Genomic DNA, 57,671 nt, shown 5'->3' on the forward strand with positions numbered 1-57,671 from the left:
GGCTGGGACGAAAATACCATCCTGAGCACCATCGGGGAGCGGCAGGAAAAGTACATCACCCTACCCGAAAAACTACCTGTGTACCTCGTGTATTTCACGGCCTGGGTAGACGATGCCGGCAACCTGAATTTCCGCGACGACATCTACGGACACGACAAGAGTCTGGCGAAGGAGTATTTCAATTAGGCGAATATGCGAACCATAGAACGGTAATCTTCTTTCAAATTCCTTCCGGCAAACAAAGCATAACGCTAACCGGAAAAGGAGAATATTTCACCGAAAGCCTAAGACCCAAGAGGGGGGCAGAACGAGTTTCGCTGGCACTAAACAAAAAGCCGACTGCGTGCATAGCACCAGTCGGCTTTTTGTTTAGTGCCCTTCTTCGTAGCCTAAGTAATACCCACTGCAGGAGCAATATCTGTGGGAGGCTGTTGCCATATCGGTTCCATAGCAAAAAGAACCAGTAAAGGAGGCAGAAGAGATAGTTTACATATGTATTACATATGTAAACTATTGATTACAACTGTAATTACATATGTAATCAGATCTACGCGAAAGGATAGCGTATCTAATCTGCTGGCGTAAACAAGTGGGTTGCGTACATTTGTGAAGCTGGAACACTAGTTTCAGCATAGGTATGGTTGAACGCATCCGGCAAATACTTGCTATGCGCGGACTGTCTTCTACACAGTTTGCAGATACTATTGGCATCGGTCGGCCTGTGGTCAGCCACATCCTAAGTGGGCGGAATAAGCCCAGTCTGGAGGTGATGCAGAAAATAATGGATGCTTTTCCGGAGCTAGCATTGCCCTGGCTTCTGAAAGGTGAAGGTCCCATGCAGGCCTCTGTTCCAGCCCAACTCAATACTGTCGATACGGCCGAGGTCATTAATACGCCCTTAGCAAGCCCCGTTAAGAAAAGACAGCGTGTCCCTACCCCCGCCCCACCAGAGTCCGTTAGAGAGGCCGTAAAGCCACAAAAAGAGTCTATACATTTTTCCTCAGAGCAGGCACAGCCAAATATTACAGAGGAACAGGAAAGCGTACAGTCCGTGCCGCCTGTTGCGCCTGTCGCCTCCAAGCCATCAGCTGCTTCACTAGCTCCCGTGGTTTCTGCACCTCCAACAGCTGCTGCATTGCCCGCCGTATTGGCTGCTACCCCCACCGATAAGGCTATCCGCCGCATCATTATCTTCTATCAGGACGGTACGTTCACGGACTACCAGCCAGAGAAGTGACTTCTGTGTATTTACGCGTTTTAGCAGAGACTAGCCTAGATGTGGCAAGGATGTTGTTTAGCGTCGATGATTGCTATAATCCAATTTGGCAGACTCCTTTTCACTATTTGATCCAGCCAGGAAGAGGCACCCGTTAGGAGAGCCTGCGTAGCTGTTTTACCACAGTGCTAAAATTAGATCAGTCTGATGAGTGTTTGCTGTAATAATTCAGCTAACATAATGATTATTTATTTATATAAACACATAGTTTTCAGTTGTTTACAACCCGTATTTGCAAGTATGAGTTTAGAATAAAAGTGTTAGTATGCATTTTCCTTAAAAATAAGAATAGTTATATAAAATAATTGGATTGTTTATCTTTGGAATATGCAGCACTTATGCTAAATCCGTTAACAGGTAGAGCAGCTTGTTAAAACAATAAATGCTACTTACGGTGTTTAGCCAAAGCAGTTAGTAGGGCTTTTTATTTACGACTGAGTTTAAAAACGTAACAAAAGTAACTTGGTGTTTGCGCAGAGAGTATACGGGAGCAATTGTTGCGCAGCTGATGAAATAATACTAGCTTATTTATCTACCCAGTAGTTATGCCTGTGAGTACATGTCGTTCACTTTTGTAACAAGATAGACGTAGCAGCTAACTAACACAACCCAGTAGTAGTTACCGACGAGAAAAGCATCCTTTAAATCCGACTTGGCGTTATTAGCATGGATGCTTACCTTTGAGCCATGAAAACGTCTCGCCTGTTTCTTCTGCTTGCTGCCAGCGCCACGCTGCTATTTGCTTCTTCTTGTGCGCAACAGCCCGATCCTGAGAAAGACCCCGATGCTGACGCTGCCTACAAGCGTAGCCACCGCCCCGAAATGTACCGGGAGGCGCAGCGCAGCAACGTGAATTACTAAGCTGTTTTGTTCTGCTCTCTCTAAAGATGAGCAGCTAACACGCAGAAAGCCCCGCCGGATTACTTCCGGCGGGGCTTTCTGCGTGCTGGGCAATGTATATCGAAGCGGTGCTAGGCAACGCTGGCCGTAGCCGGGGTAGGCAACAGCGGCGGCAGAGTAATAGCCTGCAATAAGGGTTGCTCCAGCAGATCAGCCCAGGTACGCAGGTAGAGCACCACATCATCGCGCTGGTTGTGGCGCAATGCGTTGCGTCGTTCCAACGGCAGGGCACCCCGGATAACCGGGTCGGAGAGGCGCTCTAGGTGCGCTAGGTCTTGGCGGGTGAATCCTACGGCCAGCATTTCGTCGATGGTATCGTCGATGGGAAGGCCGCTGGAGGGGCAGTAGTCGATAAGCTGCCGCTCCCAGTCGCCGTAGCGCTGCATGGCCCGGCGGTGAATTTCGGCCTTGGTGAGGTGGGTGATGGTCTGCGCCAAGTGGCCGCAGTTGCAACTGCCCATGTGCCCCCATTGGTAGGGTGCTTGCGTGGCCAGACGCTGCGCCGTGGCGCGCAACGCCTGAATGACGGGAAGAGTGCTGATAGCCATACAGAAATAGAAGAAGAGTGTTCGGAAATATAAGCTGATAGCCGGATTTTTTGTTTCCTTTTGACTCCCATGGGGCATAAAAAACCCGAACGTCTTGGAGACGTTCGGGTTTTTTATGCCCCATTGAGGTAGGAGCCTGACGAGCTTAACGCTGCCCGCCGCCGCTGCCGCCCCCCCGGAAACGACGACGGTTGCCTCCGCCACCGTTGCTGCCTGCCGTTGCGGGCCGGTTGCCGCCCGTGGCAGGGCGCGAGGAGCCGCTAGCGCTGGGTGCAGCGGTGCGGCTGGCCGCACCTTGCCCGCCAGAGCGCCCACCTTGGCCGCTGCCGCCCCGGCCAGGACGCGGCGGACGCCCCGCCGGACCTTTAGGCCGTTGAATGTTTTTGCCGCTGTGCAGCATCACGGGCTCTACGCTGGTAGTCTTATAAGGATGCTCAAACACAACGTCAATCTGACGCTTAATCAGGCGCTGAATGTCCTGCAGGTAGGCGCGCTCCTCATCTTCTACAAACGACAGCGCCATACCGTCGGCGCCGGCCCGGCCCGTGCGTCCAATGCGGTGCACGTAGGTTTCGGGCTCGTTGGGCATTTCGTAGTTGATAACGTGCGTCAGCTCATCCACGTCGATGCCGCGGGCCGCAATATCGGTGGCTACCAGCACGCGGGTAGTGCCGGCTTTAAAGTTGCTGAGCGCCCGCTGCCGGTGGTTCTGCGACTTGTTGCCGTGGATGGCCTCGGCCGGAATATTCGCCTTTGCCAGCGTCTTCACCACGCGGTCGGCGCCGTGCTTGGTGCGCGTGAACACCAGTACGCGGCGGATGCTCTTATCGCCCAGCACGTGCTCAAGCAAGGCCGGCTTGTCATTCTTCTCTACCAAGTACACAGCCTGCGATACCGTATCGGCGGTGCTCGAAACGGGCGTAACAGCCACTTTCACCGGGTTGGGGCGCAGCAGCGAGTTGGCCAATTCCTGAATCTGACCCGGCATAGTAGCCGAGAAAAACAGCGTTTGCCGCTTAGCCGGCAGCTTGGGTAGAATGCGCTTGATGTCGTGAATAAAGCCCATGTCCAGCATGCGGTCGGCCTCATCCAGCACAAACACTTCCAGGTGACGCAAGTCGATGTAGCCCTGGTTCATGAGGTCGAGCAGGCGGCCAGGGGTGGCAATCAGAACCTCCACGCCGCGCCGCAGCGCTTGCGTTTGGGGGAGCTGGCCTACCCCGCCAAAAATAACCGTGTGGCGCAGCTTCAGGTGCCGGCCATACGCGGCAAAGCTTTCCCCTATTTGAATGGCCAGCTCGCGGGTAGGCGTGAGCACCAAGCAGCGAATGCGGGAGTGGGAATGCTGCGCTACCTGCGCCGTTTGGTGCAGAATCTGTAGAATAGGAACCGTGAAAGCTGCCGTTTTGCCGGTGCCAGTTTGCGCCACGCCCAGTAGGTCGTGGCCTTCCAGTACCTGCGGAATGGCCTGCGCCTGAATAGGAGTAGGAGTCGTATACCCTTCCTCGTGCAAAGCGCGCAGGATAGGGTCAATCAGATTAAGTTCGTCGAAGGACATTAAAAAAGGTAGGAAATGCCCGCGAACGGGCCACTGGCCACAAGCCAGCGCGTGAATAGAGCCCGCAAAGGTCGGAAGGTTTGCGGTAGAAATTGGTGCCCCTCAGAAAATCAAGCAGAACCAGACCACTAAAGCGGAGGCAAGCGGTAGTAAGGAAGACCGTAATGCACTTGATTAGCAGACTGCTACTGACCCCAAAGGGTAGGAGGCTGTGCACATTGATACCTTGCCTACCGCAACACGACAAGCTACCGCCCGTTTTTGTTCGTATTGGCTGATAATCTTTCAAGAACCGTCTTTCTTCCAATCATGAAAATAACTGATCGAAAAATTGCCTACGATGGTCACTACAAGCTCAGCAAGCTTACGGTACAGGACGGCGACAAAGAATTGCAACGGGAGCGTTTTGAGCCTGGGCAGGCCGTGGCCGCACTGGTATTTGACACTGAAAAAGAGAAGTTTTTGCTGGTGCGGCAGTATCGAGTAGGCGCCGAGGCCGACGTGCTGGAAATCGTGGCGGGCATGATTGACCCGGATGATAAAAATCCGGAAGAAGCGCTGCGCCGCGAAATACAGGAGGAACTGGGCTACCCTACCGACACTCTAACTCCTATTGCTGAGGTGTACCCTTCACCCGGCAACTCCGCCGAGCGGCATTATATCTACTACGCCGAGGTAAGCAAGCAAACGGAAGCCGGTGGTGGCGTAGCCAGCGAAAATGAACACCTCGAGCTGGTGGAACTGACAGCAGAGGAATTGTATAAGGAAAAGCTTCTGGACGCAAAAACACTACTGGCTATACAATGGCACCAATTGTTTAAACAAAAGAATATATTATGATGAGTCTCTATAGTATATAACATTTGTATAAAAACAAGCACCCCGTGTCACCTAAACTCTCAGGTGGCACGGGATGCTTGTTTAGTGAAAACAATGGTTGATCTATTATTGTGTGCTTACAATATATTCAAAGTCTTGCTTTAGCTTTGCATCATTAAGTGTCACATATACTAACTGTTGATCCTCTATTTTAACAAATGATATAGATTGTTTACTCATATATAAATCCCGGTTCCAGAAGCGGCCTTGCCCCTCAGGAAGGGCAGGTATAGTTAGCAGCTCTTTACCTGCTTTATCACGAGCGGTAACACTGAGCAGGGCCGGATCGGCGTTCTGGGCGCCACGCCGATACATGGTAACTACCAACATACCGCCAGCCGGCAAAGCCTGAAATCGACGCTGGTACGTGCTGTCGGCCCAGTTATTCAGGCGGCGCAGTTCCGTAATTTCTGTGAGTAGCTCGGCGTAGGGGCGGTAGGCGAGGCGCGTAACGGAAGCACTGATTTCAGCGTCCTCGTCGGTGTTCTTGGTTACGTTGAGTACGTAAGCGCACTCTTCGTCTTTCTTGGGGCGCAGGTATTTTTTGCGCGGTGTGCCCGGCAGCATTTGGGCAGAGGCTTCAAAGCTGATAACGCCAGCCAGTAACAGTAGATAATGTTTCATAAGACAACACAGGTCAAACACACAGTGGTTTATTGGGAAAAGACAAATATACGAAAGCTAGTACTGTGACTTATTATGAGATTTATATACCTAATTTCATAAAATAGGGCTTAAATGCTCTGTGTAGATTTACAAGGTAATGATAAGTAGAACGCGATATTGTACAAATAATAGGTCGAGTAGGAATCTTGCGGCAAGCTGGTGCTGCCAGCAACGCATCGATAAACATAGCCAAGTGATAAAGTAGGCATAACTATGAGGTAATGGTAGGGTGAGTCCTTTGCGCATCCTTTCATACAACCACTCCTTATATGTTCCTAAACCGCTACGCTTTGACTTCTAAGCTGCCGGCGCTTCTTGTACTGGCACTGCTAGGCTGCAACGACGACAACAACTCTGCTGACTCGGCCCCGGAAGTGCAGCTACAGGCGTATTCCGTAAATCCAGCGCTGGTAAAGACGTTGTCGGGCTTCGAGAGCCTGGAAATCCTACCCCTGATCAGCTCCGACGATAAGCTGCCCGAATCGCCGGACTTTATCTTCGGCGCCCAGCCTGACGGCTCGGGGCTGCTGAGAAACCCAAACGGGGAGGGCTACGTGCTCATCAACAACCACGAGATTATGTGGTCGGTGTCGCGGGTGTATCTGGACAAGACGTTTAAGCCTGTGAAGGGCGAGTATATCCTGGATGGCGACGGCGGGGGCTTCCGGCTGTGCTCGGCTACGCTGGCTACCCCACAGGAGCACGGCTTTGGCCCTACCTTCCTGACAGCCGGCGAAACCGACGGCGAATCGATGGTGCACGCGCTGGACCCGCTGGGCCCCATCAACAAGAAAGACCGGAGCCGTATGCTGCCGGCCTTGGGTAAGGCCTCTATGGAAAACGCCGTGCCCCTACCCAAAGACGCCTACCCCGGCAAGACCATGATTATCATTGGCGAGGACAACAGCGACGGGCAGCTGGTGGCCTACCTGAGCAATACGGTGGGCGACCTGCAAAACGGCAAGCTCTATTTCTTGAAGCGTACCAACGGCAACCCCGTGGAGACGGACATGGTAGCCGGCCAGCAGTACGACGTGGAGTTTGTGGAAATCGACAATGCCAAGACGTCGACAGGAGCGCAGATTGCCGCGCAGTCGCTGACGAAAAGCGCTATTCAGTTTGCGCGGGTAGAGGACATCGACTACCGCAAGGGCGGCAACGGCGCCGGCCGTGAGCTGTACTTCACGGCCACTGGCGTCAGCCAGAGCAATAAGGTGACGCCAGTAACAGGCAAGACGATGTGGGGGCGCGTGTACCGCCTACAGCTGGATGCCAGCAATGCACTGAAGGGTAAGCTGGAAGTGGTGGCCGATGGCAGCACCGACCCCGGCAACAGTATTGTGAACCCCGACAACCTGTGCGTCACCCAGAACTTTGTCTACATTCAGGAAGACGGCGACTCCTATTATAAGGAGAACAAGCACGACGGCCGCGTGTGGCAGTACAACATCGGCAACAAGCAACTGAAGCCGATGCTGGAAATGGACCACCGCCGCAACGACCCTACCTTTCAGGCCAAATACAACAAAAGCAACGACACCCGCCTGAGCAGCTGGGAGTACGGCGCCATGCAGGATATCTCCGACATCGTGGGTGTGCCCAATACCTTCCTGCTCAACCTGCATCCGCACACCTGGCAGGACGATAAGTACCTAAACGCCGACGGCTCCAACGAAACCCGCAACAAAAACAAGGAGGGTGGCCAGGTAGTGATTGTGCGCGGCGTGCAACAGTAAAGCCAGCCGCAAGAAATAGCTCCTGCCACGTATTGTCTGATTTTCTAAAAAGCCCCCTACCAGGTCTACTGGTAGGGGGCTCACTGCTATGTCGCTTCGCGCTTTCTATTACATGCTTCACGCATTGTTTGTAGGCTACCTACGGTGGGTAGCCATAGGGGTAGCCCTGGGTATCTGGCTGCTGGCGGCCTGCACCTCCTCGGGGCCGGCTACGGCACCTGCGCCGAGCCCTACCCAACTGGTGCACCAGCACGTGGCCCACAACCTGGATACGCTGCTCTGGCACGTAGAGCACCAACTGCTCCCACTCGCCCAGCGCACCCCGGTGCCCACCGATTCGTTGCGCCAACGCTTCCGGGCGTGTCGGCTGTTATACAAGCGGGTGGAGCCGTTCACCGAGTACTTTATGCCCGGCACGGCCCGGTTGCTGAACGGACCACCCATAGGCGAAATTGAAGTAGCCGAAAACAAGCAGTTTGATCCGGCGGGCCTGCAGGTGATAGAGGAGCATCTCTACCCCGAGGTAGACCCAAGCCAACAGTCCGAGCTGGTGCGGGAAGTGAAAAAGCTGCGGCAGGAGCTGCGCCGCGCCCAAACGGTGTGGCAGGTGCTGGAGTTTACCGATGCGCACGTATTCGACGTGCTGCGCCAGCAAGTGTTTCGGGTGGTGGCGTTGGGCATCACGGGGTTCGATACGCCGCTGACGCCCGATGCTGCCCTACCCGAAGCCGCAACGGCCGTGGCGGCGTTGCGCCCGGTGCTGGCCTATTACGCACCCACCGATACGAGCGCCGCGGCAGCTCGCACGCGCTACGCCGCGGCCCAGCAGGCCCTGACCCAGGCCGAACGCTACCTGCGGCAGGGGGTAGGGTTTGCCGAGTTCGACCGGATGGCGTTTATCACCGGCTACACCAATCCGTTGGGTAGGGCCTTGTTGGCGTGCCAGCGCGGGTTGGGCATTGCGCCTTTTCAGGAAGTGCGGGCCCTGCGCCCCGATGCCGCTACCCTGTTCGACTCGGCCGCATTCAACCCCGATTTCTACGCGCCCACAGCGGCGCAGTACCGCACCGCGGCCCGTGTGGCGCTGGGTCGCCGCCTGTTTCATGACCCGGTGCTGTCGCGCAGCAACACGCGCTCCTGCGCTAGTTGCCACCAACCAGCCAAGGCGTTTACCGATGGCCTAGCGAAAAACGTAACCCTGACCGAGACGGGCCTCGTGCACCGCAACACGCCTACTATTCTCAACGCAGCCTTGCAGGCCGGGCAGTTCTACGACCTGCGCGCCACTACCCTCGAAAACCAGGCCGTGGATGTAGTTGGCAACCGCGACGAGATGCACGGCTCGCTGGAAAGCGCCGCCCGCGACCTGCAACGCCAACCTGCGTACGTGCAGCTGTTTCTGGGAGCCTTCCCGGAAGACCCCGCCGGCCGCATCAACCCCGTACAGATTCAGACGGCGCTGGCCAGCTACGAACGGTCTTTGGTAGCGCTCAACTCGCGCTTCGATCAGTACGTGCGCGGCCGTCGCGCGGCGCTCAACGCGCAGGAAATTCAGGGCTTCAACCTCTTTATGGGCAAAGCCAAGTGTGGTACCTGCCACTTTGCGCCGCTGTTCAACGGCACGGTGCCACCGGGCTTCACCAAAACGGAATCGGAGGTGCTGGGCGTGCCGGCTACCCCGGCCGCACAGCGCCTCGACCCTGATCTGGGCCGCTACGCCCATACGCAGTTAGAACAGCTGCGCCACGCATTCAAAACGCCTACCGTGCGCAACGTGGCCCGTACGGCCCCTTACATGCACAATGGGGCCTACCGCACCCTAGAGCAGGTTATTACTTTTTATAATGAAGGGGGTGGGCGCGGCTTAGGGTTGACGGTGGAGAATCAAACCTTATCGGATGAAAAGCTCCATCTGACGACGGCAGAGCAGCAAGCCATTCAGGCCTTTTTGCTGGCCCTGACGGATACACCGTTGCATTAACAAATGATAAACGGGAGGATTGGGAAACAGGTAAAAGTCTATCTTGCTACCCTACTAGGCAATCTGCTTGCTATCCTTCTTATTTCTCAATGCTGCTAACTATCACGACCACCCACCAGCCCGCTACCGATCTAGGCTACCTATTACACAAGAACCCCGCCCGCTTGCAGTCGGTGGATATTGCCTACGGGCAGGCGCACGTGTTCTACCCCGAAGCTACGGCCGAGCGCTGCACCGCCGCCCTGCTGCTCGACATTGACCCCATTGCGCTGGTGCGCAACCACCGCGGGCCGGCCGGTGAGGGCTTTGCTTTGGAGCAGTACGTCAACGACCGGCCCTACGCTGCGTCGTCGTTTCTGAGCACTGCCTTGGCCAAGGCCTTCAATACGGCCATGAACGGCACCTGCAAGGACCGCCCCGAGCTGCCCGACGTGCTGCTGCCGCTGGAAGCCACCGTAGCTGCCCTACCCGCCACCAGCGCCGAGCAGCTTCAGCGCCTGTTTGCGCCCTTGGGCTATGAGATGGAAGTGGAGGAGCATCCGCTCGATCCTACCGTGTCGCAGTGGGGCGCCAGCCGCTACCACACGCTACACCTGCGCCACCCGGCTCTGCGTCTGCGCGACCTGCTAAGCCACCTCTACGTGCTCATTCCGGTGCTCGACCGCGGCGACAAGCACTACTGGATAAGTCAGGACGAGGCCGAAAAGCTGCTGCGCCGGGGTGCCGAGTGGTTGCCGGGGCACCCCGACCGGGAGTTTATTACGCGGCGCTACCTGCGCTTTGCTGAGTTTGTGAACCCTACCCTGCGGCGGTTGCTGGCCCTGGATGCCGAGGCCTCGGACGATGCGCCGGAACTGGAACCACTCGTTGAAGTAACTGCTACTGCGGAAGCTGCTACCGCACCCGTTGAAACCGCCGCCAAGCAAAACCTGCACGATCTGCGCCTGGATCGTGTGGCCGACGAAATTCGTCAGCTAGGCGCGAAACGGGTACTGGATTTGGGGTGTGGAGAGGGCAAGCTGACGCGCCGGCTGTTAAAAAATAGTCAGATTGAGCACGTACTGGCTATGGACGTATCGTGGCGGGAGCTGGAGCGAGCCCAGCAGCGCCTGCACGTGGCCGAAATGCCTCCGCGCCAGCGCGAGCGGCTTACTCTCACGCAAGGCTCCGTGCTCTACCACGACCCGCGCCTAGCCGGCTACGACGCGGCCGCCGTGGTCGAAGTCATCGAGCACCTCGACGATAGCCGGTTGGCGGCGTTTGAGGAAGTCGTCTTTGCTCGCGCCCGCCCCGGCGCCGTGCTCGTCACCACCCCCAACGCCGACTACAACCAACGCTACGAATCCCTCTCCGCCGGCGACTTCCGCCACCATGACCACCGCTTTGAATGGACGCGGGCGCAGTTCACCGCCTGGGCCGAAGGAGTGGCCGCGCGCCACGGCTACCGCGTGCGCCTGGAGCCGTTAGGTCCGGAAGAGGCGGAGGTAGGAGCCCCGTCGCAGCTAGCGGTGTTTGAGGTAGGGTAGGCATTACTGCGTTTTGCTCCGGTTGTACTGTATAGCGAGGGCCGCGTAGCGGCCACAGGTTTGTAGAAACGTACACATTGAACAACCGCGCCGCGTAGCAGTGCAAGAAACGCTGCTGGCCTATTGAGTTATTCTATCAAGTACAGCTTGTGCGTCTTTGGGCTGAAGAATGACGATTTTACAGAGCGGGTACGAACTGATTTCACTTTCGTCGTCATAAAACAAAAACATTGCGCGACCTTCTACTAGTATGAGAGGAGCATTAGAGCCGTTAGGACACTCTATATACACCCACTCTAAACGCGCAAGATTCTGCTTTACTTTTCTGTACGTAAGCTTGTTGTCTATCCAGCTTAAGTCAAAATACTGTGTTGATGTATTTGGCTTGATGCGCCAAGCTTGAATAATAAGTTGATTGAGCCCTATGTAAAAATCATTTTCAAAGTAAAATTCAATGTTGTCTACATCTAAAAGAGGCCTGTTCTCTAGTCGATGCTCTTGAATAAGCTGAAAAGAATTAGGTAGGATTTGAGTAATAGCATCCTCATTCATGCCCCAATAGAGTGGACTAATGTCAGCTTCTTTGATAATCCTTTCTATGGATATTGTCACGGATGAAGACTATAAGTAGCGGAGTATAAGAGATGGTAGGATTTTCTTCTTATCCGACCGCCTGCTGCAAGCGGGTTTGAACAGCAAATAACTCATCAGGACGATTCAGATTCACCGTAAGCAGTCGGTCAGCGACGCCATGGGTTTGCAGATAAGCTACCTCTGCCTGAAACGGTTGGTCGTCGAGCCAGTAGAAAGCTGCTTTTACGTCGATAGCCTCCGTTTTCAGCGCATCCCAGTTAGTAGGCTGCACGGTATGTCGAAGTCGCTCCACCGTAGCGGGGTGTAAGTAGCGGGTAAGGTAACGTAGTGCCGGTGCACTATCGCCCTTGCAATGAGTAGTCAGCCAGTGACAGGCGAAAGAAGAGGTAACAAAATCAACAAACATATCAACTCCTGGCGCAGCCTGCGTATGTTTCGCCGTCAATAGAACCCCGTCGATATCCAGATAAAGCTTTATCATTCGGCGAAATTATTCATTGTTATAATGCCCCAAGATATCCTCAAACTTCCCGAACTCTCCCTGGTCTTGCTCATTGGTACTTCGGGGGCGGGCAAAAGTACGTTTGCGCACCGCTTGTTTCAGCCCACGGAAATTGTATCGTCGGACCGGTGCCGAGCGTTGGTGGCCGATGATGAGAACAACCAAGCGGCCACGCCGGATGCCTTTGCCCTGCTGCACTACCTGGTAGGGCTGCGCCTGAAGCGCGGCCTGCTGACGGTGGTAGACGCCACCAACGTGCAGCCCGAAGCCCGCAAAACCCTCGTGCAGCTGGCCCGCGACTACCACGTGCTCCCCACCGCCATCATTCTCGACGTGCCCGACCGCGTGGCTGAGGACCGCAACCGCCAGCGTGCCGAGCGCCAGCATCTGGGTCGCCATGTGGTGCCCCAGCAACGCCAGCAGCTGCGCCGCAGCCTCAAGACGCTCCGCCAGGAAGGCTTCCGCCACATCTACCACCTGCGCGGCCCCGAGGAAATTGACGCCGTGCAGGCCATCGTGCGCGACCCGCTCTACAACAATCGCAAGCAGGATACCGGCCCGTTCGACATCATCGGCGACGTGCACGGCTGCTACCACGAGCTGGTGCAGTTGCTCACGGAACTAGGCTATGTAGTAGAGGAAGAACTGGTGACGGATGCACGCGACTTAGGCGTGCGCGTAACGGCGCCGGCCGGCCGGCGCGCGCTGTTTTTGGGCGACTTGGTAGACCGGGGGCCGGCCTCGCCGCAGGTGCTGCGGCTGGTGATGGGCATGGTGAAGGACGACGTGGCGCTGTGTGTGCCTGGCAACCATGATATCAAGCTATTACGCTACCTCAACGGCAAAAACGTGAACGAAAACCACGGATTTGCCGAAACTGTGGCCCAATTGACTCCGGAATCGGATACATTTAAAGCGCAGGTACGGCAGTTTCTGGATGGGCTGGTGAGCCATTACGTACTGGACGGCGGCAAGCTGGTGGTGGCCCATGCCGGCATGCGCGAGGAAATGCAGGGTAGGGGCTCGGGGGCCGTGCGGGCCTTCGCGCTGTTTGGCGAAACTACCGGCGAAATCGACGAGTTTGGTTTGCCGGTGCGCTACAACTGGGCCGCCGAGTACCGCGGCCGCGCCATGGTGGTATACGGCCACACGCCCGTGCCCGCGCCCGAGTGGCTCAACAACACCATCGATATTGATACCGGCTGCGTATTCGGCGGCCACCTTACCGCCCTGCGCTACCCCGAGCGGGAGTTGGTGTCGGTACCAGCCCAGCAAGTGTACTGCGAGCCGGTGCGCCCACTGGGAGGTGTTGGCTCACCGCTGGGAGCTTCTTCCCAAACAGAATCCAACGAAGAGCTAGTAGTTAACAGCCAACAGCTAACAGCTCAACAGAAAAACGACGACCTGCTCGACATCCGTGATGTGACGGGCAAGCAGATCATCCAGACACGCTTGTTGCCTTCCGTCACGATTCGGGAGGAAAATGCGGTGGCGGCGCTGGAGGTGATGTCGCGCTTTGCCCTGAACCCGAAGTGGCTGCTGTACCTGCCGCCTACCATGTCGCCCACCGAAACCTCGGCGCTGCCCGATATGCTGGAGCACCCCGCCGAAGCCTTCGACTACTTCCGCCGCCAGGGCCTGGAGCGGGTGGTGTGCGAGGAAAAGCACATGGGCAGCCGCGTGGTGGTGGTGCTAGCGCGCAATGAGGATGCCGCCCGGCGCCGCTTTGGGGTGGTAGGCGAGGGACCCGGCAAGTGCTACACCCGCACCGGCCGCAACTTCTTCACCAACGAAGCCCTGGAAGAAGCCTTCCTCACACGCCTGCAGGAGGCTCTCACGGCCAGCGGCTTTTGGGAGCGGTTTCAGACCGATTGGGTGTGCCTGGATGCCGAACTGCTGCCGTGGTCAGCCAAAGCCCAGGAGCTAATTAAGACGCAGTACGCCGCTGTGGCCGCCGCCGCTACCGCCGCCCTGCCCCTGGCCGAAGCCGCCCTGGCGCAAGCCGCCGGCCGCGGCCTCGATGGGGTGGAAGCCCTACTGGCTCGCACCTCGGCCCGCCGCACCGCCGCCGACCACTACGCCGATGCCTACCGCCGCTACTGCTGGCCCGTGGAGAGCCTCGCCGACCTGCGCCTGGCGCCCTTCCACCTGCTCGCCACCGAGGGCCGCACCTACTTCGACAAAGACCACGCCTGGCACATGGAAACCCTACGCGCAATGTGCCTGGCCGATGAAAGCCTGCTCCGCGCCACGCCCTACCGCGTGGTGTACCTGCAGGATATCACCGACGTGGAAGCTGCTACCCAATGGTGGCTCGACCTCACGGCCAGCGGCGGCGAAGGCATGGTCGTAAAACCCTACGACTTCATTTCTACCACCAAAAAAGGCCTCATCCAACCCGCCCTCAAGTGTCGCGGCCGCGAGTACCTGCGCATCATCTACGGCCCCGACTACCTCCTGCCCGGCAATCTGGAACGCCTGCGCGAGCGAAACGTGAAGTCCAAGCGCAACCTCGCCCTGCGCGAATTCACCCTCGGCGTGGAAGGCTTGGAGCGTTTCGTGGCCGGCCAGCCGCTACGAGCAGTGCACCAGTGCGTATTCGGCGTGCTGGCGCTGGAAAGCGAGGCCGTGGACCCGCGGTTGTAGGTGGGTAGCGGCTACCCGCAAGATCCGCAGCAGAAAGCCCATCCCTTTACTCTTTTTTCTTTCTGGCTCATGCATGCCCGCATCCAAACTGCCCTCCGCCAGCTCGAAGCCACCCACCATATCCGCATCCTATACGCCAGCGAGTCGGGTAGCCGGGCCTGGGGTTTTCCCTCGCCCGATTCCGACTACGATGTGCGCTTCCTCTACAGCCACTCACCCGACTGGTACCTAACTCTCGACGCTGGCCCCGACACGCTCAACTTCCCCGTGGACGACGAGCTGGACCTGGCCGGTTGGGAACTGCGCAAGGCCCTGAAGCTGCTGCGCGGCGGCAACGCGGCCTTGTTCGAGTGGCTACAGTCGCCAGTGGTATACCGGGAGGCAGCCGGGTTCCGGGAGGCGCTGGGGTCGTTGCTGCCGGCGTTCTGGAACCCGCGGGCCGGGCTGAATCACTACCTGGGCCTGATGCGGCGCGGGGTAGAGGACGATCTAACGACCGAGCACGTACGCCTGAAACGCCTGTTCTACGCCCTGCGCTCCACGCTGGCCGCGAGCTGGATTCGGCAACGTCCCAATGAGGTGCCGCCGATGGAGTTTCGGCCGCTCCGCGAGCTACTACTAGCCACGCTGCACGACGTAGTAAACGAGCTGCTCACTCGCAAAGCCACTGCCGACGAAAAAACCACTGTGCCCCGTCCGGCGGCGTTGGTTGAGTATCTGCAAGCTGAGTACGAAGCTGCCCTGGCCGCCCGCGAAACCCTACCCGTCACTCGCTACCCTGACCCTACGGCGGCGCTAGACGCGCTGTTTCGGGCGTGGATGGCTGACGCGGGCACTATGTAGAGACGCGTATTCGCGTCTCGGCGTTAGAAGGACCAAATGGATCTACGGTAGAACCACGCCGCCGTTTCCCACCAGAATAGCCCGCTCTAGATTAAACAACATCAGCAACGACGAGACGTGAATACGTGTCACCCGTCCATGACTATTCCCGACCTGCGCCAGCGTGGCCTTATTCTCTTCGAAGCCATCAGTGGCAGCCGCGCCTACGGCACCCACCTGCCGCACTCCGACACCGACCTAAAAGGCGTGTTCATCCTACCCGAAACCGAGTTCTACGGTCTCGACTACGTGCCCCAGGTGGCCAACGATACCAACGACGAGGTGTTCTACGAGCTGCGGCGCTTCGTGGAGCTGCTGCTCAAAAACAACCCTACCATGTTAGAGCTGCTTGGTACCCCTGAAGACTGCGTGGTGTACCGGCACCCGCTGTTCGCGGCGTTTCGAGCCGAGGAGTTTCTATCGAAGCTATGCCGCCAGAGCTTTGCCGAGTATGCCGTGGCGCAGATTCGGAAGGCGAAGGGGCTGAACAAGAAAATCAACCACCCCGAGCCGCCTCAGCGCAAGTCGGTGCTGGATTTCTGTTACGTGACGGTAGGCGCGGGCGCGCAACCAGTAGCTACCTGGCTGGCACGGAGTGGGTATGTGGCCGCACAGTGCGGCCTGTCCAATGTGCCCCACCTCACCGACTTATACGCCCTGTTTGTGGACGACACGTCCGAACAGCTTCACCACTACCGCGGCCTGGTGCGCGACCCCGACACCTCGCAGGACGTACAACTTTCTACGGTGCCGAAAGGGGAGGTGCCGGCGACCTACCTCAGCTTCAACCGCAACGGCTACTCTACCTACTGCCGCGTGTACCGCGAGTACAAGGAGTGGGAGCAGAAGCGCAACCCCGAGCGCTACCAAAACACCGTGCAGCACGGCAAAAACTACGACGCCAAAAACATGCTGCACGTATTCCGGCTGCTACGCATGGCCGAGGAAATTGCCACTGAAAGCCGCCTACACGTCCGCCGCCCCGACCGGGACTTCCTGCTGCAAATCCGCCGCGGCGAGTTTGAGTACGAGCAACTGGTAACCGAAGCCGAAGCGTTGGTAGCGCGTGTAGAGGCTGCTTTTGTGGCCTCCTCATTACCCGAAATGCCCGACAAAGAAGCTGCCGAGCAACTGTTGGTACAAACGCGACGGGCATGGTATGCCGAACGGCAGCGTTTGGGGTAGAGACACCACATCTTGTGTTTCCACCTCATGCATACTTATATAATAAGGTAGGGCGCCCGGTGCGAGAGATGAACTGCTCGCGCCGCGCCCTACCTTATTAAAAAGCTGCGCCAACGATACGGTTAGAATCGACGGGCGCGCACCGTAGAGCGGAGCTTGTGGCTACGTTTCTTGTGGAAGAATTTCAGGCCCTTGCGGTTGCCTTTCCGGAACCCTCGGTATACTTTATAGCTTGGGCGGTGCGTATACACGCGGCCTTTTGCTTTGGCCCGGGCGTAGGGTGTGCCGGGATTAGTTGCCTCAGCAGGCTGAAGCCCAGTTAGTAAGAACAAGGCGAAAACGAGCAACAGAGCTTTGTACATGCGGGCAGAGAGTATGATGAGAGTAACAAAGAATAGAACTTTGATAAGGGTAGAAAATTGCGTGCCAGACTTATCTTATAAAAAATTGTAATTGATGTGGTGTGGAATTACAGGCAGTTAGGCATCGGAAAGTAGTACCCAAGCCTTCTGCCTATGTTCCGTTTGCTACGTATGCTCGCGCTGCTGCTTGCAGGCCTTTTTTCCTATCCTATATATGCGCAGCAGCACCTGCCGCGGGCCCGGCAGCACAGCTACCTCACCAAGGTGTTTCGGCTGACGGATGACCAGGCCGGTTACCTGTATCGCAGAGGGCTGCGGGCGGCGCGGCCCGAGTTCTTCACCCAGCCCGTCGATTCGTTTCCTACCGATAGCGTCCGTCGTCGTTGGTCGCCGCTGCCCGCGGGCTACTACCTGGTAGCCCACACCGAGGGGCCGCAGCTGGTGTACTGGCTGCGCTCCGTCACCGACCGCCAAGTGCTGACGGTAAACAACCAAGTGGACCTGACGCTACTCGTGCGCGACTCCCTGGGCAATCTGTTGCCCGATGCCCACGTGCAGCTCGGCGGCCGCGCGGTGCCCTACGATGCCGCCACGCGCAGCTTCCGGCTGGCGCGGGCGGGCAAGCCGGGGCTGGTAGCCGTTACCCACAGTGGGCGCACCACCTACCACGCCTTGGAGCTGGCCCCCGACTACCACTCCTATTCGCCTTCCGTGGGGCAGCGGCTGAAGCGTATCGGTAACCGGGTGGCCTTTGGTTTTCCGTTGGGTTACCTCACTGAGCCGGTGCGGCGGCTGGTGCGCGAGCTGCGCTATCCTGCCTCCGTATCAACCGGCCTGATTGGCCTGCTGCGCTCAGTGTTCAGCGAAGAGGTGCGTGAGCAGCGGCAGGAGCAGCGTGTGGCGCGGCGCCAAAACCGTTGGGTAAGCTACGTGGCATTCAGCCAGCCACGCTACCGTCCGCACGGCGATACGCTCCGCCTCAAGGCCCGTATTGTGCACCGCGTTACCGGCAGGCCCGCTGTGGGGCCACTCGCGCTGTGGCTGCGGGCCAGTGGCCGCGAGCGGCGCTTGCTGGTGGTGCAGCCGGTGCGGCCGGGCTCCTACCAAGCCGTGGTGCCGCTGGCCGATTCGCTGGGGCTGCGGGCCGATACCCGCGCGGAAATCTGGCTGGCCGACGAGCGCCGGGGTACGTTGGCCCAGGCGCAGTTTCGGGTAGAAGACTACGAGCTGGCTGCTACGCGCTACCAGCTGCGCCTGGCCGAAACCACCCACCGGCGCGGGGTAGGGCAAGCCATTTTTGTGCGCGGCACCGATGCCAATGAGCTGAACCTGCTCGATGCCCGCGTGCGCCTCAGCCTGACGCCCCAGGGCGCGCCCGGCGTTTTTATCGGGCGGCAGCTGTTTGTGCCCGATACGCTCTGGACGCACGCCCAGCCACTGGACGCCCACGGCGAAACCCGCCTCAACGTGCCCGCCACCGTGTTTCCGGCCGCCGATCTGGCCTACAGCGTGCAGGCTACGTTTCTAAATTCTAACAACGAGCGCCAGACGCGCACGGCCTCGGCCCACTACACCACCGACCCCGGCCAGCTCCGGCTACAGCTCCGCGCCGACTCTGTGGTAGCCGACTTCCAATGGCAGGACCAAGAGCGGCCGCATAGCGCGTGGCTAGAAGTGAGCGGCAACGAGGCGCTGAGCAACGGCACGCTGCTGCGGCAGCGCGTGCGGCTGCCCTACCGCCTGCCCCTCGACCCGCGCGCTACCGAGTACGAACTGACCGACTCAGCTGGGCGGCGGGCCGTGCTGACGCCGGATGACACCAACGCCGCGCTGGCCCTGCGCTCCGACCGTACCCCCGATTCGTTGTACCTCGCCCTCGACAACCCACGCCACCTGCCGGTCTGGTATTTTCTCTACCAGGGTAGCCGCCTGTGCTACCGGGGCTACGGCACCGAGTGGCAAATGGCCATCCGGACGACAGATGCCGGACCGTGGTTTGCCTCGGTGCACTATCTCTGGGGTGATGAGCTGCGGGCGCTGGAATACAGTATGCCGCTGATGCAGAAGCAACTACGCATTCATGCAGAACAGCCCGAGGTAGCCTACCCCGGCCAGCAGCTGCAACTGCGCTACACCGTGACCGACGCAGCCGGCCGACCCGTACCCCGCGCCGACCTCACGGCCTACGCCTATACCAGCAAGTTTGAGGCGCCGGCTGCGCCGGCGTTGCCTAGTTTCGAGCCGCGGCTGGTGGGTAGGGTAGCCCGGCGGCGCTTTGCCATTGGGGAAAGCTTCGAGAACTCGCCCGGCGAAGCGGGCAAGCAGCCCCTGCGTTGGGCCGACTGGCGCGGGCGCCTGGGCCTGGACTCGCTGCGTTTCTACCAATTTCTCTACCCCGAAACCGGCACGTTCTACGAGTACCAGCCGGCCCCCGGCGGCATCACGCAACTGGCGCCGTTCGTGGTCGACTCGGGGAGGGTGCAGCCGGTGGTGGCGGTGTATGTGGATGACGTGCCAGTGTATGTGCACGACGTCAACCAACGCGAGCCCTACGCCCTGGTGGCCGACAGTGGCCGGCATACGGTAGCCGTACGCACGGCTACCCACTTGGTCACGCTACCCGACGTGTACCTGCGGCCCCTGCACAAGCTCACACTCAGCATCGACCAAAACACAATCTGCGAAGAACTGCTGGTGGAAAAGCGGGGACTATTGAGCGAAGAAGAACAACGCACGTTGCAGCGCTATCTACTGCTGGTGGATGCCTACGTGCCCACCACGTTGCGGCAGGGCCAGCGCTTGCAGAGGGTAGGCCATACCAACCTAGGCAACATGGCCATAGCTGGCCCTTTCCGGCCCGATTCGGTGCTATTGCGTCGGACTGATGGGCTGCGGCGCAAGTTTCTATTAGAGCCATTCTACCGCTACCACTTCGAGCCTGGGCTGCTGAAAATGACCAGCATCACCCCCGATGCATTGGGCAGCCTGCGCGGCAGCGGCTTTGCGGGCGCCCTGCCGCTGGGCGACTTTGCGCTAACGGAAAGCGCCCTGCAAGCATCACCGGAAATAACCCGCTGGCGCCAGCGGTGGCCGTCGTTCGCGGAAGTCATGCTGGACTACGTAGCGCACACGCCGGTAGGGCAGGGGCGACTGGAAATCCGGCTGCCTGCCCCGAAACCCTACCCGGCGCCCCGGCTGCCGGAAGTGGCCTATGTGCTAGTAACGCAGCCCGGCAAGGCATCTTTTTCGCGGTTACTGCGCGGCGGAAGCTCCATTCATGCCTTGACGGCCGGTCGTTATCGGGTAGCTGTATTACTGGCCGATAGCACCTGTCTGGCTCCGCCTGCGGATATCGTTATCCGCCCCAACGGCACCACTTATCTACAACTGCAGACTGAAGACCGGCAGCCCTACGGTCCGGCCAGCCGGCGGGTGCTGGCGGCCGTGCGTGCGCACCAGATAGCGTGGCTGAAGGCTCACCGCGCTGCCACTGAGCCTGCACCGCGGCGGGAAATACGGGTGGCCGTGCCGGTGCAGTCGCAGCACGGTTGGCAGCTTGTGCGGGGCCGCGTCCTCGACCGCGAAACGGAGGAGGGCCTACCCGGCGTGACGGTACTAGTGAAGGGCACCAAGGTAGGAACCTCAACCTTGGCCGACGGCAGCTTTACGCTGTCGGTGCCGCCGGTGGGGGCTACGCTGGTGTTTTCGTCCATCGGCTACCAGACGCAGGAGCAGCGGCTGGCCGCGGGGCAGCAGGACATAACTGTAGCGCTGCAAGTCGACACGAAAGCCCTCAATGAAGTGGTAGTGGTAGGCTACGGGGTGCAGCGGCGACAAGAACTAACGGGTGCAGTCACCACCGTTAGCGCGTTGCAGGGGCGGGTGGCAGGCGTGAATATCGAAGGAACGGGTAGCGTCCGCATCCGAGGCGCGAGTACCGTGGCTGGAGATGCGGCGCCGTTGCTTATTGTGAACGGGGTGCCGTATGCGGGCCGGGTAGAAGACCTGAGCCCCGGCGATATTGCCTCCCTGCAAGTACTCAAGGGCGACCAAGCGGCGTTGTATGGTAGTCGGGCTGCCAAATCGGGTGTGATTATTATCGAAACCAAGCCCAATGCTCAGCTACCCAAAAGCCTGCGCGCTGCGGCCGCGGCCACGCTGGCGGCTACCAATACTCCTGGTCAGGACCCTGAGGCGGCGCTGCGCCGGCACTTCCGCGACTATGCGTGGTGGCGCCCTACCCTCGTCACCGATGCCCGCGGCCAAGCCACTACTACCATCACTCTACCCGACGACGTAACGGGCTGGGACACCTTCGTGCTGGGCTCCGACGACCACGGCCGCACGGGTAGCATCACCAGTAAGCTGCGCTCCTTCAAAGCCTTACTGGCCGAGCTGGCGGTGCCGCGCTTCTTGGTGGAAGGCGACCGGGTGCAGGTGCTGGGCAAAGTGCTGAACTACCTACCCGACACTGCGCAGGTGACCACCAGCTTCCAGGTGGGTAGCGAACCGGCGCGCACGCACCAGCACCGCGTAGCCACGGCCGTACTCGATACGCTCACCGTGACGGCGCCCCCGGCCGGCGACTCGCTGCGCCTGACGTTTCGCCTCACCCGAGCCAACGGCTACCAGGACGGCGAGCAGCGCACCGTGGCCGTAGTGCCCGCTGGTACTCGCGAACGGGTAGGCACCTTTGCCGTGCTCACGGCCCCCGATACCACGCTCACCTTCCGTCTCAACCCCGCGCTGGGTACCGCTACAGTACGGCTCGAAAGCGACCCGTTGCCGGTGGTGCTGCGCGAAATAGAGCACTTGCAGCAGTACGCCTACCTCTGCAACGAGCAAATGGCCTCCCGCTTAAAAGGTCTGCTCCTGCAGCAGCGCATTCTCACGTGGCAGGGCCAGCCCTTCCGCGCCGAGCGCAACGTCAACTACTTGATTCGCCGACTGCTGGAAGGGCGGCATCAGCCCGAGGGCCTTTGGGGGACCTGGCCGAAGTCTGAGGTGAGTGCCTGGGCTACCCTGCACGTGGTGGAAGCGCTGCTGGCGGCGCAGCAACAGAACTATACCGTGAAGTTGGACCGTGCCGCGCTACGTCAGTACTTGCTGAGGGCATTGGATGAAGAATTTGCCGCCGCCGATGCCCGTCGTGCCGCGGGTGCTGCCGCCTACACGGGCGGGTACTTCCGGACGCTACCCGACCGCCTGCGTCTGCTACAGTTGCTGCACCAGTTGGATGCTTCCGTCGACTACCGCACCTATCTCGACCGGCTGGCACGAGAGCCGCACACCGGCCGTCAGCCCCTCGACCAGTACCTGCTGCTAACCGAACTGCGGCAGCAACTACACTTGCCCTACCAGCTTGATTCGTTGCGGCGTTACCGGCTCGCTACCCAGCTCGGGGGCGTGTGGTACGCCGATACGCTGCGCACCAGCACCTACTACCGTTACGTACTCAACGACCGCATCGGCACGACGCTGCTGGCCTACCGGGTGCTGCGCGCCGAGGGCGGGCATGCGGCCGAACTGCAACGCATACGCACCTACCTGTTGCAGCAGCGTGGGGCTAGTGGCTATTTCGGCAGTACCTACGAAACGGCGCAGGTGCTGGAAACCATCGGTCCCGAGCTGCTGCCAACGGGCGCCGCGCCGCTGGCTGCCCAGGTGCAACTGCAAGGTGCCCTGAACCAAGAAGTGCGGCAGTTTCCGTTTGAAGTGCAGGTGCCGGCCGGTGCAGAGCCGCTAGTGCTGCGCAAGCAGGGGCTGCTACCCGTCTACGCCACTGCCTACCAAAGCTTCTGGAACGCCAAGCCCACCGCCACGGCTGCGCCCTTCACAGTGACCACTACGTTGGCCGGACAAGCCGGCAGCCGCATAGCGCTACGGGCCGGCCAGCCGGCCGAGCTGGTCGTAACCGTAGATGTGCGGGCCGAAGCCCGTTACGTACTGGTAGAAGTGCCCATTCCGGCCGGCTGCTCCTACGCGCCCGACAAGGCGCCCGGCAATAGCTTTGAGGTGCATCGCGAGTATCTGCGGCACCAAACGGGCATCTTCATCGACCGGCTGCCCGTTGGCAAGCACACCTTCCGGATAGCCTTGCAGCCCCGCTACCGGGGCCAATACACGCTGAATCCGGCTCGAGCCGAGCTGGTTTATTTCCCTACCCGCTTCGGCCGCTCGGCCAGCAAGCAAGCTGTTGTAGAATAAGTGCTTATTTCAACATTCATTTAAAAATGAAAAGCCTCCCGGGTGGATCGGGAGGCTTTTAGTCGTAAGGCGTGCCTGGCCAGGCCGGGGTGGGAGCAGCGGGCCGGCGACTTACGAGTGGACGACCGACCGGGTGGATTCTCGGACAATCAAGCGCGTGGGAATTTTAACGGTAGAGGGTGGGGCAGCTTTTTGTTTCTTCTCAATCAGTTCGATCAGGCGCTCTACGGCTATCTGCCCGATTTCCTGGGCCGGTTGTACTACAGTGCTAAGCGCCGGGTTCAGCAGGTCGGCGGCGTTGAGGTTGGTGAACCCAATCAGCGACACGTCGTCGGGAATGGCAATGCGGCGCTGGTGCAGCGATGCCAGACAGCCCAGCGCCAGCCGGTCGCTGGCCGTGAAAAACGCATCGGGCGGGGAGGGTAGGGCCAGTAGCTCATCCACCATGGGTCCGGTTTCATTCTGCCCAAAAGTACCGTAACGCACCAGCGTTTCGTCGTAGGGGATGCCGTACTGCTCCAGGGCGGCGCGGTAGCCTGCCAGGCGTTCCTTCGTGATGCTCAGCCATGGCGGAATGGTGAGGTGGGCAATGCGCTGCCGTCCGGCCTTGATTAGGTGCTCGGTCGCTGCGAAGGCCCCACCGAAGTTATCGGCCACAATGCGCGTGGTATCCAACTCGTGCGATACCCGGTCGAACTGCACAATGGGTAGGCCTTGCTCCTGTAAGGCCCGCAGGTGCGACACGTCGGAGGTTTCACTGGATAGCGAAATCAGTAGGCCGTCTACCTTGCGGTCCATGGCTTGCTGCATGTTGGCCGCTTCCCGCTCGTACGACTCCTGGCTCTGGAAGATAATAACGTGGTAGCCGCGGTTGTAGGCAATGGCCTCAATCCCGTTGATGGCTTGCGAAAAGAAGTAGTTGGCAATCTGCGGTACAATCACCCCAATGGCGCGGCTACGATTTTCTTTCAGGCTAAGCGCAATGGGGTTGGGGCGGTAGTTCAGTCGCTCGGCATACTCCAGCACCAACTCCTTTGTCTCCTGGTTTATCTCGTAGCTACCCCGCAACGCCCGCGAAACCGTGGAAGTGGAGATGTTCAGAGCGCGGGCGATATCCTTAATAGTGATGGTACTCAAAGCAGGTGGTACTTCTAAAATGCAATTTTGAAATGGGTAAAGAGTGGGTGGGAGAGTAGAGGGGCGGGAGTGCAAAAAACGCTACAGGAGCAAATCTAACAACTTATTGCGTAACAGCAAGTCTCTTTGACATCGTTCCCGGCAACGTTTGCAGTAATAAATACCGCTAAGCGTTTTCTTTCTTAGATGCTGCAATGTAATCTTAAAGAGTCGGGTTTCACCTCTGGCCCCGAAAAAAAAAATGCCGCCTCTTCGAATAGGTACGAAATCGATTATTACGCTTCGCGACCGTTTGCAAAGGAGTTTTTACTGCATACACCTCTGCAAAGTTGCGCAGGCCCGGCTGGCGAAGTTCCGTGCATCATTCCAATTCCCACTCTTAATATATCTAGTTCCATGAAAAAATATCTACTGTCGCTCTGGCTACTGCTGGGGATAGTGTCGCTGGCTATGGCCCAGCAACGACAGATAACGGGTGTGGTGCGCTCTGCTGATAAGGCTGAGGCGCTGCCCGGCGTAACGGTGGTAGAAATAGGCACCACCAACGGTGCTACTACCGACGGCGAAGGCCGCTTTACGCTGACCGTAGCTGGTCCCAATGCCAAATTGCGCTTGAGCTACATCGGTTTTGTGTCGCAGGACGTAACGGTAGGTACGCGCAGCAGCATCACCGTGGAGATGCGCGAAGACTCCAAGGCCCTCGATGACGTAGTGGTTATCGGCTACCAGGCCGTGCAGCGCCGCGACGTAACGGGTTCAGTATCATCGGTTAGCGCGCAGCAACTCAAAGACATACCCGTCAACTCTGCCGCTGAGGCCCTGACGGGGCGCCTGGCTGGCGTGCAGCTCACTTCGGCTGAGGGCACGCCCGGCAACCTGAACGTGCAGGTGCGCGTGCGGGGTGGCGGCTCTGTGACGCAGGACAACTCCCCACTGTATGTAGTAGACGGGATTCAGATTGAAAACGCGCTGAATGTGATTGCGCCGCAGGACATTGCCTCGGTCGACGTACTGAAAGATGCGTCGGCTACGGCTATTTACGGTGCGCGCGGCGCCAACGGGGTAGTAATTATCACTACCAAAAAGGGACTTGAAGGCCGCACTGTAGTAAGCTACAACGGCTTCGCCGGCTTCCGCAACATCACCAAAACCCTGGATGTGCTGCGCCCCGACGACTACCTCAACTATCAGTACGAACGCTCGCGCATTGTAGGTAATAACTCGGGCGGCCTACCCACGTTCCGGAGCCTGTTTGGCAGCTCTAACTATATGAGCGATACAATTATGCAGGCCCGTAACTCTCCGTTTGTAGACTGGCAGGATAAGGTGTTTGGGCGCCAGGCCTTTCAGCAGACACACAACGTGTCTATAGCTGGTGGCGCCAAGGGCACCACGTATGCCCTGAGCCTGACCCGCAACACGGAAGATGGTATTCAGCGGGGCTCGGGCTACGAGCGCAACCTAGTGAACTTCCGCTTCGATACCAAAGCCAGCGACAAGCTGCGCCTGGGCTTCAACGTGCGCTACAACGACCAGGAAGCCAAGGGAGCAGGTACATCTACGAGCGGCTCCAATACCACCTCGCGGTTGCGCAATGCCGTGCAGTATCAGCCTCTGAACGTACCCCGCGCCACTGGGGCCGTTGTTGACCTGAATACCTTCGACCCAGAGTTCTTTGAGACGTCGTCGCTGGTGAACCCAATTATTACCATCGACAACGAGTACCGCACCGACCAGCGCCGGACGGCCAACATTGGGGGCAACCTGGCATTCAACATAACAAAAAACCTGATTTTCCGCTCCACAGCGGGCTTCGATTACACGAATATCAACCTGAGCACCTTCAACGGCCGCTACTCGCCTACCATCCGGCAGGCCTCGGGAGGTTACGCCAACCTGCCCTTTGCTACCATCACGACCACTACGCAGAGCACGCTCAACAACTCAAACGTGTTGGATTATAGCCTCCTGAAAGGCAAACACTCGCTGGGCGTATTGGTAGGGGAAGAAATCTACCAGCAAACCAACCGGCAGCAGTACATCCAAACCAACTTCCTGCCGCTCGACATCACGGCGGATCGGGCGCTGGCCAACATCAACCAGGGGGTGCTGCCCCCCGGCCAGACCTCGCAGCCAGTGCTGCCCCAAACCAGCATTCCACAGGATTACCGTTTGCTCTCGGGCTTTGGTCGCGTAACCTACTCCTACGACGATAAATACCTGTTTACGGGTACGTTCCGGGCCGATGGCTCGTCGAAATTCGCCAAAGGCAACCGGGTAGGCTTCTTCCCCGGCGCCTCGGTGGCATGGCGCATCTCGCGTGAGAACTTCTTCCAGGACGTAACGGCGGTATCGGATCTGAAGCTGCGTCTGAGCTACGGTGAAGCCGGCAACAACCGCATCGGCGACTTCCTGTTCAACCAGTTCTTCCAGGCCGGTAACGCACCGTACGCGCTGAACAACACCATCGTGTTTGGGTCCTCGGCTACTACGCTACCCAACCCGGATCTAAAGTGGGAGTCCACGACTTCGCGCAACATTGGGGTTGACCTGTCCTTGCTGCAAAACCGGGTGCAGTTCACTGCCGACGTATACTATAACACGACGCACGACCTGCTCCTGAACAAGCCTATTCCTCCGTTCTTGGGCTATACTTCGCAGTTGCAGAACATCGGCGAAACCTCCAACCGCGGGGTAGAGCTGCAACTGACGGGTACCATTATCCAGGGCAAGAACTTCACCTGGACGGCCACGGCGAATACCTCTTTCAACCGGGGCCGCATTGAGAGCCTGGGCGGCGACCAGCAGGAAATCCTGAACATCACGTCGGGCTGGGCAGGCACTGCCCTAGGCCAGGACTTTGTAGCTCGGGTAGGCAAGCCAATCGGGCAGATGTACGGCTACGTAACCGATGGCTACCTGACGGCAGATGACTTCTCGGGCTACGTACCGTCGGCTACGCCAGGCGGACTGGGCACCTGGACGCCCAAGACCGACCGGAATTTTGTGAACAACCTGGGTCTCATTGGCGAAACAGCCTACCGTCCGGGTCTGATCAAACTGAAAGACCTGAATGGCGACGGCAAGATTGACGCCAACGATCAGACCGTAATTGGCAACGCCAACCCCAAAGCAGTGGGTGGCCTCAACCAGCAGTTTACCTACAAAAACTTCGATGCCAGCGTGTTCCTCAACTTCGTGCTCGGCAACGATGTGTACAATGCCAACAAGATTGAGTTTACCTCGAACACGGCCAACACGGCTTTCAACAACGTGTTGAGTACCATGGAAAACCGTTACCGTGTGATTGAGGCCGATGGCAGTGCCATTACTACGCTGGAGCGCCTGCAGGAAGTGAATCAGAATGCCAATATCTGGACGCCTACCCGCACGTACTTCCTGCACTCGTGGGCAGTGGAAGATGGCTCTTTCTTGCGCATCAACAACGTAACGGTGGGCTATACGCTGCCCAAGCTGCTCACCCAGCGCGTGAAAGTGAACAGCCTGCGCTTCTACGCCACGCTCAACAACCTGTACACCTTCACTAAATACTCGGGCTACGACCCCGAGGTGAGCACGCGCCGCTCGTCGCCCCTCACGCCTGGCGTCGACTACGCTGCCTACCCACGCAGCCGTGCCTTCCTGTTCGGTGTAAACCTGTCTTTGTAATTCCTACTTGCTTTTTCGTCCCAACTATATGAAATCGTTTATTTCTTTTCGGACCGCACTGGTTGCCGTGACGATGGCTGGCACCGCCGGGGTAGTATCGTCTTGTCAGGATTATCTTGACGTAGACGCGGTGGCTCTGAACACAACGGCCTACACGTTTAGCACGGTGGCTGGCGCTACGGCCGCCGTTATTGGGGCCTACGACCCGCTCTCGGGCGATAATAGCTATGGCACCCGCGTGAGCATGTATTATCCCTACGATTCCGACGAGATGATTGGCTCGGCCGGCCCGGCCGATGGGGCCCGCCGCAGCATTGCCCGCTACACGGCACTGCCCAACAACACCGAAATCACCAACCCTTGGAATCAGCTGTATCAGGGCGTGGAGCGTGCCAACATCTGCATTCAGCAGATTCCGCAAATGGCACTGTACACCAGCGGCACGGCGGCCGACACGGCCGCGCTGCATCGCCTGCACGGTGAGGCCCTGACGCTACGGGCCCAGTACTACTTTGAGCTGCTGCGCAACTGGGGCGACGTGCCCACGCAGTTCACGCCGTCTGTATCGGGCCAGGACTTCAACCTACCCAATGCCGACCGTAACATTACGCTGACTAAGCTGATTGAAGACCTTCTACAGGCTGAAAAGCTGGTGCCGTGGCGCTCCAAAGCCGGTACGGCCGATGAGCGCATCACCAAAGGCGCCGTGAAAGCCCTGCGGGCCCGTCTGGCGTTGTACCGTGGAGGGTATTCGCCCAAAGACGGTACCATGCAGCGCCCCACCGACTACCTCGACTACTACCGTATTGCCCGCCAGGAGTGTGCCGCCCTGCTGGCAAACCGGGGCGAGCATAACCTGAACCCCAGCTTCCTGCAGCTATTCCAAAGCATCAATCAACTGCGCACGGACGCTGCCAACGAAATTATATTTCAAGTGGGCATGGCCACGGCTACTTCCGTGTCGGGTAGCAAACTGGGCTACTATAACGGGCCGCGTCTGAACGCGTCACCCATCTATGGCTCCACCCAGGGCGCAGTGACCATTGCGCCGCCCTACTACTACGCCTTCGACTCGACCGATACGCGCCTACCCGTTACTATCACCACGTACTCCATCCCCGCCACCAATTTCCAGACCGGGGTAGCCCTGACGTCGGTAACGGACGGCAAATTCCGCCGCGACTGGCACGTGCCACCCGTGCCGGGCACCGTCAATTACCTCGACTATAACTGGCCGCTGATTCGCTTTGCCGACGTGCTGCTGATGTTTGCGGAAACAGAGAATGAGCTGAACGGCCCTACCCAAGCCGCTCAGGATGCACTGATGGAAGTGCGCACCCGGGCATTCGGCAGCCGCGCACAGGCGCTTGCTACACTCACCAGCGCGGGGTTCAACCTAAGCAGCAAAGCTAGCTTCTTCACGGCCCTCACCAACGAGCGGTACTTGGAGTTCGGAGGCGAGGGTATTCGCAAGTATGACCTGCTGCGCTGGAATTTATTTGAAACCAAAATGGCCGAGGTGAAAGCAAATATTGAAAAGATGGCTCGTGGACAGGCACCATACCAAAACGTGCCACTGTACATGTACTACCGTACGCCTTCGGCCACGGGCTTGCAGTGGGCGCGCTCGGCTTATCGTCCTTCGCCAGCCAACATTACTGCTCCCACCGGTACGGTGCGCGTAAACTGGCGCCAGGCCATTGATGCACAGTACGTAGCGAATACAAAACCCGCAGGTACCAGCTTCACACTAGGCGCTACAACTGCTACCAGCGCCGCCTCTGGCCTGGCTGCCGAGTATGTACCGGGCAAAGGCAAGGAGCTACTGCCCATTCCGCAGAGCACCATCAGCGCCGATCCTGCCCTCAAGCAGAACTTTGGCTACTAATATAGCACACCGCACTTGCTCCTGTTAGCGCTTTTTGCTAGCAGGAGCAGGACAGTGCAGGACATTGCCCGTCTCGCGTCTTCCTACTTTTCCTTCTGTTTGCTGTCTTTCTTCCATGCCTACTTCCCCTTTTACCACTATTACTCCCACCTGGCAAGACCTGGGCGGCGGTCTGCGCCGGCAGGTGCTCACCTATGGCCCGGAGCTGATGCTGGTGAAGGTGGCCTTTGAAACGGGCGGGGTAGGCGCCCCGCACCAGCACCCCCACGTGCAGCTGAGCTACGTGGAGAGCGGGGTGTTTGAGGCTACGGTAGGAGAGCATACCCAGGTGCTACGCACCGGTGACACATTCTATGCCCCCTCCAACGTGCGCCACGGCGTGGTGTGCCAGGAGGCCGGGGTGCTGCTGGATGTGTTTAACCCCCTGCGGGAAGATTTTTTACAACCGCTGGAAGGGTAGGGGCCATGCACAACAGACAACAACAAATGACTCGATTTTTTACAGTATTGCTCCTGCTGGTTACAGGAGTAATCGGGGGAAGAAATTCCTTCGCTAATGCGCCGACGGTTAGGGTAGCGCAGGATGGTTCGGGAGATTTCCGAACCATCCAAGCCGCCCTCAACAGTCTGAGCGCCCACGCCGACCAGCAGCGGGTAGTATACATCAAAAACGGCACCTACCCCGAGAAAGTCTACCTCGATGGCAAAGACCACGTGACCCTGCTCGGGCAGAGCGAAAAGGGCGTGGTGATTACCATAAGCCAGGCCCGTGATGCGGCTCGTTGCGAGGGCAACCTCGACGACTGGGGCGTGGCCACTCTCAACCTGCGCAATGCCCCCAACGTGACGCTGGAAAAGCTCACTGTGGTGAACAGCTACGGGTTCAACGCTGCGGGCGACGTCACTATCAACTGCCCCGCTGATGCCAGCGGGCAGAAAATCATCGGCAAAACCGGCCACCAAATGGCCCTGCGCACCTTCCCCGGTACTACGCGCCTGGTAGTAAAAAACTGCACCTTCCGAGCCCTTGGCGGCGACACTGTGAGCCCCTGGGACGTGGAAGCCGGTCTGTACTACTTCAAGGACTGCACCCTGGAAGGCGGCGTGGATTTCTACTGCCCCCGCGGCTGGGCCTACGCCGAAAACTGCCGCTTTATCTGCCATAACATGAGCGCGGCTATCTGGCACGATGGCTCGGCCAACAAAGACTCGAAAACGGTGCTGGTGAACTGCCGCTTCGAGGGCGACGACAATTTCAAGTTGGGCCGCTTCCACCGCGAGGCGCAGTTTTACCTGCTCAGCTGCCGTTTCCCCAAAAATATGGCCGATGCCGATATTTACTGGGCGGAGTCGGGGCCGGGCGCCAAGCAATGGGGGCGGCGCGTGTACTACGCCAATGCCCGCCGCCGGGGCGGCAACTACGCCTGGATGGCCGACAACCTGGCCTCGGCCGAGGGTAGCCCCACGGTGAAGCAGATAACGCCTAACTGGACCTTTGGTGGCCGCTGGAACGTGGACCCCAAAGCGCCCGCCCTGCCCGCGCCGCCGGTAGTGGCCGTCGAAAAAGATTCTATGGCCGAGCGTATGCTGCTTTACCAGCGCAGCGTGGGCGGCTGGCCCAAGGCCGTGGGCGAGGTGAAAGTAAAGTACGACCACCCAATGACGGCCGCACAAAAAGCCGCTACCCTCGACGATAAAGGCCGCAACGACGCCACCATCGACAACAACGCTACTTCCCGCGAAATCCGCTACCTAGTAGAAGCTGCCAAGCGCACTGGTAACCTAGCCTACCGCCGCGCCGCCGAGAACGGCATTCGCTACCTGCTGAAAATGCAGTACGCCAACGGCGGCTTCCCGCAGTTTTACCCCGACCACAGCAACTACCGCCACCAGATCACCTACAACGACAACGCTATGATTCAGGCGATGCAGGTGCTGCGTGACCTAGCCGAGCAGCGCGGCAACTACACCCTGCTGGACCAGGGCCTAGTGGAGCCGGCCCGCAAAGCCGTAGCCCGCGGTATCGACTGCATCCTGAAGACGCAGTATGTGCAGCACGGCCAGCTGACGGCCTGGGCGGCGCAGTATGACGAGAAAACCCTGCAACCGGCCAAGGCCCGCGCCTTCGAGCTGGCCTCGCTCAGCGGCGACGAAACGGTGGCCATCGTGGAGTTTCTGATGGACATTAAAAACCCTTCGCCGGAAATCAAGAAATCCATTGAGGCCGCCGTAGCGTGGCTGGACAAGGTGAAGCTGGAGGGTTATGCTATGCGCGACGTAACCGACCCCAAACAGCCTAGTGGCCGCGACCGGCTGATTGTGCCCGAGGCGGGCTCTACCATCTGGGCGCGCTTCTACGAGCTAAATACCAACCGCCCCATCTACGTGGGCCGCGACAGCAAAGTGCACTACTCGCTGGCCGAGATTGAAAATGAGCGGCGCGTGGGCTATAGCTACGTTGGTACCTGGCCTGCCAAACTCCTCAATCGTGAGTATCCCAAGTGGAAAAAGCAGCAGGGTACTTAATCTTCTTTCAATTGCATACTCCTTTAGTTTAAGCTTTATATGAAAAATCTGTCGCAACGTCTGGTCGCCGGAGATGCACCGGTTGCCGTAGAAATGCCCCAGGCCGCCTCTTTCGCGCTGCCCGAGAAAGTATTGCAGTTCGGTACCGGCGTGCTGCTGCGCGGCCTACCCGATTTCCTCATCGACAAGGCCAACCAGCAGGGCGTATTCAACGGCCGTGTGGTGGTGGTAAAATCTACCGACGGCGGCGACATCACGGCGTTTGAGCGGCAGGATGGGTTGTATACCGTTGGGATTCGGGGTGTAGAAGAGGAGGAGACGATTGAACGCAACGTGGTGTGCGCTGCCATCAGCCGGGTGCTGTCGGCCAAAAGCCAGTGGGCGGAGGTGTTGGCTTTCGCTGCCTCGCCTGAGCTGCAAGTGGTCATTTCCAACACCACGGAGGTAGGCATTCAGTTTGCCCCCGACGACATTCGGCAAGACACTGCCCCCAGCTCGTTTCCGGGCAAGCTGCTGGCCGTGCTCTACACCCGGTGGCAGGCGTTTGGCAACGACCCCAGCAAAGGCCTGGTAATTGTGCCTACCGAGCTGATTCCGGAAAACGGTACGCAGCTGGAGAAGATTCTGCTGGAGCTGGCCCACCGCAACCAGCTCGAAAGCGAGTTCATCGACTGGCTGGAAACAGCTAACACTTGCTGCAACTCCCTGGTAGACCGCATTGTGCCGGGCCTACCCGCCGCCGACGCCCATCAGCAAATGACCCAGGAGCTAGGCTACCAGGACGACCTGCTGACTATGTCGGAGGCCTACCTGCTGTGGGCTATTGAGGGCGACGCGCGGGTACGAGAGGTGCTGTCGTTTCACAGCGTTGATAAAGGCGTATTCATCCAGCCCGACATCAACCAGTTCCGGGAGCTGAAGCTGCGTCTGCTGAACGGCACGCACACGCTGAGCTGCGGACTAGCTTTCTTAAGCGGTTTTACCACTGTGCGCGCCGCCATGGAAGATAAGGCCATGGCCGGCTTCATCTCCAACCTGATGCTGGCCGACCTGCTGCCTGGCATTCCCTACCCCGTGGACGAGAAGATTGCCCAGCGCTTTGCCATGCAGGTGCTCGACCGTTTCCGCAACCCCTACATCGAGCACCGGTGGCTGGCCATCACCCTCAACTACACGGCTAAGCTGCGCATGCGCGTGCTCGCTGATTTGCTGCACTACACTGAGCGGTTTGGCAAAGTACCGCAGTACGTGGCACTAGGGTTTGCGGCCTACCTGCTGTTTATGCGCGCCACTGAGCAGCAAAACGGCAAGTGGCACGGCGAGCTGCACGGCGAAACTTACCCGATTGAGGACTCGCAGGCCGGTTATTTTGCCAATCTTTGGGAAAAGCACGCCGACGAGCCAGCGGAGTTAGTCCACGAGGTACTCGCCAACGAAGCCCTCTGGGAGCACGACCTCACCCAACTGCCAGGCTTTACCGACCGCGTAACCTATTTCCTGAACCAGTTGCTGGAAGTGGGCGGCCATGCTGCCGTGAAAGCGTGCTTTATCACAAAAGCTGCTGTGAGCTAAAAAAAATCATGAAGCATTTAGTTGCCAAAATTCATCCGGCCGACAACGTACTGGTCGCTCTGACGGACCTGCCTGTTGGCACGCCTGTAACTTGGGACGGCGCCACCGTCACCACTACCGAGGCCATTCCGGCCAAGCACAAGCTGGCCCTGCAACCCCTTGCGCCCGGCGACCCAGTGACCATGTACGGGGTGCTGGTAGGCAAGGCTGCCTCGGCCATTGGGGTAGGCGGCCGCCTTACCACCGCCAACCTGCACCACGCCACCAACTCCTACGCCGAAGCCGGCCAGCGCCCTGCCTGGCAGGCCCCCGACGTGAGCCGCTGGCAGGAGCGCACCTTCCTGGGCTACCATCGCGCCGATGGTAAGGTAGGCACCGCCAACTACTGGCTGGTGATACCCATGGTATTCTGCGAAAACCGCAACATCCAGGTACTGGAAGATGCGCTGGTGAAGGACCTGGGCTACGCCCGCCAGAAATCCTACCAGCCCCAGACACAGGAGTTAATTGCGCTGATGCAGGCCGGCAAATCAGTGGAGGAAATCTTAAGCGTGGACTTGCAGGCCGCTGAGAGCAGCCGCCAGAAAGCTCGCCTGTTTCCAAACGTGGACGGCATTCGGTTTTTGACCCACGAAGGGGGATGCGGCGGTATCCGCCAGGATGCCCAGTCGCTGTGTGGTTTGCTAGCTGGCTACATCACCCACCCCAACGTGGCCGGCGCCACCATCCTCAGCCTGGGCTGCCAGAATGCCCAGGTGACCATGCTGCAGGATGAAATCAACAAGCGCAGCCCGCAGTTCAGCAAGCCGCTCTATATTATGGAGCAGCAGAAAATGGGGACCGAGGAAAACATGATTAGCGCAGCCCTGCGCCAGACGTTTGCTGGCCTGATGCTGGCCAACCAGCAGCACCGCCAGCCAGCACCGCTCAGCAAGCTGTGCATTGGGCTGGAGTGCGGCGGCTCCGATGGCTTCTCGGGCATTTCGGCCAACCCCGCAGTGGGGCACGTGTCGGATATGCTGGTAGCGCTAGGCGGCTCGGTTATTCTGGCCGAATTCCCGGAACTGTGCGGCGTGGAGCAGGAAATCGTGGACCGCTCAGTGGATCAGGAGACAGCCCAGCGCTTCAGCTCGCTGATGAAAGCCTACGGCGACGCGGCCGTGGCCGTGGGTTCGGGCTTCGATATGAACCCCTCGCCCGGCAACATCCGCGACGGCCTGATTACCGACGCCATGAAATCGGCCGGAGCGGCGCGCAAGGGCGGTTCCTCGCCCGTAGTCGCCGTGCTTGACTATCCTGAGCTGGTAACCCAGCCCGGCCTGAACCTGCTCTGTACCCCCGGCAACGACGTGGAATCGACCACGGCCGAGGTAGGCTCGGGGGCCAACGTGGTGCTGTTCACTACCGGCCTGGGCACGCCCACCGGCAACCCCATCGCGCCGGTTATCAAGATTGCCACCAACACCCCCCTCGCCAAGCGCATGCCCGACATCATCGACGTGAACACGGGCACCGTGATTGACGGCGAAGAAACCATCGAGCAAGCCGGCGAGCGGATTCTGGAGTACGTCATCCGCGTAGCCAGCGGGGAAGAGGTAGCCGCCGTCCGCCACGATCAAACCGACTTCATCCCTTGGAAAAGAGGGGTGTCGCTGTAAATAGAAGAACGAAACTCCCCTCCTCAGATGAGGAGGGGATGTTCAGCCGAAAGGCTGGACTGGGGTGGTTGAAGTCGTTGCTGATGTTGTTTAGTTGAACAAATTGCTTCTGTAAAATAAAGATTGATAGATAACTAGAGTAAGATGCTCGAAGTAGCTTCTAGTTTTCTAGCTCTAGCTAACCACCCCGCCCTTCGGGCACCCCTCCTTAAAAAAGGAGGGGAACTAGCCTTGGCTTCTAACCAAAAAATACCCGGCTAACCACCGTTTTCCTACCCACTGCTTAACCCAGTAACTCAGCATGAAAAAGCCCTTTCTCGGTCCAGATTTTCTGTTGCAAACGGAAACCGCCCAGCAGCTCTACCACGTGCACGCCGAGCACCAGCCCATCATCGATTATCACTGCCATCTGCCCCCTGATCAGATTGCCGAAGACCGGCAGTTTGAGAACCTGACGCAGATCTGGCTTTACGGCGACCATTACAAGTGGCGCGCCATGCGGGCCAACGGGGTAGACGAGCGCTACATTACGGGCGATGCCTCGGATTGGGAAAAGTTTGAGAAATGGGCCGAAACCGTGCCTTACACCGCCCGAAACCCGCTGTACCACTGGACACACCTGGAGCTGCAACGCTACTTCGACGTGCACGAGCTGTTGGACAAAGATAGCGCCCGTCGCATCTACGATGAGTGCTCGGAGAAGCTGCGCACGCCCGAGTATTCGGTGCGCAACTTGCTGCGCAAAATGAACGTGAAGGTAGTGTGCACCACTGACGACCCGGCCGACTCACTGGAGCATCACCAGTCCATCCGGGATTCCGACTTTGATGTGCAGGTGCTGCCTACCTTCCGGGCCGACAAAGCCATGTCGCCGGAAGATGCGGGCGCCTACAACGCCTACCTCGACAAGCTGGGCGCGGCCGCAGAAGTGGATATTCAGACGTTTGCTGATTTAGAAAAAGCCCTGCGTCTACGCCACGATTTCTTTGCTGAGATGGGCGGCAAGCTCTCCGACCACGGCCTGGAGCAGCTCTACGCTGCCGATTATACCGACGAGGAAATCGACACAATTTTCGGGAAAGTACGCGGCGGCGAGTCCTTGGATTCCGCTGAGGTGCTGAAGTTTAAGTCCAAAGTGCTGGTGCTGCTGGCCGAAATGGATTGGGAAAAGGGCTGGACTCAGCAATACCACGTGGGCGCCCTTCGCAACAACAACGCCCGCATGCTGCGCCAGCTCGGCCCCGATACGGGCTGGGACTCCATCGGCGACTTCTCGCAGGCTCAGGCCATGTCCAAGTTCTTCGACCGCCTCGACACGCAGGACAAGCTGGCCAAAACTATCATCTACAACCTAAACCCCGCCGACAATGAACTGATTGCCACTATGATCGGCAACTTCAACGACGGCTCGGTGGCGGGTAAGATGCAGTTCGGCTCGGGCTGGTGGTTCCTGGATCAGAAAGACGGTATGGAGCGGCAAATCAACGCCCTGTCCAACATGGGTCTGCTGAGCCGCTTCGTGGGCATGCTCACCGACTCGCGCAGCTTCTTGTCCTACCCTCGCCACGAGTATTTCCGCCGGGTGCTGTGCAATCTGCTCGGCAACGACGTGGAAAACGGCGAACTGCCCGACAACTTGAGCTGGCTGGGCGAAATGGTCGGCAACATTTGCTATGGCAACGCCAGCACCTACTTCGGCTTCACGCCGGTAGAGGAGAAGGTAGCCGCCGAAACGGCGTAACTGGCCGTCTTATACCGCCTGTCATCCTGAGCTTGCGAAGGACCTTATCACGTGAGAACGAGTCGTTAAAACGATGCTCGTACCAACAACTCGTTCTGACGTGATAAGGTCCTTCGCAAGCTCAGGATGACAGATAAAGGATGACAGAGGTTCACCAACGCAAGCGACTAGTAACCAACAACCCGCATTCAACACACCTCCTTTTGAAAAAAGTTGTAACCTTCGGCGAAATCATGATGCGGTTGTCGCCGCCGCTCAACCTGCGTCTCACCCAGGCCAATAACCTGGACGTGAACTACGGTGGGGGCGATGCCAACGTGGCCGCCGCCCTGGCGCAGCTGGGCCAGCCCGCCGCCCACGCCGGCTGCTTCCCCGACAACGACCTGGGCCGCGCCGCCTCTCAGCACTTCCAGCGCCTGGGCGTGGATATGCAGCACTGCGTGTTTCGTGGGGAGCGGCTGGGGCTGTACTTCCTGGAGGTAGGGGCCTCGCTGCGTGGCAGCAAAATCGTGTACGACCGCGCCGATTCGGCTTTTGCGAACCTCGACCCCACGTGGTTCAACTGGGATGAAATTCTGAAAGACGCTCAGTGGCTGCATTGGACGGGCATCACGCCTGCCATTTCGGCCAGCGCCGCCCAGGCTACCCGCGACGCCATCCAGGCAGCCCGTCGCCTGGGCATCACGGTGTCGGCCGACGTGAACTATCGCCGCAATCTGTGGCAGTACGGCCAGAAGGCGCAGGATGTCATGCCTGAGCTGGTAGCCGGCTGCGACGTGGTAGTGTGCACCGAAGGCGACGCTGAGGATCTGTTCGGCATTCGGCCCGAGGAGGGTAGGGAAGACCGCTTTGTGAGCATGTGCGAGCAGTTGCAGCAGCGCTTCCCGCAGATCAAGCAGGTGATTGCTACCCGCCGCGAAACGCAGAGCGCCTCGCACGAGCGCATCCGCGGCCTGCTCTACGATCAGGGCGCCTACCACGAAACCACGCCCTACGACATCGTGCCGGTAGTGGACCGCATCGGCGGTGGCGACTCATTCATCTCGGGCTTCATTTACGGCTGGCTGCACTTTGCGCAGGATCCGGCGCGGGCGCTGGGCTTTGCCACGGCTGCCTCGGCCCTCAAGCACACCATCGTCGGCGACATCAATCTGGTGACAGCGGCAGAGGTGGAGCACATTGTGCAGGGCAACGTGACCGGCCGGTTGCTGCGCTAATCACCACCTCCGCTTACGGTACTTCTTACTGGCTCCTAGAACCAGCTAGGTGCTGTATTCGCTCTTTTCTTCTTTTCTACCCTACCTCACTTATGGCTCGATTCTCACGCACTGATGCTTTAAAAACCCTGCTGGCGCACCCGCTGGTACCAGTGTTTTATCATCCCGACATAACCCACGCCCAGCAGATTGTGCAAGCCTGCTATAATGGCGGTATCCGGGTGTTTGAATTCACCAACCGAGGCGCGCAGGCCTTCGACGTGTTCACGCAACTGCACGCGTTTGTGCAGGCGCATTGCCCGGAGATGCTGTTGGGCATCGGGACGATTTATGAAGGGGAGGAGGCTCAGCGCTTCATTCAGGCTGGCGCCGATTTCGTGGTGCAGCCCGTCACCACCGAGTCGGTAGCCCACGCGTGCAAGCTGGCCGACGTGGCCTGGTTGCCCGGCGCCATGACCTTGAACGAAATCTACCGCGCCCACCAGCTGGGTGCCGATGTGGTGAAGGTTTTCCCCGGCAACACGGTAGGACCCAGCTACATCAAAGCCGTGCGCGGCCCCCTGCCCAATGTGCCGCTAATGGTAACTGGCGGGGTAGAGCCCACGGAGGAAAGCATTGGCGAGTGGCTGGGCGCAGGCGTGCAGGCGGTGGGTATTGGCTCCCAGCTTTTTAAGGGCGATGCGGGTGCCGAGGCCCTGTCGGCCAAGGTGGCCGGGTTGGTGCAATTCATTCAGCAACGCGCTCAGCACTAGATTGATGGAGACGACTAGGACGATAGAGAATAAGATAGGGAATTACCGCTGGACCATTTGCGGGCTGGTATTTTTTGCCACCACCGTCAACTACCTGGACCGGGCTGTTATTTCGCTGCTGAAGCCCTACCTGGAAACGGAATTCAACTGGAATGCCGGTGACTACGCCAACATTGAAATTGCCTTCAAGCTGGCCTACTCGCTGGGCATGCTGGGGGTAGGGCGCGTGATTGACAAGCTGGGTACCAAAATCGGCTACGCCATGTCCACGTTTTTGTGGAGCCTGGCAGCGGTAGGGCACGCCTTTGTGAGCAGCACCTTTGGGTTCAGCGTGGCGCGGGGCTTTTTAGGTATCACAGAAGCTGGCAACTTCCCGGCGGCCATCAAAACCACGGCTGAGTGGTTTCCGCAGAAGGAGCGGGCCTTGGCCACGGGGATTTTCAATTCGGGTGCCAACGTAGGGGCCATTATTGCCCCGCTCACCGTGCCGCTCATCGCCGAGACAATTGGTTGGCGCTGGGCCTTTATCCTGACGGGCGCCCTGGGCTTTGTGTGGCTGATTTTGTGGTTTATGTACTACGAAGTACCCAACCGCCACGCCAAGCTTACCAAAGCCGAGTTTGAATACATTCACAGCGACGTTGACGACCAGGCGGCGGCTTCTATCACCACCGAGCCCAAGGTTTCGTGGCTGAAGCTGCTGACGTTTCGCCAGACCTGGGGTTTCGTGCTAGGCAAGTTCCTGACTGACCCTATCTGGTGGTTCTACCTGTTCTGGTTGCCCGATTTTCTCAACAAGCAATATGGTCTGCAAGGCACGCAGGTGGCCCTACCCGTGGCCCTGGTCTATGTGCTGTCCAGCGTAGGTAGCGTGGGTGGCGGCTGGATTCCGCTGAACTTCATCCGCAACGGCTGGCCGGCTTTCAAAGCCCGCAAAACCTCTATGCTGCTCATCGCGCTGTGCGTATTCCCGATTGTGTTTGCGCAGCAGCTGGGCCAAGTAAATATGTGGCTGGCCGTGCTGGTAATCGGTTTGGCCGCCGCTGCTCACCAGGCTTGGAGCGCTAATATTTTCACCACCGTATCGGATATGTTCCCGAAGCGGGCCGTGGCTTCTGTAACGGGCATCGGAGGAATGGCCGGTGGGTTGGGCGGAATTCTGCTGTCGGCGTTGGTGCAGAAGCGCATGTTTGTGTACTACGAAAGCATTGGAGAGCTCGACAAGGCCTATTACATCATGTTCTGGATTTGCGGCGGGGCCTACCTGCTGGCCTGGGTGCTAATGCACTTCCTGGCGCCTCACATGAAACAGATCAAGCTCGACGACGTGCCGGGTGCCAATGCACCTACCGCTTAAGCTTTATTACCCAGTATCTTATGAAAAAAGCACTGTATGTATGGCTGTTGGTACTCCTGCCCGCCCTCAGCTTTGCCCAAACGCCTACCGCCAAAGACAAAGCCGCCGTGCAGGAGGTAGAGCGCCTGGAGCGTCAGCGCTTTGAGGCGCAGGTGAAAAAGGATTACGCTTTCCTGGAAAAAGCCTTCGCCGACGACCTTGTGTATACGCACTCCAACGGCAAGCAAAACGGCAAAACGGACTACATCCAAAGCATCCGCGACGGCAAAAGTCAGTACGAGAAAATCGACGTGGAAGCCCTGAACGTGCGCACCTACAACAACGGCCAAACAGCCGTGGTGAACGGTACCATCACCATCACCTTACCCCCCACGGCCGACGCCAACCCCAATCTGGCCCACATTAAGTACGTGGTGGTACAGATCAAAGACCCCAAAAAAGGCTGGCAGGTAGTGCTGTGGCAGTCGCAGAAACAAGCCAAATAAAGGGGAGCAGTAGCCTACCTTATACTTTAATTATCATGAGTCATCGTCCGCTAGAAGACACCATTGCCCAGCCTGTGGGTACCACCCTGGAGCGCTATATTATGCGCACCCAAAGCGAGTTTCCGTACGCCACCGGGGAGTTGTCGCAGCTGCTGCGTGATATAGCGCTGGCCGGCAAAATCGTGAGCCGGGAGATTAATCGGGCAGGGCTGGCGGAAGTAGCGGGTGCCTTTGGGCAGCAGAATGTACAGGGCGAGCAGCAGCAAAAGCTGGACGTGGTAGCGAATATCCGCTTCATTCGAGCACTTACCAACGGCGGACAAGCCTGCGCGGTGCTTTCTGAGGAGGAAGACGGAATTGTGCATACCGGCAATGTGCAGGGCAAATACGTGGTGGCCATCGACCCGCTAGACGGCTCGTCTAATATCGATGTAAACGTTAGCATCGGCACCATTTTCAGCATCTACCGCCGCGTGTCGCCCTACGGCGCGCCGGCCACGGAGGCCGATTTTTTGCAGGGTGGCCGTCGGCAGATAGCGGCGGGCTATATTCTGTATGGCTCTAGCACCATGCTGGTATACACCACCGGGCACGGGGTAGTGGGCTTCACCTACGAAAGCTCTCTGGGTGAGTTCTTCCTCTCGCACCCGCGCATGATCATTCCGGAGACCGGCAGCATTTTCTCCTGCAACGAGGGTAACTGGCACGACTACCCCGAGTACGTGCGCGATTACCTCACGCGCTGCAAAGAGCGCCGGTGCAGTGGCCGCTACGTGGGCTCCCTGGTGGCCGACTATCACCGCAACCTGCTGGTAGGGGGTATTTACCTCTACCCACCTACCCAGAAAAATCCTGATGGCAAGCTGCGCCTGCTCTACGAGTCATTTCCGCTAGCCTTTGTGATTGAGCAGGCTGGGGGTAGGGCCGAAGCCGGCCCCGGCCGGGGCCGAGTAATGGACCTGATACCGACGCACTTTCATCAGCGCACGCCCCTGTTTACGGGTTCCTACTCGTTGGTAGATGAACTGCTGGGCATGGAAACCACCTAGGCTCAGCGCCTTTTTTCGCACACCAAATTCCCACATAATGACGTATCAAATTCCCTTTCTGCTTGCCGCAGCAGCTGTGCTGACCGCAACGGCGCCAGCTACTGGGCAGGTTCGCCCTACCTTCTCGGTAAAGCCTACCCAGTTCTCGACCGATACGGTGAGCCTGCTCAACTACGGTGGCAAGGCCGATGGTCAGACGCTGAACACCACCGCATTTCAGCAGGCTATAGCCGCTGCTAGTCAGAAGAAAGGGGTAGTGCTGATACCGGCTGGCCTATGGCTAACCGGGCCCATCGAGCTGAAAAGCAACGTGAACCTGCACCTGGCCAAAGGAGCCCTAGTGCAGTTTACGGCCGATAAAAGCCAGTACCCGCTCATTAAAACCAACTGGGAGGGGGTAGACGCCGTGCGCAACCAGTCGCCCATTTCGGGCATGGACCTGACCAACGTGGCCATCACCGGGCCAGGTGTGTTCGACGGCAACGGTGACGCGTGGCGCCCCGTGAAAAAGGAGAAGCTCACGGCCGGGCAGTGGAAAAAGCTAGTGGCCTCGGGTGGTGCCGTGAACGAGAAAAAAGACTATTGGTTTCCATCGGAGCAGGCCCTGAAGGCCTCCACCATGCCGGAGCCGGGTGTCATCAAGCCGGGCAAAACGGAGCCGGCCGATTTCGCGGCCATCAAAGACTTCCTGCGGCCCAACATGCTCAGCCTGCAACGCTGCAAGCAAGTGCTGCTGGAAGACTTCACCATTCAGAACTCGCCGGCCTGGACCATACACCCCCTGTTGTGCGAAGACGTGACCATCCGCCGCGTGACGGCCAGAAACCCCTGGTACGGCCAAAATACCGATGCCCTGGACCTGGAATCGTGTAAAAATGGACTGGTAGAGGACTGCGTGTTTGATGTGGGCGACGATGGTATCTGCATCAAGTCGGGTAAGAACGAGCAGGGCCGCAAGCGCGGGGTGCCCACCGAGAACTTCGTGTTTCGCAACTGCAAGGTGTACCAGGCCCACGGTGGCTTCGTGATTGGCTCGGAGATGTCGGGCGGGGCGCGCAACCTGTTTGTCTACAACTGCTCCTTCATCGGCACCGATGTGGGCCTGCGCTTCAAGACCACGCGGGGTAGGGGCGGTGTTGTAGAGAAAATCTACGTGGACGGCGTGACCATGACCGACATTGCCGGGCAGGCCATCCTGTTTGATATGTATTACGCTGCCAAAGATCCGGTGCCCGCCAGCGGCGAAGCCGAGGCCCTACCCGAAATCAAGGCCGAACCCCTGAACGAGGGTACTCCCCAATTCCGCGACTTTACCATCAACAACGTGGTATGCAGAGGCGCCGAAACCGGCATCCTCATCCGGGGCCTACCCGAAATGAGCATCAAAAACATCCTGATTCAGAACACGGTATTAGAGAGCGACAAGGGCATGGTGTGCCAGGAAGCCGAGGGCATTACGCTGAAAAATGTGGCTTTACTGAGCAAGAACACCAAGCCCGTCATGGAAATTCAGAACAGTCAGCAGGTGGTCGTTGACAACCTGCGCTACCCCGGCAACGCCGAGTTGCTGGTGCGCCTCAGCGGTGACCGGACCAAGGCCGTAAAGCTGACCAACACGGACACCAAAGCCGCCAAAAAAGACGTGGAGTTGGGCCAGAAAGTGCCGAAGAAGGCTATTTCGGTTTCTAAACGATAACCGGCAGAACAAAACTCCCCTCCTCAGCTGAGGAGGGGATGTTGCCGCGTCAGCGGCAACTGGGGTGGTTGGCGTCGTTGCTGACGTTGTTTGTTGTGGCGTACACACTGCGTCCCAGGGCTTCAGCCCTGGGCTACGGAGCGGTATTGTCTAAGTTTTTCCTGCGTAGCCTAGTGCTTCAGCTCTAGGGGGTAGGGATTTAATCTTGCTTGCTATGTTCTTTTCCCGCCTGTTTCTTTCCGGCTTGCTGCTGACCTCGGCTGCAAGTATGGCTCAAACGCCTACCCCTGCGCCGCCCATGTCGCAGCGCATGGCCGATGCCTTCATCTCCTGGTACCCCGATTCCATTGTCATTGGCAACCGCAAAACTGCCCGTTGGGACTACGAGCAGGGCCTGATGCTGAAGGCCTTGGAACGCGTGTGGCAACGCTCCGGCGACGGTAAGTACTTCACCTACATCCAGAAAGACCTCGATCAATTTGTGCAGCCCGATGGTAGCATCCGCACCTATAAAGCTGCCGACTACAACCTTGATAACCTGGCCACCGGCCACGCGCTGCTGCTGCTGAGCCAGGTTACCTTACCCAAGAAAACCGATAAGTACCAGAAGGCCGCTCAGCTGCTACGGCAGCAGCTGGAAGGTCAGCCGCGCACCAAGGCGGGCGGCTTTTGGCACAAGAAGGTGTACCCCAATCAGATGTGGCTCGATGGGCTCTACATGGCTGAGCCGTTCTACGCCGAGTACAGTCAGGTATTCAACCAGCCTCAGGGCTTCGACGACGTAGCCAAACAGTTTGCGCTGATTGAGAAAAACCTCGTCGACCCCAAAACCGGCCTGCTCTACCACGGCTACGACGAAAGCCGGGAGCAAAAGTGGGCCAACAAGCAAACCGGTCAGTCGCCCAACTTTTGGGACCGGGGCATGGGCTGGTACGCCATGGCCCTGGTGGACGTGCTTGACTATTTCCCCCAGAACCACCCGCAACGCCAGCAACTCATCAAGGACTTACAGCGCCTGGCCCCCGTGCTGGCCAAGTATCAGGATGCCAAAACTGGTACTTGGTCGCTGGTGGTAGACCAGGCCGGACGTAAGGGCAACTACGCCGAAGCCTCGGGCAGCAGCATGTTTGTGTATGCCTTGGCCAAGGGCGTGCGCATGGGCTACCTTGATAAGAAGTATCTGCAAAACGCTCAGAAAGGCTACGACGGCCTGCTGAAAACCTTCGTTTCGACGGAAAATAACGCGCTGGCCCTCAACGGCACCGTAAGTGTGGGCGGCCTAGGCGGCAACCCCTACCGCGACGGCAGCTACGAGTACTACCTCTCCGAGCCCCTGCGCAAAAACGACCTGAAGGGGGTAGGGCCCTTCATTCTGGCGAGCGTGGAAATAGAAATTGCCCGCGAAAACAGCGTGGGCCAGGGCAAAACCGTGGGGCTGGATTACTACTTCAACCACGAGCTGCGCCAGAACCCGCTCACGGGCCAGCAGGAGCAGTGGCACTACACCTGGGAAGACCGCACGCACGGCGGTTTCTGGCTGTGGGGCAACCAGTTCCGGGAGCTGGGCGCCCGCACCGTGGCCGTGCCCACGGCGCCTACCCCCGCCACCCTCAAAGGCCTGAACGTCTACATCATCGTTGACCCCGATACCAAAAAGGAAACGCCTCAGCCCAACTACGTGCAACCTGCTGATAGCAAAGTTATAACGGATTGGGTGAAGGCGGGCGGCACACTGGTGCTGATGGCCAACGACACGTCGAACTGCGAGATTCCGCGCTTCAACGAATTGGCCAAAAACTTCGGCATCCAGTTCCTACCCCAAAACATCAACATGGTGAAAGGCAGCCAGTTTGAGCAGGGCCGCGTGGATATTCCCGCCGGCAACGCCATTTTCAAAAATGCTCGTGCGGCCTATATCAAGGAGCTGGCGCCGCTGGGGTTATCGGGGCCAGCCAAGGCTAATGTAACGCAAGGTGGCAACGTTATCATTGCCACGGCCAAGGTAGGGAAGGGAACCGTCTTCGCTGTGGGCGACCCATGGTTATACACCGAGTACGTGGACGGCCGCAAGATTCCGGCGGTGTACCAAAACTTCGACGCTGGTAAGGATTTGGCCGCGTGGCTGCTGCGACAGAAGTAGAAGTGTCGTTTCCGTAGACCGTCATTCCGAGCTTGCCGAGGAATGACGGTCTGTTATGTTTTTCAAACGACTATCAAAATGCGCTATCTGTTCTTGATCCTGTTGCTCTTGCCTACTCTAACCCTGGCGCAAACCAGCACGCTCTCCAAAGTGTGGGTGCCAGACCTGGGCAACGGCACCTACAAAAACCCGGTGCTCTACGCCGACTACTCCGACCCCGACGCTATCCGGGTAGGGGAGGACTACTACCTGGTGTCGTCGAGCTTCAATAGCGTGCCGGGGCTGCAGATTTTGCATTCCAAAGATTTGGTAAACTGGTCGTTGGTCAGCGCGGTGTTCAGCGAGCAGCAGCCAGCCGAACGGTTTCAGAAACCTCAACATGGCGGAGGCGTGTGGGCGCCGGCCATTCGCTACCACAAAGGCCTCTACTACATCTACTACCCCGACCCCGACTTGGGTATCTTCGTGACCCGTGCCCAGCACCCAGCCGGTCCTTGGGAGCCACCTATCCTAGTAAAAGAGGCGAAAGGCTGGATTGACCCTTGCCCGTTCTGGGACGACAACGGTCGCGCCTACCTAGTACACGCCTTTGCTGGCTCGCGGGCGGGCTTCAAGAGCGTGCTGGCTGTCAGCGAGATGACGCCCGACGGGCTGCAACTACTAGGCGACGAGGTACTCGTGTTCGACGGGCACGCTAAGCATCCTACCCTGGAAGGCCCCAAGTTCTACAAGCGCAACGGCTACTACTACATTTTCGCGCCGGGCGGGGGCGTCGCGCCGGGCTGGCAAGTGGTGCTGCGCTCCAAAAACGTGTTTGGTCCGTACGAGGACCGTATTGTGTTGGCGCAGGGAAACACGCCCGTTAACGGCCCGCACCAGGGTGCCTGGGTCGATACCAACACCGGCCAGGACTGGTTTCTGCACTTTCAGGACCAGGGTGCCTATGGCCGTGTGGTGCATTTGCAGCCCATGCGCTGGCTGAACGACTGGCCCATCATCGGTGACGACCCCGACGGCGACGGTACCGGCCAGCCCGTTCTAACGCACAAAAAGCCGGTCATCAAAGGCAAAGCGCAGCCCCTGACTACACCTGCTACCTCCGATGAGTTCGACACACCCGAGCTGGGCCTACAGTGGCAGTGGCACGCCAACCCGCAGGCCGGTTGGGCCTTCCCAATGCCTGCGCAAAGCCAGCTGCGCCTCTACACGGTGCCGATGCCCACTGACCTCAAGAACTTCTGGCAAGTTCCCAACCTGCTGCTGCAAAAGCTGCCCGCCGAAACCTTTACCACTACTACCAAAGTCACCTTCACGCCGCGGCTGGAAGGGGAGAAGGTAGGGCTGGTAATGATGGGACTGGACTACGCCTACCTGTCGCTGACCAACGAAAATGGCCAGCTCCGGGTCAGCCAGACTACCTGCAGCAATGCTGATAAGCTAACGCCTGAAACCACGGCAGCTCCGGTAACTACGTTACCAGCTGGCCAGCCCGTGTACCTGCGCGTGGCCGTGCGCCCCGGCGCTAAGTGCCAGTTCAGCTACAGCACTGACGGCAACACGTTTCAGATGATAGGGAACGAGTTTCAGGCGCGAGAAGGCCGTTGGATCGGCGCCAAAATGGGCCTATTTGCCCTCCGCCCAGGCCAAACCAACGACGCCGGCAGCATGGACGTGGACTGGTTTCGGGTGGAGTAGGGTAGGATGCTTTTTGCTTGTTAAGAAAGCCTACCCTCTGCCATCGGACGGTAGGGGCTCACCAGGGTAGGGAGGCTGCGGAAGAAGAGCTTGTGCCCGAGGGGCCATCAGCAGGCAACAAGGCCAGCCGGATGGCCTCCGCCGCACCTTGTTCGGGAGTATCGGTGCCCGCGAAGTCGTTCAAATCCGTGGCCGTGTAGCCGGGGCTAGCTGAGTTGATTTTGATGGCCGTATCCCGCAGTTCATGCGCTAATTGCACGGTGAGCATGTTCAGCGCGGCTTTGGAAGCAGAGTATCCTAGCAAGCCCCAGTCGTTTTGGCTGCTGAGCGTGAGTGAACCCAACGGACTGGACACGTTGACAATGCGCCCCGCCGCAGCCTGCCGAAGCAGTGGCAAAAAGGCCTGGGTAACCGCCAAAGTGCCCACGAAATTGGTTTGCAGCACCTGTTCCACGCTTTGGATAGCTGCCGTGCTGGGTAAGCCGTCACCTGCCACGTTGATACCCGCATTGTTCACCAGGATATCTAGGTGGCCTACCTCACGCTGCACGCGAGCAGTGGCGGCATCGAGCGTTGCTTGGTTGTTCAGGTCCAGTTCAATAACTCGCACGTCACCTTCCGCTGCCAATTCTGCCGCGGCTTGCTGACCTTTCGCCACCTCGCGTGCCCCCAGATACACCTGGCAGCCTGCCTGTAACAGCCCGCGTACAATAGCCAGCCCAATACCTTTGTTACCGCCTGAAACCAGCGCAATTTTCTTGTTTTCCATAAAGCCTATGCTCGTTTTCTCCGCATCACCGTGATGCGTGAGTGCTCCGCAAAGGTCTGGAGGGTAGGCGAGCGGTAAACTTCGCCAATCAACCCAATTACTTTATATTTCAAACACCACTGTGCTGCGAAAATCGCCTGGCGTTTGGGCGGCGTGTCGTTTAAAAAACGTACAGAAATGGGCTACATCAGCAAAGCCCAGGCTATCGGCAATTTCTGAGATGCTCCAGTTTGTTTGCCGCAGCAATAGTTTGGCTTCCTGCAACAAGCGTTGGCCCAGCAGGGCCGTGGTGGTGCAGTCGGTTACTTCCTTCAGCGCCCGGTTGAGGTGGTTGACGTGCACAGCTAGTTGGGTGGCATAATCGGCAGCAGTGCGCAGGCGCAAGGGCGGTTGCGGGCTCTGGCGAGGAAACTGCCGGTCTAGCAGGTCGGCAAATTGGGCGGCTATTCTTTCGGCGGCGCTGTGCGTGGCCAGCCGGGTGGGAGCGGGCTGCAGCTTCTGCACCAGATGAATCAGCTCCCACACGTACGTGCGCAGCAAGTCGTGTTTGAAGGCATAGTCGGAGGTGAGTTCGCGTGCCATTTTGTGGAAAATAGCTTCAACTGCTTCGCATTCGGCCTCGGTTGCTTCCCATACAGGGTAGGCTTCAGGTTGAAAAATAGGGAGTTCTGCCACGGATACCCCGGTGCGGGCGGGTAGCAAAAAGGCGTCGTCGAAAAGGCAGCAGTAGCCTTCGGGCGTCTCCGTGAGTGGTAGCCATTGGTAGGGCACGCGCGGCGTCACCAGAAACAAGGTATTGGGCGCGCTGTGCGGGTCGCGGTCGGCGTATTCCACTTGGCTGCGGTTGCGGCAAAGCACGATTTTGTAGTAGGCACGCCGGGTAAACGGCATAGGCGGCGCTTCCCGAAGGTCGGCTAGCGGGAAGACGTTGAAATGGCCGACCCCCTGCGCCATATCCGGCGGCGGCAGAACACCGGCTGCTGTCTCCGGCGTTGGGGCGCAAGCGGCATAAAAAGCAGCCAAAGAGGTTGGTGTCATACAACTCGGTACACGCAGTGGGGGTAGGGGCAATAACTGAAGGCGTGCTGCAACTACTGTTCCGCCGTTATGAATACACGCAGCGCGCTGCCTGCTAAGGAAACGAAAGCCCTTGAAAACGCAAAAAGGCCCTGCATCAACTGATGCAGGGCCTCTTACTAGAAGAGCGGTCCGGACGGGACTCGAACCCGCGACCTCCGCCGTGACAGGGCGGCATTCTAACCAACTGAACTACCGAACCTTCTAACTTTAACGGAGCAACTCGTTGTTTCTCTGGGCTCACAAGAGCGGTCCGGACGGGACTCGAACCCGCGACCTCCGCCGTGACAGGGCGGCATTCTAACCAACTGAACTACCGAACCAGAGTACTTTGTGTGCCGAAAAACCGTCTGTCTTTCCGTTAAAGTGATGCAAAGGTAGGGGGCTGGCGGACATTGTCAAACCCCAACGCGCATTTTGCCTAAAAAAAGTGCCTTCGCCAGCGTTTATCGCTGTTTTTCAGGCAGATTATTTTTTGCTTTGTGTTTCCTGAAGTTGATTTAAGGTCGGTGCACAGGTTTCGCTTACCTTTGTCTTCTATTCTTTTTCCGCAACCCCGCGCATTCTTTCCTCTGCAATGCTCCTCGATTTCGAACAACCCATTGCTGCCCTCGAAGGCAAGCTCCGCGAAATGCAACAACTGGCCGACGACAGCCAGGTAGATGTATCGGAGGCGGTAGCCGCCCTGGAAGCCAAAATAAAGGCCCTCAAAAAGGAAACCTACGCCAACCTCACCCGCTGGCAGCGCGTGCAGCTCTCGCGCCACCCCGACCGACCCTATACCCTGGAGTACATCGAGGGGATGACCGACAAATTCATTGAGCTACACGGCGACCGAACCGTGGCTGACGACAAGGCCATGGTAGGCGGTTTTGCCGAGCTAGGCGGCCGTTCCGTGATGTTTATCGGGCAGCAAAAGGGGCACAATACCAAGCAACGGCAGTTTCGCAACTTCGGAATGCCCAACCCCGAGGGCTACCGCAAGGCCCTGCGCCTGATGAAGCTGGCCGAGAAGTTTAATAAGCCCATCATCACTCTCATCGACACGCCCGGCGCTTTCCCCGGTTTGGAGGCCGAAGAGCGGGGCCAGGGGGAGGCCATTGCCCGCAACCTCAAGGAAATGTTCCTGCTGAAGGTGCCCGTTATTTGCGTCATCATCGGCGAGGGCGCATCGGGCGGGGCCTTGGGTATTGCCATCGGTGACCGAGTTTTGATGTTGGAAAACACCTGGTATTCAGTGATTTCGCCCGAGTCGTGCTCCAGCATCTTGTGGCGCTCCTGGAACTACAAAGAGCAGGCAGCGGAGGCCCTCAAGCTCACGGCCACCGATATGCTGGGCAATAAGCTCATTGATGGCATTATCAAGGAGCCCCTGGGCGGTGCCCACATCGCCCCCGATAAGATGATTGCCACGCTCAAGAAAACCCTACTCAAAACCCTCGACGAGCTGGAAGCCATTCCGCACGAGGAGCGCATCAGCCAACGCATCGATAAGTTCTCGGCGATGGGCGTAGTGGTGGAGTAGAATAGAGGTAAATAGCATATAACAGAAGTGTCATCCTGAGCAGCGCGAAGGACCTTCTCACGATAGAACAGCAGGCGTACCAACGACCTGTTCTTGTGTGAGAAGGTCCTTCGCGCTGCTCAGGATGACATTTTTTTAGTTATTTACGCCTACCCACCCAACTTCCTACCCATGACCCTACACACGATTGATACCGGTTTTTTCAAACTCGACGGCGGCGCTATGTTTGGCGTAGTGCCGCGCACGATGTGGGAAAAGCTGAACCCGCCGGACGCCAACAACCTCTGTACCTGGGCCATGCGCTGCCTGTTGGTAGAGGACGGAAACCGTCTGATTCTGGTGGATACGGGTATGGGAAACAAGCAGGACGCCAAGTTTAGGAGCCACTTTCACCCGCACGGCGACGCGACGCTGGAAAGCTCCCTGCGCGAGAAAGGCTTCACCGCGGCCGATATAACCGATGTTTTTCTGACGCACCTACACTTCGACCACTGTGGCGGCGCCGTAGTGCGCACGCCCGACGACAAACTGGTGCTGGCTTGCCCCAATGCTACCTATTGGAGTAATGCGGCCCACTGGGATTGGGCCGTGACGCCCAACGCCCGCGAAAAGGCCAGCTTTTTAAAGGAAAACATCCTGCCCGTTCAGGAAAGCGGCCACCTGCAATTCGTAGATCCTGCCCAGGGCGTGCCCGATGCGTTGCCGGTCTTCCGGGAAATCATCTTTGCCGATGGGCATACCGAGAAGATGATGGTGCCAGTGCTGGAATACAAAGGCCGCACCGTGGCCTACATGGCTGATCTGCTGCCCAGCGTGGGGCATATTCCATTGCCCTACGTGATGAGCTACGACATGCGCCCTTTGGTGACGTTGAGTGAAAAAGAGCAGGTACTGCGCCGCGCCGCCGAGGAAAACTGGGTGCTGCTGCTGGAGCACGACCCTGCCGTGGAAGCCTGCACCGTGCAGCTAACAGAGAAAGGCGTGCGCGTAGCCGACACGTTTCGTCTAGATGAGCTGTAAGCCGATGAGGCAGAGACTGCACCACGAAATGAGGTAGAACAGGCTAACACTTGCCTACCTGATTCGTTAAAGCAGCCAACTCATCATCTCACTATTTCACTATCTCACCATATGCTGGCATTGGCCTTATCGGGCGGCGGGGCGCGGGGCATTGCGCATTTGGGCGTATTAGCGGCGCTGGACACGCTGGAACTGCCAGTAGGACGAGTGGCTGGCGTGTCGTCAGGAGCTATTGCGGGGACGTTTTACGCGGCCGGTTTTGCGCCATCTGAGATTCTGCGTATGCTCACCAGCGTGAACATTGCCCGCCTCACGCGTCTGGCGCTGAGCCGTTTCGGTCTGTTGCACCTAACGGCCGTCGAGCAGCTGTTTATCACTCATCTAGGCGCCAATGCCACCTTTGCTGACCTGTGCATTCCTCTTACGCTGGTGACTACGGACCTGACAGAGGGGGTATCCGTGGAGTTTTCGGAGGGGCTACTGATTCCGCCGCTGCTGGCGTCGGCGGCGGTACCCATTGTGTATAGGCCGGTAGAATACCAGGGTAGGCAGCTAGTTGATGGAGGCCTGCTCAACAATTTGCCTGTAAGTGCAGTGGAGGGTAGGGGCCTGCCAGTGGTAGGCGTCAATTGCAACCCCAGCAACCGGGCGGCGCGCATCACCACGTTTCGCAGCCTTATTGAGCGGGTGTTGCATCTGGCCATCAGCACCAATACCCTAGCCAGCAAGCAGCGCTGCGACCTGCTACTGGAACCCGACGAGCTGCGCACGTACCGCCCCTTGCAGTACCGCCAGGCCCAAACGCTATTCAATATCGGCTACCACCATACCATGGGTAGGGCCAAGGAATTGACGGCGCTGCTGGGGTAGCGCGTTATTTTTTCTAGTTTTGACGACTGTTTTTCTTGCTGCCCCATTTTTAGGGGTCTGCTTCCTCTTTTCATTCTATGGCCGCCCGCAAAACGTCTACATTCTGGTATCTGTTCTCGAAGTTCTGGTTTTGGATAACCGGCTGGCACCTGGGGCCGCAGGTGCCGCCTGGCATCAAGAAAAGCATGATGATTGCCGCGCCCCACACCAGCAACTGGGATTTTATGTTTGCCCGCGCCGCTTTCTTTCTGATGGATGTAGACGTAAAGCTGACCATCAAAAAAGAATGGACAACCATTCCGGTGCTCGGCGCGCTGGTTCGCTCTCTAGGGGGCTTGGCCGTAGACCGCAGCCGCAACAACAGCCTCGTAGATGGGATGGTGCAGCTTTTCAATGAGCGCGACGAGTTGGTAATTCTCATCACGCCGGAAGGTACACGTAAGTACCAGCCTAAGTGGCGCAAGGGCTTCTACCACGCCGCTGTAGGCGCTGGCGTACCCATCCTGCTCGGCTACCTCGACTACAAAAACAAAGAAGCCGGCGTAGGCCCTGCCTTCTGGCCCACCGGCGACTACGAGAAGGACCTAGAGGAAATAAAAGCCTTCTACCGCACCAAGCAGGGCCGTTTCCCGGAGCAAGGTGTGCGGTAAAAGAGAAAGCGAATAGATGAAATAGTAGGTTTTCGTTCCGATAGGAATGAGCGTAAACGTAGGATACCCACCTGGGTGTTCAGTAATGCGTATCTTGAAATCAGCAGCGTATACTGCACCAACTATTCTCTATGGAAAAGCTGCAAACCATCCTATTGATTCTGTTCGGGCTAGGCGTTTTTATTTGGCGCATGGTACGGAAAGCCATCGAAACCACGGCCCGCGAGAGCCGGGAGCGGCCCCGACCAAAGGTGCCCAGCCTACCCGATACCTCGTTTAAGGAGCTGCTGAAACAGATGCAGGCGCAAAATCAGCCCGATGCTACGCCCCGGCAGCCCGTGGGGCCAGCACCAACTACGCCCGCGGACCGACCGCTACCCCGTGAAACCACTCCGCCGCCGCACAGCCTGGAGCGCACCGAGGTGCGGCCGATTTCATTGGAGGAAAAAGCCACTAACCGCGCCAATCAGGAAACCGTGCCGCGCGCACGCCGCGCCGCTACCTTGCCGCGGGCTACTTCTCCTCTACCAAAAGCATACAACCGTCCATCCGGCACCACAAACCCCACACGCCGTACTGTGCGCGATTCGCTACGCAACGCCACCGATGTGCGCGCTGCTTTTGTATTGAGCGAAGTGCTGCGCCGGAAATTTTAGGGAAATAGTAGAAGACATTTTGGTGAGCAGCGATACAATCTGTTGTGTCTCTATCTCTTCACTTATTCCTGGGTAAGCGCATACGTCACCAGGTTAGCGCCCATTTTTAGGGCTGTTTCGTGCACGGCGGGTGTGTCTTCGGGGTAGGTACCGAGGTCTTCCCAGCCGTTGCCCAGGTCGCACTCGAAGCTATAGAAGCACACCAGGCGCCCTTTGTAAAGCAGGCCAAAGCCCTGCGGACGCTTACCGTCGTGTTCGTGTACTTTGGGTAGGCCCTTCGGGAAATCGAACTTCTGGTGGTAGATGGGGTGGGAGAAAGGCAACTCCACGAACTCCAACTCGGGGAACACCTTCTTCATCTCGGGACGGATGAACTTATCGAGGCCGTAGTTGTCGTCGATGTGCAGGAAGCCACCGCCCATAAGGTAGCGCCGCAGGTTCTTAGCCTCTGCTTCGGTGAAAGCCACGTTGCCGTGGCCGGTCATGTGGATGAAAGGGTAGGTGAGTAGCTCCGGTGAGTCCAGCTCTACAGTAGCTTCGTCGGGCGCAATGTTGGTTTTGAGCGTTTGGTTGCAGAAGCGGATCAGGTTGGGTAGGCTGGTTTTGTTGGCGTACCAGTCGCCCCCGCCACCGTAGTGCAGCTTGGCGATCTTGAAGCTGGGCGCTACAGGTGCAGCAGCTACTGTACAGAAAAATAGTAGGCTGAGAAGAAGAGTCTTGAGCATAATCGTGCAACGAGGGTTCCCGCAGAGGGCGCAGAAGTAACGCTGAGTGGCGCTGAGGTCGTTCAACGCTGCAACAATTTAGCAATGTGCACGGTATGCACGGCGGCCAAGGCAGCTGTTTCGGTACGCAGACGCATCAGGCCCAGCGCCACCGGTCGAATACCAACCTGCCGCGCCGCGGCTATTTCCTCGGGGGTGAAGTCGCCCTCGGGGCCGATGAGGATGCAGCAGGTAGGCGCGCTGCCGGCCACCTGGGCCAGTTCCGTTCGCTCATCATCGGCGAGATGAGCAATGAACGTGGTGGTCGGGTCGAGGGTAGGGAGTACGCGGGCGAAGTCCGTTAGCTCTTCTAGCGCCGGCAGCCACGCCTGTCCCGATTGCTTCAGGGCACTCACGGCAATTTTTTCCAGCCGGTCCAGCTTTAGCTCACGTCGCTCGGAACGGGCGCAGCGCAGAAACGTAATGTGGTCGACGCCGATTTCGGTGGCTTTCTCCACCAGCCACTCCATACGGTCGAGGTTTTTGGTGGGAGCCACGGCCAAGTGCACTTGGTAGGCACGACGAGGCACCTGAGTTTCATCGGTGATGCGCAGTTGGCAGCGCTTGGGATTGGCGTCCGTCACCTCTGCTTGCCAAATACTACCCTGCCCATTCACCAGCGTCACGGTATCACCTGTACCCAAGCGCAGCACCCGTATGGCGTGCTTGCTTTCGTCTTCGGGTAGGGTGTAGGTGGGTAGGGCGAGGTCGGGAGCGTAGAAGGTGTGGGGCATCTGACAAAGCTACGAGTTGCGACAGGAATGGTATGTAGACAAAGGTGTTTGGGCATAAAGCAAGTACCTTTGAAGTAGTATACTTATCGAAATCTACGCGTTAGCCAAGAGTAATAGAAATTTGTAATTAGTTATGAAACAGCAGAATGACGTTAAGCACATCAGTAAAATTATCAGTTATTGGTTGCGGCATAAGCCGCAAGAAGCCGGAATTGAGCTAGATGAATTTGGGTGGGCATCTCTACCACAAGTGTTGGGTGCGCTGGCCAATCGAGGTCTGACGATGACCGTGGAGGAACTACATACGCTCAACCACGCCACTGATAAAGTGCGTTGGGAAATCGACCAAGCGAACCAGAAAATACGCGCTACGCATGGGCACTCCGTGTCGGTGGTCTTACTCGAGAAGCCTACCATACCGCCCGCTGTTCTCTACCACGGCACTGCAGTGCCCACAGTAATAAGTATCTTAGAAGAAGGGCTCTGGCCCATGCGGCGGCAGTTTGTACACCTGTCGTCCACACCGGATATGGCATTGCAAGTAGGGCGTCGGCATGGAAAGGCGGTGCTTTTTGAAATAGCAACTGCTGCACTGGTCCAAGAGGGCTGGTTGTTCTACCATACCAGCGACAACGTTTGGCTGACAACGGCTGTACCTGCGCACTATCTTACCCTCATTTCCTAAAAAAAGCCCTGTTTGCTAGCAGACAGGGCTTTTTTTAGGAAATGAGGGAGGTGACTTACTTCAAAGCCTCATTCAGCACGCCTGCCAAGCGCATCCCGGCCTGCTGAATACGCAGCTTCACTTGCGGACCGTGCTCAGGAAAATACGCCCAGCCATAGGTAGGGTTCTGGGCAGCCTCGGCATACAGCTGCTCGCTGATCTGGTACGACTCGTAGAGCCACTGCGCAATGTCGTCGTGCTGCCACTGGCGGCGCAGGCGGGCGGGCACGTGGTCGTATTGCTGACCCATCTCAGAGTAGCTCAGGCCTTGGTAGTCGATCAGGCCACTGTCCCAGAGGCTGTGCAGGTTGGTTTCTTTACCACGGTAGGTGAGCTTGATGCTATTGCCACCCCGGTCCTCCAGCCGGCCCGCGTGCAGGGGCTGGTGCACATCGCCCACAATGTGAATCACGAATTTCAGCGCTACGGCCCGTTCAGCTTTAGACTTGTGCTTATCCTTCAGAATGGCAAGATTATCCTGAAGCGCTTTGTAGGCGTTCGGAATCGTTTGGCCTTTCAGATTCTCAATATACTGGTCGTGGTTGAGGCCGGCGGGCGTGTTCACATAGTGCCAGGGGCCAGTAGCCTTATACTCGGGGGTAGGTGGGTAGAGAATTTCGTCAGGCCAGGTGCTCACCAGCGTCACCGTCTCGGTGCCGAGGAGGGCTTTTATTTCGCGTTGAGCTTTGCGGGTGAGGTGATGCTCGGCTAGGCGGCCTACCGCCCGGTGGCCCTCTACGCCCCAGGCCTGGCAGAAGCTAAGCGGAGCAAGCAATAAAAAAAGCAGCGGCAAAATGCGTTTGCGCATAAGAAAAAGAGAAGAAAACGTGGTGTAGCTACAAAGCTAGTGCT

The 57,671-nt window shown here is 58.4% G+C and carries 44 protein-coding genes and 2 tRNA genes (1 of these 46 running past the window's edge); 32 read left to right on the forward strand and 14 right to left on the reverse strand.

Annotated elements, in window-relative coordinates; all coding sequences use genetic code 11:
- From MUN82_RS05935 to MUN82_RS05940, 3 genes are all read left to right on the forward strand, one after another.
- Positions 1-186, forward strand: the final stretch of a protein-coding gene (locus tag MUN82_RS05935; protein ID WP_245095741.1) for a L,D-transpeptidase family protein. The gene continues 1,569 nt to the left of window position 1, outside the view; only the last 186 of its 1,755 coding nucleotides appear in the window; its start codon lies off the left edge, out of view; its stop codon occupies positions 184-186.
- 451 nt (positions 187-637) lie between these two features.
- Positions 638-1,237, forward strand: a complete 600-nt coding sequence (locus tag MUN82_RS22555) for a helix-turn-helix domain-containing protein (protein WP_511184983.1) — start codon at positions 638-640, stop codon at positions 1,235-1,237.
- A 726-nt stretch (positions 1,238-1,963) separates the two neighbouring features.
- Complete coding sequence (locus MUN82_RS05940) at positions 1,964-2,137, forward strand: hypothetical protein (protein ID WP_185283885.1); 174 nt, start codon at positions 1,964-1,966, stop codon at positions 2,135-2,137.
- Between the two features lie 110 nt (positions 2,138-2,247).
- Here the strand turns inward: MUN82_RS05940 and MUN82_RS05945 are convergent, their stop codons facing one another.
- Both MUN82_RS05945 and MUN82_RS05950 read right to left on the reverse strand, forming a co-directional pair.
- On the reverse strand, positions 2,248-2,724 hold the full coding sequence (locus MUN82_RS05945) for a hypothetical protein (RefSeq protein WP_245095743.1): 477 nt from the start codon (positions 2,722-2,724) through the stop codon (positions 2,248-2,250).
- 145 nt (positions 2,725-2,869) lie between these two features.
- On the reverse strand, positions 2,870-4,282 hold the full coding sequence (locus MUN82_RS05950; protein ID WP_245095745.1) for a DEAD/DEAH box helicase: 1,413 nt from the start codon (positions 4,280-4,282) through the stop codon (positions 2,870-2,872).
- Positions 4,283-4,591: 309 nt separating this feature from the next.
- Between MUN82_RS05950 and MUN82_RS05955 the strand changes: the two genes are divergently transcribed.
- Positions 4,592-5,122 (forward strand): NUDIX domain-containing protein, encoded by a 531-nt coding sequence (locus tag MUN82_RS05955; protein WP_245095746.1) that lies wholly within the window; start codon positions 4,592-4,594, stop codon positions 5,120-5,122.
- A gap of 105 nt (positions 5,123-5,227) precedes the next feature.
- Here MUN82_RS05955 and MUN82_RS05960 read toward each other — a convergent pair whose 3' ends face one another.
- Positions 5,228-5,785 (reverse strand): hypothetical protein, encoded by a 558-nt coding sequence (locus MUN82_RS05960; protein ID WP_245095748.1) that lies wholly within the window; start codon positions 5,783-5,785, stop codon positions 5,228-5,230.
- 332 nt (positions 5,786-6,117) lie between these two features.
- On the opposite strand from MUN82_RS05960, the gene MUN82_RS05965 reads away from it, so the two are divergent.
- From MUN82_RS05965 to MUN82_RS05975, 3 genes are all read left to right on the forward strand, one after another.
- A complete protein-coding gene (locus MUN82_RS05965; RefSeq protein ID WP_245095749.1) occupies positions 6,118-7,563 on the forward strand; it encodes a PhoX family protein in 1,446 nt (481 codons plus the stop codon).
- A gap of 112 nt (positions 7,564-7,675) precedes the next feature.
- Positions 7,676-9,544 (forward strand): cytochrome-c peroxidase, encoded by a 1,869-nt coding sequence (locus MUN82_RS05970; protein WP_245095751.1) that lies wholly within the window; start codon positions 7,676-7,678, stop codon positions 9,542-9,544.
- A gap of 89 nt (positions 9,545-9,633) precedes the next feature.
- Positions 9,634-11,070, forward strand: coding sequence for a 3' terminal RNA ribose 2'-O-methyltransferase Hen1 (locus MUN82_RS05975; protein ID WP_245095752.1), 1,437 nt, complete (start codon positions 9,634-9,636; stop codon positions 11,068-11,070).
- Between the two features lie 120 nt (positions 11,071-11,190).
- Here the strand turns inward: MUN82_RS05975 and MUN82_RS05980 are convergent, their stop codons facing one another.
- Both MUN82_RS05980 and MUN82_RS05985 read right to left on the reverse strand, forming a co-directional pair.
- Positions 11,191-11,682 carry a hypothetical protein gene (locus MUN82_RS05980; RefSeq protein ID WP_245095754.1) on the reverse strand — a complete coding sequence of 164 codons (492 nt, stop codon included), beginning with the start codon at positions 11,680-11,682 and terminating at the stop codon, positions 11,191-11,193.
- Positions 11,683-11,731: 49 nt separating this feature from the next.
- Positions 11,732-12,145, reverse strand: a complete 414-nt coding sequence (locus MUN82_RS05985; protein WP_245095756.1) for a hypothetical protein — start codon at positions 12,143-12,145, stop codon at positions 11,732-11,734.
- Between the two features lie 24 nt (positions 12,146-12,169).
- Between MUN82_RS05985 and MUN82_RS05990 the strand changes: the two genes are divergently transcribed.
- The 3 genes from MUN82_RS05990 to MUN82_RS06000 all read left to right on the forward strand — a co-directional run bounded on the left by MUN82_RS05990 (position 12,170) and on the right by MUN82_RS06000 (position 16,879).
- Entirely contained in the window at positions 12,170-14,812 is a 2,643-nt protein-coding gene (locus MUN82_RS05990) for a polynucleotide kinase-phosphatase (RefSeq protein WP_245095758.1), read from the forward strand.
- Between the two features lie 69 nt (positions 14,813-14,881).
- Positions 14,882-15,655, forward strand: coding sequence for a nucleotidyltransferase domain-containing protein (locus MUN82_RS05995; protein WP_245095759.1), 774 nt, complete (start codon positions 14,882-14,884; stop codon positions 15,653-15,655).
- A 138-nt stretch (positions 15,656-15,793) separates the two neighbouring features.
- Positions 15,794-16,879: a DNA polymerase beta superfamily protein gene (locus tag MUN82_RS06000; RefSeq protein WP_245095762.1), complete on the forward strand. Its 1,086-nt coding sequence runs from the start codon at positions 15,794-15,796 to the stop codon at positions 16,877-16,879.
- A gap of 122 nt (positions 16,880-17,001) precedes the next feature.
- Here the strand turns inward: MUN82_RS06000 and MUN82_RS06005 are convergent, their stop codons facing one another.
- Entirely contained in the window at positions 17,002-17,241 is a 240-nt protein-coding gene (locus MUN82_RS06005; protein ID WP_245095764.1) for a hypothetical protein, read from the reverse strand.
- A 153-nt stretch (positions 17,242-17,394) separates the two neighbouring features.
- Between MUN82_RS06005 and MUN82_RS06010 the strand changes: the two genes are divergently transcribed.
- A complete protein-coding gene (locus MUN82_RS06010) occupies positions 17,395-23,448 on the forward strand; it encodes a carboxypeptidase-like regulatory domain-containing protein (protein WP_245095765.1) in 6,054 nt (2,017 codons plus the stop codon).
- A gap of 111 nt (positions 23,449-23,559) precedes the next feature.
- Here MUN82_RS06010 and MUN82_RS06015 read toward each other — a convergent pair whose 3' ends face one another.
- On the reverse strand, positions 23,560-24,585 hold the full coding sequence (locus tag MUN82_RS06015) for a LacI family DNA-binding transcriptional regulator (RefSeq protein WP_245095768.1): 1,026 nt from the start codon (positions 24,583-24,585) through the stop codon (positions 23,560-23,562).
- Positions 24,586-24,981: 396 nt separating this feature from the next.
- Here MUN82_RS06015 and MUN82_RS06020 point away from each other — a divergent pair, with 396 nt between their 5' ends.
- The 15 genes from MUN82_RS06020 (at position 24,982) to MUN82_RS06090 (ending at position 48,030) form a co-directional block, all read left to right on the forward strand.
- Positions 24,982-28,254, forward strand: coding sequence for a SusC/RagA family TonB-linked outer membrane protein (locus MUN82_RS06020; RefSeq protein WP_245095769.1), 3,273 nt, complete (start codon positions 24,982-24,984; stop codon positions 28,252-28,254).
- Between the two features lie 28 nt (positions 28,255-28,282).
- Positions 28,283-30,142, forward strand: coding sequence for a RagB/SusD family nutrient uptake outer membrane protein (locus tag MUN82_RS06025; protein ID WP_245095771.1), 1,860 nt, complete (start codon positions 28,283-28,285; stop codon positions 30,140-30,142).
- Positions 30,143-30,257: 115 nt separating this feature from the next.
- Positions 30,258-30,602 carry a cupin domain-containing protein gene (locus tag MUN82_RS06030; RefSeq protein WP_245095773.1) on the forward strand — a complete coding sequence of 115 codons (345 nt, stop codon included), beginning with the start codon at positions 30,258-30,260 and terminating at the stop codon, positions 30,600-30,602.
- Positions 30,603-30,628: 26 nt separating this feature from the next.
- The gene (gene pelA / locus MUN82_RS06035; RefSeq protein WP_245095776.1) at positions 30,629-32,668 is read left to right on the forward strand and encodes a pectate lyase; all 2,040 of its coding nucleotides are present in this window, start codon (positions 30,629-30,631) and stop codon (positions 32,666-32,668) included.
- Positions 32,669-32,707: 39 nt separating this feature from the next.
- A complete protein-coding gene (locus MUN82_RS06040; RefSeq protein ID WP_245095778.1) occupies positions 32,708-34,240 on the forward strand; it encodes a tagaturonate reductase in 1,533 nt (510 codons plus the stop codon).
- Between the two features lie 8 nt (positions 34,241-34,248).
- The gene (locus MUN82_RS06045; RefSeq protein ID WP_245095780.1) at positions 34,249-35,898 is read left to right on the forward strand and encodes a UxaA family hydrolase; all 1,650 of its coding nucleotides are present in this window, start codon (positions 34,249-34,251) and stop codon (positions 35,896-35,898) included.
- Between the two features lie 301 nt (positions 35,899-36,199).
- Positions 36,200-37,639: a glucuronate isomerase gene (uxaC, locus tag MUN82_RS06050; RefSeq protein ID WP_245095782.1), complete on the forward strand. Its 1,440-nt coding sequence runs from the start codon at positions 36,200-36,202 to the stop codon at positions 37,637-37,639.
- Between the two features lie 203 nt (positions 37,640-37,842).
- Positions 37,843-38,856, forward strand: a complete 1,014-nt coding sequence (locus MUN82_RS06055; protein ID WP_245095784.1) for a sugar kinase — start codon at positions 37,843-37,845, stop codon at positions 38,854-38,856.
- Between the two features lie 92 nt (positions 38,857-38,948).
- Positions 38,949-39,608, forward strand: a complete 660-nt coding sequence (locus MUN82_RS06060; protein WP_245095786.1) for a beta/alpha barrel domain-containing protein — start codon at positions 38,949-38,951, stop codon at positions 39,606-39,608.
- 4 nt (positions 39,609-39,612) lie between these two features.
- Positions 39,613-40,965: an MFS transporter gene (locus MUN82_RS06065; protein WP_245095788.1), complete on the forward strand. Its 1,353-nt coding sequence runs from the start codon at positions 39,613-39,615 to the stop codon at positions 40,963-40,965.
- A gap of 20 nt (positions 40,966-40,985) precedes the next feature.
- Entirely contained in the window at positions 40,986-41,450 is a 465-nt protein-coding gene (locus MUN82_RS06070; RefSeq protein ID WP_245095789.1) for a nuclear transport factor 2 family protein, read from the forward strand.
- 35 nt (positions 41,451-41,485) lie between these two features.
- Positions 41,486-42,499: a class 1 fructose-bisphosphatase gene (fbp, locus tag MUN82_RS06075; protein WP_245095791.1), complete on the forward strand. Its 1,014-nt coding sequence runs from the start codon at positions 41,486-41,488 to the stop codon at positions 42,497-42,499.
- A 37-nt stretch (positions 42,500-42,536) separates the two neighbouring features.
- A complete protein-coding gene (locus MUN82_RS06080) occupies positions 42,537-44,195 on the forward strand; it encodes a glycoside hydrolase family 28 protein (RefSeq protein WP_245095793.1) in 1,659 nt (552 codons plus the stop codon).
- Positions 44,196-44,409: 214 nt separating this feature from the next.
- Entirely contained in the window at positions 44,410-46,335 is a 1,926-nt protein-coding gene (locus tag MUN82_RS06085; protein WP_375374079.1) for a glycoside hydrolase family 88 protein, read from the forward strand.
- A 108-nt stretch (positions 46,336-46,443) separates the two neighbouring features.
- The gene (locus tag MUN82_RS06090; protein ID WP_245095795.1) at positions 46,444-48,030 is read left to right on the forward strand and encodes a glycoside hydrolase family 43 protein; all 1,587 of its coding nucleotides are present in this window, start codon (positions 46,444-46,446) and stop codon (positions 48,028-48,030) included.
- Between the two features lie 58 nt (positions 48,031-48,088).
- Here the strand turns inward: MUN82_RS06090 and MUN82_RS06095 are convergent, their stop codons facing one another.
- The 4 genes from MUN82_RS06095 to MUN82_RS06110 all read right to left on the reverse strand — a co-directional run bounded on the left by MUN82_RS06095 (position 48,089) and on the right by MUN82_RS06110 (position 50,199).
- On the reverse strand, positions 48,089-48,799 hold the full coding sequence (locus MUN82_RS06095) for an SDR family NAD(P)-dependent oxidoreductase (protein ID WP_245095797.1): 711 nt from the start codon (positions 48,797-48,799) through the stop codon (positions 48,089-48,091).
- Between the two features lie 102 nt (positions 48,800-48,901).
- The gene (locus MUN82_RS06100; RefSeq protein ID WP_245095799.1) at positions 48,902-49,837 is read right to left on the reverse strand and encodes a helix-turn-helix domain-containing protein; all 936 of its coding nucleotides are present in this window, start codon (positions 49,835-49,837) and stop codon (positions 48,902-48,904) included.
- Between the two features lie 167 nt (positions 49,838-50,004).
- Positions 50,005-50,078: transfer RNA gene (locus tag MUN82_RS06105), tRNA-Asp, on the reverse strand.
- A gap of 47 nt (positions 50,079-50,125) precedes the next feature.
- A tRNA-Asp gene (locus MUN82_RS06110) sits at positions 50,126-50,199 on the reverse strand.
- A 254-nt stretch (positions 50,200-50,453) separates the two neighbouring features.
- Here MUN82_RS06110 and MUN82_RS06115 point away from each other — a divergent pair.
- From MUN82_RS06115 to MUN82_RS06135, 5 genes are all read left to right on the forward strand, one after another.
- Positions 50,454-51,401, forward strand: a complete 948-nt coding sequence (locus MUN82_RS06115; protein WP_187319664.1) for an acetyl-CoA carboxylase carboxyltransferase subunit alpha — start codon at positions 50,454-50,456, stop codon at positions 51,399-51,401.
- A gap of 171 nt (positions 51,402-51,572) precedes the next feature.
- Positions 51,573-52,421, forward strand: coding sequence for an MBL fold metallo-hydrolase (locus MUN82_RS06120; RefSeq protein ID WP_245095801.1), 849 nt, complete (start codon positions 51,573-51,575; stop codon positions 52,419-52,421).
- Between the two features lie 111 nt (positions 52,422-52,532).
- Positions 52,533-53,291 (forward strand): patatin-like phospholipase family protein, encoded by a 759-nt coding sequence (locus MUN82_RS06125; protein WP_245095803.1) that lies wholly within the window; start codon positions 52,533-52,535, stop codon positions 53,289-53,291.
- A 77-nt stretch (positions 53,292-53,368) separates the two neighbouring features.
- Positions 53,369-53,941 (forward strand): 1-acyl-sn-glycerol-3-phosphate acyltransferase, encoded by a 573-nt coding sequence (locus tag MUN82_RS06130; protein WP_245095805.1) that lies wholly within the window; start codon positions 53,369-53,371, stop codon positions 53,939-53,941.
- 131 nt (positions 53,942-54,072) lie between these two features.
- Positions 54,073-54,597, forward strand: coding sequence for a hypothetical protein (locus MUN82_RS06135; protein WP_245095807.1), 525 nt, complete (start codon positions 54,073-54,075; stop codon positions 54,595-54,597).
- Positions 54,598-54,659: 62 nt separating this feature from the next.
- On the opposite strand, the gene MUN82_RS06140 is transcribed toward MUN82_RS06135, so the two are convergent.
- On the reverse strand, positions 54,660-55,322 hold the full coding sequence (locus tag MUN82_RS06140) for a DUF4159 domain-containing protein (RefSeq protein WP_245095809.1): 663 nt from the start codon (positions 55,320-55,322) through the stop codon (positions 54,660-54,662).
- A 62-nt stretch (positions 55,323-55,384) separates the two neighbouring features.
- Positions 55,385-56,095: a 16S rRNA (uracil(1498)-N(3))-methyltransferase gene (locus MUN82_RS06145; protein WP_245095811.1), complete on the reverse strand. Its 711-nt coding sequence runs from the start codon at positions 56,093-56,095 to the stop codon at positions 55,385-55,387.
- 133 nt (positions 56,096-56,228) lie between these two features.
- Between MUN82_RS06145 and MUN82_RS06150 the strand changes: the two genes are divergently transcribed.
- A complete protein-coding gene (locus MUN82_RS06150) occupies positions 56,229-56,780 on the forward strand; it encodes an RNA 2'-phosphotransferase (protein WP_245095814.1) in 552 nt (183 codons plus the stop codon).
- A 55-nt stretch (positions 56,781-56,835) separates the two neighbouring features.
- Here MUN82_RS06150 and MUN82_RS06155 read toward each other — a convergent pair whose 3' ends face one another.
- Positions 56,836-57,627 (reverse strand): S1/P1 nuclease, encoded by a 792-nt coding sequence (locus tag MUN82_RS06155; RefSeq protein WP_245095816.1) that lies wholly within the window; start codon positions 57,625-57,627, stop codon positions 56,836-56,838.
- Between the last annotated feature and the right edge of the window lie 44 nt (positions 57,628-57,671).

It is taken from the genome of Hymenobacter aerilatus (genome assembly GCF_022921095.1).
Taxonomy (GTDB): domain Bacteria; phylum Bacteroidota; class Bacteroidia; order Cytophagales; family Hymenobacteraceae; genus Hymenobacter; species Hymenobacter aerilatus.

Bases quoted from the DNA above. Each gene is read 5' to 3' on its own strand.
- MUN82_RS22555 (WP_511184983.1), top strand. From the start codon at position 638: ATGGTTGAACGCATCCGGCAAATACTTGCTATGCGCGGACTGTCTTCT.
- MUN82_RS05940 (WP_185283885.1), top strand. From the start codon at position 1,964: ATGAAAACGTCTCGCCTGTTTCTTCTGCTTGCTGCCAGCGCCACGCTG.
- MUN82_RS05945 (WP_245095743.1), bottom strand. From the start codon at position 2,724: ATGGCTATCAGCACTCTTCCCGTCATTCAGGCGTTGCGCGCCACGGCG.
- MUN82_RS05950 (WP_245095745.1), bottom strand. From the start codon at position 4,282: ATGTCCTTCGACGAACTTAATCTGATTGACCCTATCCTGCGCGCTTTG.
- MUN82_RS05955 (WP_245095746.1), top strand. From the start codon at position 4,592: ATGAAAATAACTGATCGAAAAATTGCCTACGATGGTCACTACAAGCTC.
- MUN82_RS05960 (WP_245095748.1), bottom strand. From the start codon at position 5,785: ATGAAACATTATCTACTGTTACTGGCTGGCGTTATCAGCTTTGAAGCC.
- MUN82_RS05970 (WP_245095751.1), top strand. From the start codon at position 7,676: ATGCTTCACGCATTGTTTGTAGGCTACCTACGGTGGGTAGCCATAGGG.
- MUN82_RS05975 (WP_245095752.1), top strand. From the start codon at position 9,634: ATGCTGCTAACTATCACGACCACCCACCAGCCCGCTACCGATCTAGGC.
- MUN82_RS05985 (WP_245095756.1), bottom strand. From the start codon at position 12,145: ATGATAAAGCTTTATCTGGATATCGACGGGGTTCTATTGACGGCGAAA.
- MUN82_RS05990 (WP_245095758.1), top strand. From the start codon at position 12,170: ATGCCCCAAGATATCCTCAAACTTCCCGAACTCTCCCTGGTCTTGCTC.
- MUN82_RS05995 (WP_245095759.1), top strand. From the start codon at position 14,882: ATGCATGCCCGCATCCAAACTGCCCTCCGCCAGCTCGAAGCCACCCAC.
- MUN82_RS06000 (WP_245095762.1), top strand. From the start codon at position 15,794: ATGACTATTCCCGACCTGCGCCAGCGTGGCCTTATTCTCTTCGAAGCC.
- MUN82_RS06005 (WP_245095764.1), bottom strand. From the start codon at position 17,241: ATGTACAAAGCTCTGTTGCTCGTTTTCGCCTTGTTCTTACTAACTGGG.
- MUN82_RS06010 (WP_245095765.1), top strand. From the start codon at position 17,395: ATGTTCCGTTTGCTACGTATGCTCGCGCTGCTGCTTGCAGGCCTTTTT.
- MUN82_RS06020 (WP_245095769.1), top strand. From the start codon at position 24,982: ATGAAAAAATATCTACTGTCGCTCTGGCTACTGCTGGGGATAGTGTCG.
- MUN82_RS06025 (WP_245095771.1), top strand. From the start codon at position 28,283: ATGAAATCGTTTATTTCTTTTCGGACCGCACTGGTTGCCGTGACGATG.
- MUN82_RS06030 (WP_245095773.1), top strand. From the start codon at position 30,258: ATGCCTACTTCCCCTTTTACCACTATTACTCCCACCTGGCAAGACCTG.
- pelA (WP_245095776.1), top strand. From the start codon at position 30,629: ATGACTCGATTTTTTACAGTATTGCTCCTGCTGGTTACAGGAGTAATC.
- MUN82_RS06040 (WP_245095778.1), top strand. From the start codon at position 32,708: ATGAAAAATCTGTCGCAACGTCTGGTCGCCGGAGATGCACCGGTTGCC.
- MUN82_RS06045 (WP_245095780.1), top strand. From the start codon at position 34,249: ATGAAGCATTTAGTTGCCAAAATTCATCCGGCCGACAACGTACTGGTC.
- uxaC (WP_245095782.1), top strand. From the start codon at position 36,200: ATGAAAAAGCCCTTTCTCGGTCCAGATTTTCTGTTGCAAACGGAAACC.
- MUN82_RS06060 (WP_245095786.1), top strand. From the start codon at position 38,949: ATGGCTCGATTCTCACGCACTGATGCTTTAAAAACCCTGCTGGCGCAC.
- MUN82_RS06065 (WP_245095788.1), top strand. From the start codon at position 39,613: ATGGAGACGACTAGGACGATAGAGAATAAGATAGGGAATTACCGCTGG.
- MUN82_RS06070 (WP_245095789.1), top strand. From the start codon at position 40,986: ATGAAAAAAGCACTGTATGTATGGCTGTTGGTACTCCTGCCCGCCCTC.
- fbp (WP_245095791.1), top strand. From the start codon at position 41,486: ATGAGTCATCGTCCGCTAGAAGACACCATTGCCCAGCCTGTGGGTACC.
- MUN82_RS06080 (WP_245095793.1), top strand. From the start codon at position 42,537: ATGACGTATCAAATTCCCTTTCTGCTTGCCGCAGCAGCTGTGCTGACC.
- MUN82_RS06085 (WP_375374079.1), top strand. From the start codon at position 44,410: ATGTTCTTTTCCCGCCTGTTTCTTTCCGGCTTGCTGCTGACCTCGGCT.
- MUN82_RS06095 (WP_245095797.1), bottom strand. From the start codon at position 48,799: ATGGAAAACAAGAAAATTGCGCTGGTTTCAGGCGGTAACAAAGGTATT.
- MUN82_RS06100 (WP_245095799.1), bottom strand. From the start codon at position 49,837: ATGACACCAACCTCTTTGGCTGCTTTTTATGCCGCTTGCGCCCCAACG.
- MUN82_RS06115 (WP_187319664.1), top strand. From the start codon at position 50,454: ATGCTCCTCGATTTCGAACAACCCATTGCTGCCCTCGAAGGCAAGCTC.
- MUN82_RS06120 (WP_245095801.1), top strand. From the start codon at position 51,573: ATGACCCTACACACGATTGATACCGGTTTTTTCAAACTCGACGGCGGC.
- MUN82_RS06125 (WP_245095803.1), top strand. From the start codon at position 52,533: ATGCTGGCATTGGCCTTATCGGGCGGCGGGGCGCGGGGCATTGCGCAT.
- MUN82_RS06130 (WP_245095805.1), top strand. From the start codon at position 53,369: ATGGCCGCCCGCAAAACGTCTACATTCTGGTATCTGTTCTCGAAGTTC.
- MUN82_RS06135 (WP_245095807.1), top strand. From the start codon at position 54,073: ATGGAAAAGCTGCAAACCATCCTATTGATTCTGTTCGGGCTAGGCGTT.
- MUN82_RS06140 (WP_245095809.1), bottom strand. From the start codon at position 55,322: ATGCTCAAGACTCTTCTTCTCAGCCTACTATTTTTCTGTACAGTAGCT.
- MUN82_RS06145 (WP_245095811.1), bottom strand. From the start codon at position 56,095: ATGCCCCACACCTTCTACGCTCCCGACCTCGCCCTACCCACCTACACC.
- MUN82_RS06150 (WP_245095814.1), top strand. From the start codon at position 56,229: ATGAAACAGCAGAATGACGTTAAGCACATCAGTAAAATTATCAGTTAT.
- MUN82_RS06155 (WP_245095816.1), bottom strand. From the start codon at position 57,627: ATGCGCAAACGCATTTTGCCGCTGCTTTTTTTATTGCTTGCTCCGCTT.